The sequence below is a fragment of the Burkholderia sp. Bp8986 genome (assembly GCF_003854225.1).
GTDB lineage: Bacteria > Pseudomonadota > Gammaproteobacteria > Burkholderiales > Burkholderiaceae > Burkholderia.
On record NZ_QTQM01000040.1, the window covers coordinates 1 to 57,671 of the forward strand.

At 69.0% G+C, this 57,671-nt stretch carries 47 protein-coding genes and 2 pseudogenes (1 of these 49 running past the window's edge); 26 read left to right on the forward strand and 23 right to left on the reverse strand.

Going from position 1 to position 57,671, the window contains the following annotated elements; genetic code table 11:
- Positions 1-216 (forward strand): annotated as a pseudogene (locus tag DID99_RS27925) (porin); the annotation flags it as partial.
- Positions 217-309: 93 nt separating this feature from the next.
- On the opposite strand, the gene DID99_RS27930 reads toward DID99_RS27925, so the two are convergent.
- The 3 genes from DID99_RS27930 to DID99_RS27940 form a co-directional block, all read right to left on the reverse strand.
- Complete coding sequence (locus DID99_RS27930; protein ID WP_124667931.1) at positions 310-852, reverse strand: cysteine hydrolase family protein; 543 nt, start codon at positions 850-852, stop codon at positions 310-312.
- A 242-nt stretch (positions 853-1,094) separates the two neighbouring features.
- On the reverse strand, positions 1,095-2,414 hold the full coding sequence (locus DID99_RS27935) for an MFS transporter (RefSeq protein WP_044843292.1): 1,320 nt from the start codon (positions 2,412-2,414) through the stop codon (positions 1,095-1,097).
- Positions 2,415-2,457: 43 nt separating this feature from the next.
- Positions 2,458-3,642, reverse strand: coding sequence for a M20 aminoacylase family protein (locus DID99_RS27940; RefSeq protein WP_124484607.1), 1,185 nt, complete (start codon positions 3,640-3,642; stop codon positions 2,458-2,460).
- Between the two features lie 198 nt (positions 3,643-3,840).
- On the opposite strand from DID99_RS27940, the gene DID99_RS27945 reads away from it, so the two are divergent.
- A complete protein-coding gene (locus tag DID99_RS27945; RefSeq protein WP_044843294.1) occupies positions 3,841-4,743 on the forward strand; it encodes a LysR substrate-binding domain-containing protein in 903 nt (300 codons plus the stop codon).
- Between the two features lie 163 nt (positions 4,744-4,906).
- Positions 4,907-5,227 carry a pyrimidine/purine nucleoside phosphorylase gene (locus tag DID99_RS27950; RefSeq protein ID WP_006478890.1) on the forward strand — a complete coding sequence of 107 codons (321 nt, stop codon included), beginning with the start codon at positions 4,907-4,909 and terminating at the stop codon, positions 5,225-5,227.
- Positions 5,228-5,341: 114 nt separating this feature from the next.
- On the opposite strand, the gene DID99_RS27955 is transcribed toward DID99_RS27950, so the two are convergent.
- The 4 genes from DID99_RS27955 to DID99_RS27970 all read right to left on the reverse strand — a co-directional run bounded on the left by DID99_RS27955 (position 5,342) and on the right by DID99_RS27970 (position 9,689).
- On the reverse strand, positions 5,342-5,674 hold the full coding sequence (locus DID99_RS27955; protein WP_185733828.1) for a hypothetical protein: 333 nt from the start codon (positions 5,672-5,674) through the stop codon (positions 5,342-5,344).
- Positions 5,675-6,165: 491 nt separating this feature from the next.
- Complete coding sequence (locus DID99_RS27960; protein ID WP_124667933.1) at positions 6,166-7,953, reverse strand: chloride channel protein; 1,788 nt, start codon at positions 7,951-7,953, stop codon at positions 6,166-6,168.
- A 30-nt stretch (positions 7,954-7,983) separates the two neighbouring features.
- Positions 7,984-8,397 carry a MarR family winged helix-turn-helix transcriptional regulator gene (locus DID99_RS27965; RefSeq protein WP_124484609.1) on the reverse strand — a complete coding sequence of 138 codons (414 nt, stop codon included), beginning with the start codon at positions 8,395-8,397 and terminating at the stop codon, positions 7,984-7,986.
- Between the two features lie 116 nt (positions 8,398-8,513).
- A complete protein-coding gene (locus DID99_RS27970) occupies positions 8,514-9,689 on the reverse strand; it encodes an HPP family protein (RefSeq protein ID WP_124522093.1) in 1,176 nt (391 codons plus the stop codon).
- A gap of 366 nt (positions 9,690-10,055) precedes the next feature.
- On the opposite strand from DID99_RS27970, the gene DID99_RS27975 reads away from it, so the two are divergent.
- A complete protein-coding gene (locus tag DID99_RS27975; protein ID WP_124667934.1) occupies positions 10,056-11,024 on the forward strand; it encodes a LysR family transcriptional regulator in 969 nt (322 codons plus the stop codon).
- A gap of 33 nt (positions 11,025-11,057) precedes the next feature.
- On the opposite strand, the gene DID99_RS27980 is transcribed toward DID99_RS27975, so the two are convergent.
- Together DID99_RS27980 and DID99_RS27985 are read right to left on the reverse strand one after the other, a co-directional pair.
- Positions 11,058-12,443 carry an MFS transporter gene (locus DID99_RS27980; protein ID WP_124667935.1) on the reverse strand — a complete coding sequence of 462 codons (1,386 nt, stop codon included), beginning with the start codon at positions 12,441-12,443 and terminating at the stop codon, positions 11,058-11,060.
- A gap of 74 nt (positions 12,444-12,517) precedes the next feature.
- Positions 12,518-13,456: a 2-hydroxyacid dehydrogenase gene (locus tag DID99_RS27985; RefSeq protein ID WP_124667936.1), complete on the reverse strand. Its 939-nt coding sequence runs from the start codon at positions 13,454-13,456 to the stop codon at positions 12,518-12,520.
- Between the two features lie 113 nt (positions 13,457-13,569).
- On the opposite strand from DID99_RS27985, the gene DID99_RS27990 reads away from it, so the two are divergent.
- The 6 genes from DID99_RS27990 to DID99_RS28015 all read left to right on the forward strand — a co-directional run bounded on the left by DID99_RS27990 (position 13,570) and on the right by DID99_RS28015 (position 20,595).
- Positions 13,570-14,481, forward strand: coding sequence for a LysR substrate-binding domain-containing protein (locus DID99_RS27990; RefSeq protein WP_124484614.1), 912 nt, complete (start codon positions 13,570-13,572; stop codon positions 14,479-14,481).
- A gap of 240 nt (positions 14,482-14,721) precedes the next feature.
- A complete protein-coding gene (locus DID99_RS27995) occupies positions 14,722-15,750 on the forward strand; it encodes a TRAP transporter substrate-binding protein (protein ID WP_124667937.1) in 1,029 nt (342 codons plus the stop codon).
- Positions 15,751-15,753: 3 nt separating this feature from the next.
- Complete coding sequence (locus DID99_RS28000) at positions 15,754-17,640, forward strand: TRAP transporter large permease subunit (RefSeq protein WP_124667938.1); 1,887 nt, start codon at positions 15,754-15,756, stop codon at positions 17,638-17,640.
- A gap of 8 nt (positions 17,641-17,648) precedes the next feature.
- Complete coding sequence (locus DID99_RS28005) at positions 17,649-18,725, forward strand: LacI family DNA-binding transcriptional regulator (protein WP_124484617.1); 1,077 nt, start codon at positions 17,649-17,651, stop codon at positions 18,723-18,725.
- The gene (locus tag DID99_RS28010) at positions 18,722-19,744 is read left to right on the forward strand and encodes a D-isomer specific 2-hydroxyacid dehydrogenase family protein (protein WP_124667939.1); all 1,023 of its coding nucleotides are present in this window, start codon (positions 18,722-18,724) and stop codon (positions 19,742-19,744) included. Before DID99_RS28005 ends, DID99_RS28010 begins: the two co-directional genes overlap by 4 nt.
- The gene (locus tag DID99_RS28015; RefSeq protein ID WP_124667940.1) at positions 19,741-20,595 is read left to right on the forward strand and encodes an amidohydrolase; all 855 of its coding nucleotides are present in this window, start codon (positions 19,741-19,743) and stop codon (positions 20,593-20,595) included. Before DID99_RS28010 ends, DID99_RS28015 begins: the two co-directional genes overlap by 4 nt.
- A gap of 181 nt (positions 20,596-20,776) precedes the next feature.
- Here the strand turns inward: DID99_RS28015 and DID99_RS28020 are convergent, their stop codons facing one another.
- Positions 20,777-21,865: a calcium:proton antiporter gene (locus tag DID99_RS28020; protein ID WP_124484620.1), complete on the reverse strand. Its 1,089-nt coding sequence runs from the start codon at positions 21,863-21,865 to the stop codon at positions 20,777-20,779.
- Positions 21,866-22,407: 542 nt separating this feature from the next.
- Here DID99_RS28020 and DID99_RS28025 point away from each other — a divergent pair.
- The 5 genes from DID99_RS28025 (at position 22,408) to DID99_RS28045 (ending at position 28,282) form a co-directional block, all read left to right on the forward strand.
- The gene (locus tag DID99_RS28025) at positions 22,408-23,961 is read left to right on the forward strand and encodes a 3-hydroxyacyl-CoA dehydrogenase (protein WP_124667941.1); all 1,554 of its coding nucleotides are present in this window, start codon (positions 22,408-22,410) and stop codon (positions 23,959-23,961) included.
- Between the two features lie 58 nt (positions 23,962-24,019).
- A complete protein-coding gene (paaK, locus tag DID99_RS28030) occupies positions 24,020-25,342 on the forward strand; it encodes a phenylacetate--CoA ligase PaaK (protein ID WP_124667942.1) in 1,323 nt (440 codons plus the stop codon).
- A gap of 41 nt (positions 25,343-25,383) precedes the next feature.
- Positions 25,384-26,184: an enoyl-CoA hydratase-related protein gene (locus DID99_RS28035; protein WP_124522073.1), complete on the forward strand. Its 801-nt coding sequence runs from the start codon at positions 25,384-25,386 to the stop codon at positions 26,182-26,184.
- Between the two features lie 120 nt (positions 26,185-26,304).
- Entirely contained in the window at positions 26,305-26,979 is a 675-nt protein-coding gene (locus tag DID99_RS28040) for a MarC family protein (protein ID WP_044843309.1), read from the forward strand.
- A gap of 322 nt (positions 26,980-27,301) precedes the next feature.
- Positions 27,302-28,282: an aldo/keto reductase gene (locus tag DID99_RS28045; protein WP_124667943.1), complete on the forward strand. Its 981-nt coding sequence runs from the start codon at positions 27,302-27,304 to the stop codon at positions 28,280-28,282.
- Positions 28,283-28,328: 46 nt separating this feature from the next.
- Here DID99_RS28045 and DID99_RS28050 read toward each other — a convergent pair whose 3' ends face one another.
- From DID99_RS28050 to DID99_RS28060, 3 genes are all read right to left on the reverse strand, one after another.
- Positions 28,329-29,195, reverse strand: coding sequence for a CPBP family intramembrane glutamic endopeptidase (locus DID99_RS28050; RefSeq protein ID WP_124667944.1), 867 nt, complete (start codon positions 29,193-29,195; stop codon positions 28,329-28,331).
- Positions 29,196-29,285: 90 nt separating this feature from the next.
- The gene (locus DID99_RS28055) at positions 29,286-29,942 is read right to left on the reverse strand and encodes a VC0807 family protein (RefSeq protein ID WP_124667945.1); all 657 of its coding nucleotides are present in this window, start codon (positions 29,940-29,942) and stop codon (positions 29,286-29,288) included.
- Between the two features lie 213 nt (positions 29,943-30,155).
- Entirely contained in the window at positions 30,156-31,220 is a 1,065-nt protein-coding gene (locus DID99_RS28060) for a 2,3-butanediol dehydrogenase (RefSeq protein WP_124667946.1), read from the reverse strand.
- Positions 31,221-31,784: 564 nt separating this feature from the next.
- Here DID99_RS28060 and DID99_RS28065 point away from each other — a divergent pair.
- On the forward strand, positions 31,785-32,267 hold the full coding sequence (locus tag DID99_RS28065) for a DUF3331 domain-containing protein (RefSeq protein ID WP_124667947.1): 483 nt from the start codon (positions 31,785-31,787) through the stop codon (positions 32,265-32,267).
- Positions 32,268-32,288: 21 nt separating this feature from the next.
- Here the strand turns inward: DID99_RS28065 and DID99_RS28070 are convergent, their stop codons facing one another.
- The gene (locus DID99_RS28070) at positions 32,289-33,488 is read right to left on the reverse strand and encodes a GNAT family N-acetyltransferase (RefSeq protein WP_124667948.1); all 1,200 of its coding nucleotides are present in this window, start codon (positions 33,486-33,488) and stop codon (positions 32,289-32,291) included.
- Between the two features lie 208 nt (positions 33,489-33,696).
- On the opposite strand from DID99_RS28070, the gene DID99_RS28075 reads away from it, so the two are divergent.
- Positions 33,697-35,169 (forward strand): PLP-dependent aminotransferase family protein, encoded by a 1,473-nt coding sequence (locus DID99_RS28075; RefSeq protein WP_124667949.1) that lies wholly within the window; start codon positions 33,697-33,699, stop codon positions 35,167-35,169.
- Between the two features lie 75 nt (positions 35,170-35,244).
- On the opposite strand, the gene DID99_RS28080 is transcribed toward DID99_RS28075, so the two are convergent.
- Positions 35,245-36,498 (reverse strand): MFS transporter, encoded by a 1,254-nt coding sequence (locus DID99_RS28080; protein ID WP_124667950.1) that lies wholly within the window; start codon positions 36,496-36,498, stop codon positions 35,245-35,247.
- Between the two features lie 141 nt (positions 36,499-36,639).
- Here DID99_RS28080 and DID99_RS28085 point away from each other — a divergent pair, with 141 nt between their 5' ends.
- Together DID99_RS28085 and DID99_RS28090 are read left to right on the forward strand one after the other, a co-directional pair.
- On the forward strand, positions 36,640-37,515 hold the full coding sequence (locus DID99_RS28085; RefSeq protein ID WP_124667951.1) for a LysR family transcriptional regulator: 876 nt from the start codon (positions 36,640-36,642) through the stop codon (positions 37,513-37,515).
- 244 nt (positions 37,516-37,759) lie between these two features.
- Entirely contained in the window at positions 37,760-39,367 is a 1,608-nt protein-coding gene (locus tag DID99_RS28090) for a trypsin-like peptidase domain-containing protein (RefSeq protein ID WP_185733829.1), read from the forward strand.
- A gap of 189 nt (positions 39,368-39,556) precedes the next feature.
- Here the strand turns inward: DID99_RS28090 and DID99_RS28095 are convergent, their stop codons facing one another.
- Positions 39,557-40,525: a GlxA family transcriptional regulator gene (locus DID99_RS28095; protein WP_124667953.1), complete on the reverse strand. Its 969-nt coding sequence runs from the start codon at positions 40,523-40,525 to the stop codon at positions 39,557-39,559.
- 484 nt (positions 40,526-41,009) lie between these two features.
- On the opposite strand from DID99_RS28095, the gene DID99_RS28100 reads away from it, so the two are divergent.
- On the forward strand, positions 41,010-42,095 hold the full coding sequence (locus DID99_RS28100) for a helix-turn-helix domain-containing protein (RefSeq protein ID WP_260439242.1): 1,086 nt from the start codon (positions 41,010-41,012) through the stop codon (positions 42,093-42,095).
- Between the two features lie 302 nt (positions 42,096-42,397).
- Entirely contained in the window at positions 42,398-43,000 is a 603-nt protein-coding gene (locus DID99_RS28105) for a J domain-containing protein (protein ID WP_124667955.1), read from the forward strand.
- A 183-nt stretch (positions 43,001-43,183) separates the two neighbouring features.
- On the opposite strand, the gene DID99_RS28110 is transcribed toward DID99_RS28105, so the two are convergent.
- A complete protein-coding gene (locus DID99_RS28110; RefSeq protein WP_011549124.1) occupies positions 43,184-43,417 on the reverse strand; it encodes a hypothetical protein in 234 nt (77 codons plus the stop codon).
- Between the two features lie 324 nt (positions 43,418-43,741).
- Here DID99_RS28110 and DID99_RS28115 point away from each other — a divergent pair.
- A pseudogene (locus DID99_RS28115) lies at positions 43,742-44,050 on the forward strand (MFS transporter); the annotation flags it as partial.
- A 183-nt stretch (positions 44,051-44,233) separates the two neighbouring features.
- Here DID99_RS28115 and DID99_RS28120 read toward each other — a convergent pair.
- The 6 genes from DID99_RS28120 to cobA form a co-directional block, all read right to left on the reverse strand.
- Positions 44,234-44,932: a fumarylacetoacetate hydrolase family protein gene (locus tag DID99_RS28120; RefSeq protein WP_124667956.1), complete on the reverse strand. Its 699-nt coding sequence runs from the start codon at positions 44,930-44,932 to the stop codon at positions 44,234-44,236.
- A 129-nt stretch (positions 44,933-45,061) separates the two neighbouring features.
- Complete coding sequence (locus DID99_RS28125; RefSeq protein WP_044843331.1) at positions 45,062-46,003, reverse strand: helix-turn-helix transcriptional regulator; 942 nt, start codon at positions 46,001-46,003, stop codon at positions 45,062-45,064.
- Between the two features lie 203 nt (positions 46,004-46,206).
- Positions 46,207-46,806 carry a uracil-DNA glycosylase family protein gene (locus tag DID99_RS28130; RefSeq protein WP_124484636.1) on the reverse strand — a complete coding sequence of 200 codons (600 nt, stop codon included), beginning with the start codon at positions 46,804-46,806 and terminating at the stop codon, positions 46,207-46,209.
- A 144-nt stretch (positions 46,807-46,950) separates the two neighbouring features.
- Positions 46,951-47,994: a CmpA/NrtA family ABC transporter substrate-binding protein gene (locus DID99_RS28135; protein WP_124522048.1), complete on the reverse strand. Its 1,044-nt coding sequence runs from the start codon at positions 47,992-47,994 to the stop codon at positions 46,951-46,953.
- A 5-nt stretch (positions 47,995-47,999) separates the two neighbouring features.
- Positions 48,000-48,596 (reverse strand): ANTAR domain-containing response regulator, encoded by a 597-nt coding sequence (locus DID99_RS28140; protein ID WP_124667957.1) that lies wholly within the window; start codon positions 48,594-48,596, stop codon positions 48,000-48,002.
- 171 nt (positions 48,597-48,767) lie between these two features.
- Positions 48,768-49,529: a uroporphyrinogen-III C-methyltransferase gene (gene cobA, locus DID99_RS28145; RefSeq protein ID WP_124667958.1), complete on the reverse strand. Its 762-nt coding sequence runs from the start codon at positions 49,527-49,529 to the stop codon at positions 48,768-48,770.
- 703 nt (positions 49,530-50,232) lie between these two features.
- Between cobA and DID99_RS28155 the strand changes: the two genes are divergently transcribed.
- The 4 genes in view from DID99_RS28155 to DID99_RS28170 are tightly spaced (at most 38 nt apart) and all read left to right on the forward strand, a layout consistent with a single transcriptional unit that may run on beyond the window.
- On the forward strand, positions 50,233-51,558 hold the full coding sequence (locus DID99_RS28155) for an MFS transporter (protein WP_124522042.1): 1,326 nt from the start codon (positions 50,233-50,235) through the stop codon (positions 51,556-51,558).
- 21 nt (positions 51,559-51,579) lie between these two features.
- Positions 51,580-54,153 (forward strand): nitrite reductase large subunit NirB, encoded by a 2,574-nt coding sequence (gene nirB, locus DID99_RS28160; RefSeq protein WP_124667959.1) that lies wholly within the window; start codon positions 51,580-51,582, stop codon positions 54,151-54,153.
- A 38-nt stretch (positions 54,154-54,191) separates the two neighbouring features.
- A complete protein-coding gene (nirD, locus tag DID99_RS28165) occupies positions 54,192-54,539 on the forward strand; it encodes a nitrite reductase small subunit NirD (RefSeq protein WP_124484642.1) in 348 nt (115 codons plus the stop codon).
- Positions 54,540-54,555: 16 nt separating this feature from the next.
- A protein-coding gene (locus tag DID99_RS28170; RefSeq protein ID WP_124667960.1) for a bifunctional nitrate reductase/sulfite reductase flavoprotein subunit alpha crosses the window boundary here: on the forward strand, positions 54,556-57,671 show its 5' portion. It continues 1,072 nt past the right edge of the window; 3,116 of the gene's 4,188 nt are visible here — the first part of the coding sequence; the start codon lies at positions 54,556-54,558; its stop codon lies beyond the right edge, outside the window.

Below are 57,671 nucleotides of genomic sequence, written 5' to 3' on the forward strand. Positions count from 1 at the left end.
CACGATCCGTCGGGCCACGCGATCATGTACGTGCTCGGCACGACGTACAACCTGTCGAAGCGCACGTTCCTGTACGGCACCGTCGCGTACGTGCGCAACGGCGGGAATTCGAACTTCTCGCTGCTCGCGTCGCCGCGCGACGCGACGTCGGGCACGAGTCCGATGACGGGTGAGTCGCAGACGGGCGCGTATGTGGGGATGATGCATACGTTCTGAGCGGGGCGTCGCGCACGCAAGGCACGGGTGAGGGTGGCCCGTGCCTTGTTGCGTTTACGGGGCCGGCGTGCGGCGTGCCGTACGCGTTGCCGGTCAGAACCCGCACGCCTCGGTCGTCGTCAACGTCGCGAACGGCCCGCCGAGCGTCGCATTGTGATGCGCGACGATCCGCTCGGCCGGCAACGCGGGCGTATCCATGCAGGTATGCGCATCGGCGACGAGCACGGCGCGAAAGCCGAGATCGGCGGCCGCGCGGCACGCCGTGTCGATGCAGTACTGCGTCTTCATCCCCGCAATCACGATCTCGCCGATCCCGGCCGCGTGCAGCCATTCGGCGAGCCGTGTGCCCGCGAAACAACTCGGCCGGGTCTTGTCGAACACGATGTCGCGTGCCGTATCGATCGCGAGCGCCGGCAGCAATGCGGCGAGCGGCGCATCGGGCGCGATCGGCGAACCCGCCGGGCCGGTGTGGCGTACGGCGAACACGGGCGTGCCGGCTTCATGTGCGCGGCGAATCAGCCGGTTGACGTTGGCCAGCACGCGTTCGCCGTCATGCGGACGATCGGGGCCATGGAACAACCCGACTTGCATGTCGACGACGAGCAGCGCACGTTTCGGGGATGGGGCTTCGGACATCGCGTTTCTCCTGAAAGGCCGGTGCGGACGGAGAAACGACGAGACCCCGTCCGGAACCGGCGGGGCCTGTGGGAATCGGTGAAGGGCGCTACGACCTTGCGCGCACTCGCCGCACGGGCCCGCCGAAGGCGGTCGTGCGCGTAGTCGTCGAAAGGGTGAGCGTGGCGTCGTGCATGGAGCGATCATGCACGATGCGCGTTCGCTGCGTCAATGACGTGTCGCACGCCCCGCGCCGCCACCGCTCAATCGAGCGCCTTCCCGGCCTTCTCGTCCATGCAGCGAATCGCGAGCAGCGTGAGCACGCCGCAGCCGATCGCATACCACGCGGGCGCATTCGGATTGCCGGTCGCCGCGATCAGCCACGTGACGAAGAACTGCGCGAAGCCGCCGAAGATCGCGACGCCCACGCTGTACACGAGCGCGCCGCCGGTCGCCCGCACCGCCCGCGGGAACAGCTCGCCGAGCATCGCACCCGTCGCGCCGATGTTGATCGCGTGCACGATCGACAGCGCGGCGATGATCGACAGCAGCGACGCGGCGCCCGGCCAGCGGTTCAGCGCGATGAACGCGGGATAGATCGCGGCCATCAGCACGATGCGCGTCCACCAGACGATCCGGTTGCGGCCGAACACGTCGGACAGGTGCCCGCCGATCGGCGTCACGAGCATCAGGATCGCGCCGGCGACGCAGCCGGCCGTCATCGACAGCCAGGTCGGCAGATGCAGCACCTGCACGCCGTAGATCGCCATGTAGAACACGATGATGTAGTGGATCGACGTGCCGCCGATCGTCACGCCGAGACCGGCGAACACGGCCTTGCCGTGATGGCGCAGCACGTCGGCGAGCGGCAGCGACGCGACCGGTTCGTCGTGCGCGGCGGCCGGCGTGGCGGCCGGCACTTCCTCGACGGTGCGGCGCAGCCAGTAGCCGAGCGGCACGAACAGCGTGCCGATGATGAACGGCACACGCCAGCCCCAGCTCTCGAGCTGCGCGGCGTTGAGCGTCGACGTCAGCGCGACGCCGGTGAGCGCCCCGGCGAGCGCCGCGAGCCCCTGGCTCGAGAACTGGAACGACGCGTAGAAGCCGCGGCGATGCTGCGGCGCCTGTTCGAGCAGCAGCGTCGTCGACGCGCCGACTTCGCCACCCGATGCAAACCCTTGCAACAGGCGCGCAAGCACGAGCAGCAGCGGCGCGGCGAGGCCGATCTGCGCGAAGGTCGGCGCGATCGCGATCGTCGCGGTGCCGAGCGCCATCAGCAACAGCGTCAGGATCATCGCCTTCTTGCGGCCGGCGCGGTCGGCATACATGCCGATCACGAGGCCGCCGAGCGGGCGTGTGACGAAGCCGACGCCGAAGCTCGCGACCGCGAGCATCAATTGCCCGAACGACGAGTGCACCGGGAAGAACAGCTTGCCGATCAGGATCGCGAAAAAGCTGTAGACCGTGAAGTCGTAGAACTCGAGCGCGTTGCCGACCGCGGCGGCCGCGATCAGGCGGCGTTTCTTCGCGGCGGCGCGGGCATCGGCCGGCGAGCCGGCGAACGGAAGGGCGGACGTTTCCATGAGGTTCCCCTGCTAAGGCGCGGAACTGCGTGATGAAGGGCCGTCAGGCCGCGAGCCAGGCTTCGGCGACGCGGACCCAGTAACTCGCGCCGATCGCGAGGATGTCGTCGTTGAAGTCGTAGCCGGGGTTGTGCACCATGCAGCCGCCCTTGCTGCCGATGCCGTTGCCGATGAACGCATAGCAGCCGGGGCGTGCTTCGAGCATGTAGGCGAAGTCCTCGCTGCCCATCAGCGGCGCGGCCTCGGTTTCGACGCGATCGGCGCCGAGCATCTGGCGGGCGATGTCGGCCGCGAATGCGGTCGGTTCGGGATGGTTCACGAGGACCGGATAGCCGTAGTCGTAGTCGACTTCCGCCGTGATGCCGAAGCTTTCCGCCTGGCCCTTCGCGAGCGCCTCGATCCGGCGTGCGAGCAGCGCGCGCACGTCGGCGTCCAGCGCGCGCACCGACAGCTTCATCACGACGGTTTCCGGAATGATGTTGAAAGTCTCGCCGGCCTGCACGCTGCCGACGGTGATCACGGCCGCATGCTGCGCATCGACCTCGCGTGCGACGATCGTCTGCAGCGCGACCATGATGCTGCCCGCGGCCGACATCGGGTCGCGCGCGAAGTGCGGCATCGCGCCGTGTCCGCCGACGCCGCGCAGCGTGATCGTCACGCGGTCGGCCGACGCCATCGCGGCACCGGCGCGGAACGCCATGTCGCCGGCGGCGCGGCCCGGCATGTTGTGGATCGCGAAGATCGCGTCGCACGGGAAGCGCTCGAAGAGGCCGTCGTCCATCATCGATTTCGCGCCGCCGAAGTTTTCCTCGGCCGGCTGGAAGATCAGGTTCAGCGTGCCGGAGAACTGGCGCGTGGCGGCGAGGTGGCGCGCCGCGCACAGCAGCATCGCGGTGTGGCCGTCGTGACCGCATGCATGCATCTTGTTTGCGTGGCGGCTCGCGTACGGCAGGCCGGTGGCTTCGGCGAGCGGCAGCGCGTCCATGTCGGCGCGCAGGCCGACGGTGCGCGTGCCTTGTCCTTCGCGCAGCACGCCGACGACGCCCGTCTTGCCGATGCCGCGATGCACTTCATAGCCCCACCCCGTGAGCAACTCGGCGACGAGATCGCTGGTCAGCGTTTCCTCGAACGCGAGCTCCGGATGCGCGTGGATGCGGCGGCGCACGTCGATCAGGTCGGGGGCGATCGCGGCGATGCCGGGGATGACGGGGTTCACGGCTTGCAGCATGGTGTCTCCTGTGGAGCAGGTGAGGCAGGTGGGGCCGGTGGGCGTTTGACGCACATATGACGGCCAAGCATATAAATTTCTGTCGGGTACCAGAAGCTGCTAAATTGCTTTGGTGCTCACCACCGGTTGCCGCTCGGGAATACCCTGATCCGCTGCGCGTGGCTGGGCGTCGGGTTTCCACGAATCACGCATGCCGCCATGAAATACCATCAGCTGAAAGCGTTCGTCACCGTCGCGGACGAAGGGAGCATCCGCGCGGCCGCGCGGCGCCTGAACGTGTCGCCGGCGGCGCTGACGAAGGCGGTCAAGGAGCTGGAGATCGCGCTCGGCGTGTCGCTCGTCGTGCGCACCGCGCGCGGCGTGCAACTCACCGCGTTCGGCCAGCAGCTGCAGGTGCGCGCGCGGCTGATCGTCGCCGAGATGCAGCGGGCGCGCGACGATATCGAGCAGGCGCAGGGCGCGATGACGGGCTCGGTCGCGGCGGCGATCACGCCGGCCGCGGCGGTGACGATCCTGCCCGACGCGTTTCGCGCGTTCCGGCGGCGCTTTCCGGTCGCGCGCGTCAATCTGATCGAAGGGTTTCCCGGCGTCGCGCTGCCGCGGCTGCACGACGGCTCGCTCGATTTCGCGGTCGCCGTCGTCGTGCCCGAACTGCTGGCGGCCGAGTTCGACCACGCGGAACTCTATGCGAGCCGATCGCTGATCGTCGCGCGCAAAGGGCATCCGCTCGCATCGGCCACGTCGCTGGCCGATCTCGTCGAGGCCGACTGGCTGATGAATCCGTCGCCGGAAAGCTCGACCCAGGTGCTGTTCAACTCGTTCGTCGCGTACGGGCTGCCGGTGCCGCAGCGGGTCGTCGAATGCCCGAGCTTCGGGCTCGCGCACAGCCTGATGACGGGCTGCGACCTGATCGCGTCGATGCCCGAACAACTGCTGCAGGGCGAGTGGGCGCGCGACCAGCTCGCGGTGCTGCCGATCCGCGAGCGGCTGCCCGGCGTGTCCGTGCAGGTCGTCACGCGTCGCGACAGCCCGCTCACGCCGGCCGCGTCGATGCTGCTCGACTGCCTGCGCGATTCCGCGCGGCGCAAGGGGCTCCGATGAGTCGGGCAATGCATCGCGTAGTGATCCTGAACGTCTGCCGCGCACCGCGGACCATTCCCGCTCGCGGCGCGCTCGCCGCGAGCCGGTATCATAGCGGCCGGCCCGCCGTTCCGGCCGGCTTCCGACAACACGCCATCCGGCATCCAGCAATCAGAGGCATCACATGACCAGTGCAACCCAATTCGACAACGTATCGGTCGTCAAGCGCGCGAACGTCTATTTCGACGGCAAGTGCGTGTCGCATACCGTGCTCTTCCCGGACGGCACGCGCAAGACGCTCGGCGTGATCCTGCCGTGCGCGCTCAACTTCGGCACGGACGCGCCCGAATTGATGGAAGTGCAGGCCGGCAAGTGCCGCGTGAAGCTCGACGGCAGCAGCGAATGGCAAACCTACGGCGCCGGCGAGTCGTTCTCGGTGCCGGGCAAGAGCCGCTTCGACATCGAAGTGCTCGAGACGCTCGACTACGTCTGCAGCTACCTGTAAGCGCATGAGCACCGGCCGCAACCCATGCGCGCGGCCGGCGCGCTGAAAGCAGAAAGCCCCGCCGAAGCGGGGCTTTCTCGTATTCGGACGGCGCGCTGCCGTCCGGCGCGGAGCTTACAGGCAGGCGTTGATGTCGCCTGCGGCAGCGGCGTCGCCACGCATGCCGACCCACGTCTTCGCGCCCGGCTTCGACGCCGGACGAACCATCGCGGCCGCGCCGTTCGGCGGTTGCTGGCCCGGTACGTAGACATCGGTCGCGAGGCCGTTGGCGAGCACGTTCTGCGTGACCACCTGTTGCTGCGACTTGTCGGCCCAGGTCTTTGCGATGCACGCCGACACGTCCTCCGAGGACTTCTGGCTTTGCCCCACGTTCTGCATGGCAGGATCGGCTGCGTGTGCGGAAATTGCCACGGTCAATGCGATGAGCGGTAAGTATTTCACGTTCACGTTTTATCTCCCTCGAGTCGTGATTGATTGAGCGGGATGCGCAGCAGAACTTGAACTGCGTTCTTGTGAGATTGCATCGGACAAATGCGGTTCCGGCGATTCCGAAACAAGTTGTTAACACGCTTGCCAAACGACAATCCGGATGCTGTCCGTTCTGTTGCGATGCGGCATGGGTCGCGCACGGCCCGCGTGGAGGCGGGGACGCGGCGACGACGTCATGCGTCGTGAGGTCGGCTCGCTGCCCTGTGGTGTGGCGGATTGACGGCCGCGGCGTGCTGCATGTATCTGCATGTCGCGCCGCGACGCTTCTTTATTGGATGACGAAGTGGAATGGCTGAAACGGTGGCCCCGTCGCATGAGTACCATGATGACAAACTTTCGTCCGATGAATTGTCAACCAAGTTTAAACGCCGGACGCGGCGGAATGCGAACCGGCGCGCAGGGTGCGCGCCGATCCGGAACGGCGGGGACGGTGAAGCGCGCGGTAGGTATCAGCTGCCCTTGCGTGCACCGGCGTCGCGCAGGTTGACAGGCACGACCGGGCGGAAGCGTTCGCGCTTGTGTTCGTCGTCGAAGTGCTGGAGCGCGGGCTTGATGAGGTCGCTGCGCGACACGATGCCGATGATGCGCAGCGATTGCGGATCGTCGACGACCGGCAGGCGTTCGAGGCCGAGCATCGCGAGCCGCGACGCGACCACGCGGCACGTTTCGTGCGCGTGCGCGACGGCCGGCGCACGATCGATGAATGCGTTCGCGAGCGCCGCGCCGGGACCGGCTTGCGCACGCTGCGCGTCGAGCGTCGCGCGATCGACCAGACCGAGCAGGCGGCCGTTCTGCACGACGGGGTACGCACGGTGCGTCTGCTTCGCGCCGAAGTACTGCGACTCGACGGCGTCGAGCGTCGTGCCGCCGTCGATCGAGACGAGATCGTCGGCCGGCGTCATCACCTCGGCCACGTCATGGCGTTCGAGCGGATCGACGCCGTATTCCCGGTAGATGTGGTAACCGCGGCGCGCGATCTTTTCCGTCATGATCGAACGCTTCATCACGACGGTCGCGAAGCCGTGCGCGACGAGCGTCGCCGCGAGCAGCGGCAGCAGCGCGTTCGCGTCGTGCGTGAGGCCGAACGCGAACACGATCGCGGTCAGCGGCGCACCGAGCGTGGCGCCGAGCGTCGCGGCCATGCAGACGAGCGGCCACAGCGCCGGATCGCCGCCGGGCAGTACCGGCGACAGCACGGTGCCGAGGCCCGCGCCGAGCATCAGCAGCGGGGCGAGTACACCGCCGGACGTGCCGGAGCCGAGCGCGATCACCCACATCACGGCCTTCACGGTCAACAGTGCGAGTGCGATCTTCAGCGCGATGTGCTGGTGCAGCAGGTCGTCGATCACGTCGTAGCCGACGCCGAGCGCGCGCGGCTCGAGCCAGCCGCCGATGCCGATCACGATCGCGCCGAGCGCCGGCCACCACATCCAGTGCACCGGCAGCTTCGCGAAGGTGTCCTCGACGCGGTACAGCGCGGCCGACAGGCCGCACGCGAGCGCGCCCGACAGCAGGCCCGCGACGATGCACGACAGCAGCGCGACGGGCGTCGGCGGTGCCGTGGTCAGCGCAAACAGCGGGTCGACTCCGAAGAACACGGCGCGGGCGAAACCGGCGACCGCGCAGGCGAGCGCGACCGGCAGGAAACTGCGCGGACGCCATTCGAACAGCAGCAGTTCGACCGCGAGCAGCACGGCGGCGACCGGCGTGCCGAACACGGCGGTCATGCCGGCGGCCGCGCCCGCGACGAGCAGCGTCTTGCGCTCGGCGGCGGTCACGTGCACGCATTGCGCGATCAGCGAGCCGAGCGCGCCGCCCGTCATGATGATCGGGCCTTCGGCGCCGAACGGGCCGCCGCTGCCGATCACGACACCCGACGACAGCGGCTTGAGGATCGCGACCTTCGGCGACATGCGGCTCTTGCCGAACAGGATCGCCTCGATCGCTTCGGGAATGCCGTGGCCGCGGATCTTCTCCGAACCGAAGCGCGCCATCAGCCCGACGATCAGCCCGCCGATCACCGGCACGACGATCACCCATGCGCCGAGCGTGTGGTGCGCGGGCGAACGGTCGGCGAACGAAAACTGCTGGAAGAAGGACAGGTTCGTGAACAGGTGGATCAGGCTCGACAGCACGAACGCCGCCAGCGTGCCGAGCAAGCCGATCCCGGCAGCGAGCAACGCGATCCTGGGCAGGCGTTCGTTGGTCGAGAAGTCGCGCTTGTGCGGTGCGTTCATCGGCGTGAGGATAGGTCGGTAAAGCCTGGGTCAGTTATTGATCTGCGGAACCTGGAACGTGCCCTTGAGCGATTTCAGTTCCGCGCGATGCATGGCCGCGAGGTGGGCGAGCAGCGTCTCGCCGGCTTCCTCGAGGTGGACCTCGACCTGCCGGCGGTCCGCTTCGCTCGTCTTGCGCTTCACGAGCCCGAGTGCCTCGCAGCGCGTCACCAGCGCAACGACGCCGTGATGCTGCGCCTGCAGGCGTTCCGCGAGTTCGCCGATGGTGGCCCATTCGCGGTGCGGATAGCCCTTGATGTGCAGCAGCAGCAGGTACTGCAGCGGCGTCACGCCTTCGCTTTGCGCGGCGCGTTCGGAGAAGCGCTCGAATCGGCGCATCTGGTAGCGGAACTCGGACAGTTGCTGGAAATCGCTTTTGGTCAGCGCGCGTCGGGTATCGGTCATTGCGGTCGGTCGGGCAGCAGTTTCGGTAACGTGAAATATATCACAATATGATATAAATAGCTGAATTTCAGCGAAATAGATACATTACGCTGTCGTCGGCCCGTTGAGCGTCCGCGTTACGCGGCTTCGAGCATCTGCGTCTGGCGGTACAGGCCGGTGACGAGATCCGTCTGCGTGATGATGCCGACGAGCCGGCGCGATGCGTCGACGACCGGGATGTGGTGATGGCCCGAATGCGTAAACAGCGGCACCAGCGCGGTGATCGGCATGGTCTGCGGCACGGATGCGACGTCGCGGGTCATCACGGTCGCGACGCTGGGCGGCCGGCCGCCGAACGATTGCGGCAGCTGCGCGGCCAGCCGCCGCCACAGCGGGACCGGGCGGCGCAACGGGCGCGTGAGGTCGGCGCGCGTGACGATGCCGACCAGGCGATCGCTGCCGTCCACGACGGGCAGCGCCTTCACGCGATGGCGGTCGAGCAGCGTCAGCGCGGCCGTGACCGACGTCGACGGCGCGACTTCGATCGCGTTCTTCGTCATCAGGTCGGCGCACGTGAGCTGGCCGAACGTGCGCGCATAGGCCTGCATCTCGGTTTCGCGCAGCAGCATTTCGAGGTCGTCCGGGTCGACGTCGAGCCATTCGCCGCGGCGCTTCAGCACGGCGTCGAGATCGGCGCGCGTGAAGCCGCCGCGTGCCGGCGCGGCGCTGCCGCCTTGCGGTTTCGCGTCGTGGCGCACGCCGCCGTGCGGATAGCGGTGGCCCGTCAGCGCGTGGTACACGAGCGCGGCCGACAGCAGGATCGCCGATTGCAGTGCGATCGGCTCGACCACGAAGCGCAAGCCGAGCGCGTGGATCGCCGGGCCGCCGAGCACGGCCGTCAGCGCGACCGCGCCCGACGGCGGGTGCACGCAGCGCAGCGCGAACATGCCGCCGATCGCGAGTGCGACCGCGACCGCGGCGGCCGTGATCGGATCGGCGATCCACTGCGCGCAGGCGACGCCGACGGTCGCCGCCACCAGATTGCCCCCGATGATCGACCAGGGCTGCGCGAGCGGACTCGCAGGCACCGCGAACAGCAGCACGGCCGACGCGCCCATCGGCGCGACGAGCAGCGGCACGAGGCCCGGCACGCCGGGCAGCAGCCGCATCGTGACGCCGACCGTCGCGATCCCGACGAGCGCGCCCGCGCACGAGCGCATGCGCTCGCGCCAGCCGAGCGTCATCGGATGGGGAATGAAGCTGTGCAGCCATTGGCGGAAGGTGCGGCGCGACGGGGAGGGGCCTGACGACATGGACGATTGAGCGGTAAACATGACGATGCGCATGACGCAGCGCGAGGACGTCGAGAATTGTATCGCGTCGTGATATAAATTGTCGCGCTGCATCAACGCGTTGCCTGCGCGCGCCGCATCCGTCTTGCAGGAACCTTTCATCGGATGAAAGCCTGACTGCCCTGCGACCGCGCAAATTTGTCTGCAGCGGCGTACAATTCGGGCCACCGAATTCCCCGATACGCCACAACCACGCACGCGATGCCCGCTCTCCCGCCCGTTCCCCGGCATGGTGATCGCTTGCGCGTGGTTCGCGCGCACGCCCCGATTCCCGTCTGACGCGAGCGCCGCCGACGTTTCCCCACCGACACTCCCCAAGCCAATTCAATGGACATGCTCGAAAACATGCGCCTGTTCGTGCGCGTTGTCGAAGCCGGCAGTTTCACCGCGGTCGCCAAAGAAATCGATGCGACCACCGCGCAGGTGTCGCGCGCGGTGTCGAACCTCGAAGCCCACGTACAGACGCGCCTGCTGCATCGCACGACGCGCCATCTCGGCCTCACCGAAAGCGGCGAGCGCTACTTCGAGCGTGCGAAATCGATCCTCGCCGAATTCGATTACGCGAATGCCGAGGCGCGCAACGCGCTGCTGCGGCCGAGCGGCAAGATGCGGATCCATGCGATGACGGGGCTCGGGCAGAGTCATGTCGTGTCGTCGATCGTGCGCTACCAGGAAGACAACCCGGACGTGTCGGTCGAGCTGACGCTCGCGCAACGGATGCCGAATCTCGTCGAGGAGGGCTACGACGTGTCGATCGTGACCGCGTCGCAGCTGCCGGATTCCGGCTACGTCGCGCAGACCTGCGGCACCAGTTGCAGCGTGCTGGTCGCATCGCGCGAATATCTCGCGCGGCACGGCACGCCGAAGACGCCCGACGACCTGCCGAACCACGTATGCCTGCGCCTCGATACGCCGGCATCGCCGGCCAGCGAGTGGCGGCTCGAGCGCGACGACGGCGAGGAGACCGTCTACGAACTGCAGCCGGCACCGTTCCAGGTCAACGTGCCGGACGCGCTGTGCGTCGCGGTGCGGGCGGGGCGCGGCATCGCGTGCGTCGCGCTGTATACGGTGCTCGACGACCTGCGCGCGGGGCGCCTGACCCGCGTGCTGCCCGAGTATCGGTTGCAGACCGTCAGCGTGTACGCGGTCTATGCGACGCGCCGCTATCTCGATGCGAAGATCCGCACCTTCCTCGACCATCTGCGCACGACGCTCACGCCCGCGCTGGAGAACGACCTGCGCGAACTCGACCGGCTTGCGGTCGAGCCGATGCCGGGCAGCCGCCAGCGCGCCTGATGCCGCCGGTCGCACGCCCGGCGGCGCCCGGTATCACGCGTCCGGCGTGACGCGAATCCGTTCGAAGCGGCCGGCGAGCCACGCGTAGGCGGCGATGCCGAGCAGCCCGTGCGCGGCGACGAACCACAGTGCGCCCGCGAACGAGCCCGTGTGCGCGACAAAGTAGCCGATCACGAGCGGCGTGACGATCCCCGCGAGGTTGCCGAGACCGTTGAACACGCCGCCGCTCAGGCCGACCATCCCTTCGGGCGCGGTGTCGGCGAGCACGGCCCAGCCGACCGCCGCGAGCCCCTTGCCGAAGAACGCGATCGTCATCAGCGCGATCACGACGGCATTCGACGACGCGCCGTTCGCGAGCACGAGCAGCGTCGCCAGCGCCATCCCGACGACGAACGGCGTCTTGCGGGCGCGCGACGGATGCACGCCGCGCCGGATCAGCCAGTCCGACAGCACGCCGCCGAGCACGCCGCCCGTGAAGCCGCAGAGCGCCGGCAGCGCGGCCACCCAGCCGGCTTCCATGATCGTCATCCCGCGCCCCTTGATCAGGTAGATCGGGAACCACGTGATGAAGAAGTAGGTGAGCGCGGTGATGCAGTACTGGCCGATGTAGATCGCCCACAGGTTGCGGTGGCGGAACAGCTGCGACGCGTCGCGCCACGATAGGCGCGAGCACTCGCGGACGCGGTTCGCTTCGAGATCGACGAGCGCACCGTGCGCGCGCAGGTAGTCGCGCTCGGCGTTGCTCACGCGCGGATGGCCGTGCGGCTCGCGATACCACGCGAACCAGAGCGCCGACAGCGCGACACCGAGCATCCCCATCCACAGGAACACGTGTTCCCAACCGAGCGCGTGCGTGAGCCACGCCATCGCGGGCGTGAACAGCACGACGGCCATGTACTGCGCGGAGTTGAACAGTGCGGATGCGGTGCCGCGCTCCGCGGTCGGAAACCAGCACGCGACGATCCGCGAATTGGCCGGGAACGCCGGCGATTCGACCAGGCCGAGCATGAAGCGCATCGCGAACAGCGCGAGCGTCGCGGCCGCCCCCTGCACGGCGAACCAGCCGACCGTGCCCTGCAGCATCGTGAAGATCGACCACAGCAGCAGGCTCAGGCCATACACGCGGCGCGCGCCGAAACGGTCGAGCAGCCAGCCGCCCGGGATCTGGCCGAGTGCATAGGCCCACGCGAACGCGGAAAACACGATGCCGAGCTGCACGGGCGTGAGCCCGAGGGCGTGCGCGACGCCGGTACCGGCGATCGACATCGTCGCGCGGTCCGCATAGTTGACGACGGTGACGGCGAAGATCAGCGCGAGGACCGTGTAACGGACGCGGCCGATCGTGCGCGACGCCGTGGATGAGGCGGGAGAGGTGGAAGAGGCGGCGACGGCTGCGCCGCCGCTGGATCGATTGGGCATGCGAGTCTCCTGGCCTCCGGCGTACGGAGGCGTTTCATTGGATGTTGTCTTGGTCGGGGAGGGGCGTGCGGCGGTCAGCCTGTAACGCTCGTCGGCGGCCGCTGGCCCGCGAAGCACGCGGCGAGGTTGGCGAGCACGATCCGGCCCATTTGTTCGCGTGTCTCGTGCGTGGCGCTCGCGCGGTGCGGCTGCACGACGACGCGCTCGAGTTCGAGCAGCGCGGCCGGCACGCGCGGTTCGTCGGCGAACACGTCGAGCCCCGCGCCGGCGATCGTGCCGTCTGCGAGCGCGCGCACAAGCGCGGCTTCGTCGACGAGCTTGCCGCGCGCAACGTTGATCAGGAATCCTTTGCTGCCGAGCGCCGCGAGCACGTCGGCGGTCACGAGCACGTTGCCGTGATCGGCTGACGCCGCGAGCACGAGCACGTCGCTGTCGCGCGCGAGCGCGGCGAGGTCGGGCACGTAGCGATAGCCGCTGTCGCGGTGTTCGCGCGGGCCGAAATAGCTGACCGGCATCCGGAACGCCTGCGCGCGCTGCGCGATCGCACGTCCCACGCGGCCGAGGCCGACGATGCCGAGCCGCTTGCCCGTCACCTGCGTCGCGAGCGGCTGCGCCACCTTGCCCCAGCGGCCGGCGCGCACGATGCGCTCGCCGGCGCCGAGGTCGCGCAGCGTCATCAGGATCAGCCCCAGCGCCATGTCGGCGACGTCGTCGGTCAGCACGTCGGGCGTCGTCGTCACGTGAATGCCGCGTGCGCGGGCGAGCTCGAGATCGACGGCGTCGGTGCCGATGCCGTTGATCGCGATGATCTCGAGCGCGCTCAGCCGCGCCATCAACGCGGCCGGCAATCCGTTCGCGCCGCCCGTGACGACGCCGCGGATGCGCGATGCGACGCGATCGAGCAGCGCGTCGGGCTGGTCGGCCGCATACAGCCGATGCACCGCGTAGCGGGCGGACAGTTCGGCGTCGATGGTGTCGGGAAGCGGCTGGGTGAGCAGAAGGTCGATGGTCATGAGGGTCTCGGTCGGCGTGCGCGGCGCGGGCCGCGCATCAGGTGCAACCGAGTATAGGAATCGAATCGATATCGGTCTAACATCAAGACGCTATCGATTGATTCAAGATTTGAATGATTGAACTGAACCAGCTTCGCTGCTTCGTCGCCGTGGCCGAGGAACTGCATTTCGGGCGCGCGGCCAGGCGGCTCTTCATGACGCAGCCGCCGCTCAGCCGGCAGATCCAGTTGCTCGAGCACGCGCTCGGCATCGCGCTGCTCGAACGCAGCAGCCGGCAGGTCAGGCTGACCGCGGCAGGCGAGCGCTTCTTGCGCGACGCACGGCACATCCTCGAGTTTTCCGCGCGGGCCGAACAGGCCGCGCAGCGCGTCGCGCATGGCGGGGCCGGCCGCATCACGCTCGGCTTCACGGCCGTCAGCGCGTACCGGATGATTCCGGCGCTGCTCGCGCACGCGGCGCACGCGCTGCCCGACGTCGACGTCGAACTGCGTGAAATGGTGTCGACCGTGCAGATCGACGCGCTGGCGTCGCGCATGCTCGATGCGGGCTTCGTGCGCCAGCGCGCGGCGCGCCATCCGCTCGAATACCGGCTCGTGCAACGCGAGCCGATGCTCGTCGCGGTCGCGCAGGGCGCGCCGCTGGCCGCGTACGAGCGGATCGGCCCGGACCAGCTCGACCGGCAGCCGTTCATCGCGTATTCGCCGAACGAGGGCAAGTACTTCCACGACATGATCTCGGGGATGTTCGCCGGCGCCGGGCGCTTGCCGAACTACCTGCATTACGTCGGGCAGACGCATACGATCCTCGGCCTGGTGCGTGCCGGGTTGGGTGCGGCGCTGGTGCCGGCGTCGGCGCGCGAGCTGCATGTGGACGGCGTGGTGTTCCGGCCGCTCGCGGACGTCGACGTGGCGGCGGAGCTGTATCTCGCGTGGCGCGCGGACAACGACAATCCGGCGCTGCCGGTGTTCAACGCGATGGTCGAGCAGTTTCTGACGCAGGAGGCGGACGGCGGGGGCGTTGTGTAGATAAAGTCTGTTGTCTGATGATATCAGGCGCCGCGCCCGACGCGCGCCGACATCGGCCCGCAAGACCGGCACAGACCCGCGCCGTCTGCGAGTCCGGCCCAATCCCACCACGCGGAAGGCCCGTTTTTCATCCTCGCCACGGGAAAACCCTCATTTTTCTCTCATCGGTCGTCGTATTACTGTATCGATACACTAAATCGATACAGTTGCGCCTGGAGGCGCACTGCAAAGGAGACGGCCATGACTACCTTCACCCGGCGGCGCTTTCTGCAAACGGCGCCCGCCGCCACGCTCGCGGTCGCGGGCGGCCTGCCGGCGATCGGCCGCGCGGCGCAAACCGTGACGCTGCGCTGCTCGTCGTCGATGCCGGCCGACCAGAACGCAGCGCACTACGTGTGGTACGAGCGGCTTGTCGCGAACCTGAAGGCGAGCGTCGGCGATGCGATCCGGGTCGACTACTTTCCGAACAGCCAGCTCGGCAAGGAGAGCGACGTCGCGCAGCAGGTGAAGATCGGCGCGATCGACATGATGATCGCGGGGTCGTCGATCTGGGCCACGGTCGCGCCCGAGCTCGGCATGCTCGATCTCGGCTACCTGTTCGACAGCTATGCGCACGTCGCGAAGGTGCTCGACGGCCAGGTCGGCACCAGCCTGAACGCGCTGCTGCAAAAGCGCGCGGGCTGCTCGGTGCTGACGTGGGGCTCGCACTTCGGTGGGCGCTGCGTGTTCACGAAGCAGCCGGTGACGGCGCTGCCGGGCGTGAAGGGCACGAAGCTGCGCGTGCTGCCGACGCCGGCGTTCATGGACACCTTCAAGGTGATGGGCGCGGTGCCGACGCCGATTCCATTCGGCGAGCTGTACATGGCCGTGCAGACGGGCGTCGTCGACGGGCTCGAGCACGATCCGGCCACCGTGCTCGCGAGCCGCTTCGACGAGATCGTCAAGTCGTGCTGGCAATCGCACCACGTGTTCGCGGCGATGACCGTCGTGATGGGGCGGCGCGCGCTCGAGCGGATTCCGGCGAACCTGCGCCCGGCGTTCGACCGCGCGGTGGCCGATGCGACCGCGCAGCAGCGCGCGATCGCGACGCAGAAGGCCGCGCAGGCGGAGGCGGCGCTGAAGCAGCACGGGATGACGTTCCATCCGATGGCGGAGGCCGAGCGCGCCGCGCTGCGGCAGGCGATGCACGACCGCCTCTACGTCGCGTTCGCCAAGCAATATCCGGCCACCGCGCCGCTGTTTCCGGCGATCGCCGCGGCGCGGGGTTGAGCAATGGATACCGGTTCCGTTTCGAGCGTCGTGCCGGGCGCCGGCCCAGCCCGCCCCGCGCGCGCCGCCGTCCGCGCGCTAGCGGCGGCGATGCGCTGGATCGAATACGTGTCGGCCGCGGTGCTGGCCGTCGACGTGCTCGTCGTGTTCGTGTCGGTCGTGTTCCGCTATTTCCTGCACGACCCGGTCGACTGGGCCGAGGAGGTCGCGAGCGCGCTGATGATCGTGCTGGTGTTCTTCGGCGCGGCGACGGTGCTCGGCCGCAGCCAGCACGTCGGCATCGACCTGTTCCGCGGCTGGCTGCCGGCGCGCTGGCAGGGTGCGCTCGTGCAGATCGGACACTGGATCGTCGCGGCGGTGTCGCTGAACCTGCTGGCGTCGTCGTGGCAGCTGCTCGGCGATTCGTACGACCAGTTGACGACCGGCGGCCTGCCGGGCTGGATCAACGTGTATCCGATGATGTTTGGCGCGCTGTTCATGAGCGTGTTCGCGCTCGCGAACGCGCTGAACGCGCCGCGCCGCCGCGTACTTGGCACGCTTGCGTGCTGCGCGGTGCTCGCGGGCGCCGTGTACGGCTGGAACGCGCTGCGGCCCGAGCATGCGATCGCGCCGGGGGCGCTGCTGATCGCCGGCTTCGTCGGCGGGCTCGTGCTGGGCGTGCCGATCGGCTTCGTGCTCGCGTTCTCGGCGCTGCTGTATTTCCTCGCCGACCCGACGCTGCCGTTGCAGGTCTACTCGCAGCAGGTGATGGCCGGCGCCGATCACTTCGTGCTGCTGGCGGTGCCGTTCTTCGTGCTGGCCGGCTTGCTGATGGAGTCGAACGGGATGTCCACGCGGCTCGTCGAATTGCTGCTGCGGATCTTCGGGCGGGTGCGCGGCGGGCTCGGGTTGATCGTGATCCTTGCGACGGCGTGCTTTTCCGGCGTGTCGGGTTCGAAGCTGGCCGACATCGCGGCGGTGGGCGGCGTCGTGATGCCGGCCGTGCACCGTGCGCGCCAGGACCCCGACGAAACCGCGGCGCTGCTCGCGTGCAGCGCGGTGATGGCCGAGACGATCCCGCCGTGCGTGAACATGATCATCATGGGCTTTGTCGCGAACATCTCGATCGCGGGGCTGTTCGTCGCGGGAATCGTGCCGGCGGCCGTGCTCGCCGCGTCGCTGGCGGTCGTGACCGTGATCTGCGGACGCCGGATCGACATCGACGCGGTGTTCGTCGAGCGCCGCGCGTGGCTGCCGCTCGCGGGCGGCGCGCTGGTCGCGCTGATCATGGTCGTGATGATCGGCAAGGGCGTGACGTCGGGCATCGCGACCTCGACGGAAGTGTCGGCCTTCGCGGTGGTCTATGCGCTGGTGATCGGCTGGACGGCGTTCCGCGAACTGACCTGGCGCTCGGTCGGCCGCGTGTTCGTGCGTGCGGCATCGATGGCGAGCGGCATCCTGTTCATCGTCGCGGCGGCGTCGAGCGTGTCGTTCGCGCTGTCGATCGAGCAGATTCCGGCGCTCGTCTCGGGCACAATGACCGCGTTTGCCCATCAGTACGGCTCGACGGCGTTCCTGTTGCTGGCGGCGCTCCTGATGATCGTGTTCGGCGCCGTGCTCGAAGGCGCGCCCGCGCTGATCATCTTCGGGCCGCTGCTCGCGCCGATCGCGCTGCAGCTCGGCATCAACCCGCTGCATTTCGGCACGGTCGTGGTGGTGGCGATGGGGCTCGGGTTGTTCGCGCCGCCCGTCGGCCTCGGGCTGTTCACGACCTGCGCGATCACGGGGACCGAGGTCGCGCGCGTCGCCCGGCCGATGGTGAAATACCTGCTGGTGCTGTTCGTTGCCCTCGTGGCGCTGATCTTCGCACCGGCGTTTTCGTTGTGGCTGCCGGCCCGTTTCGGCCTGTAGCCCGTTCAATGCAAGACGACATGAGTACGATTCAGGACGTGGCCCGTCATGCGGCCGTTTCGGTCAGCACGGTTTCGAACGTGCTCAACGGCCGCACCGACCAGATGAAGCCGGAGACGCTCGAGCGCGTGAAGGCGTCGATGGATGCGCTGCAGTACCGGCCGAGCACGCTCGCGCGCCAGCTCAAGACGGGGCAGACGCCGCTCGTCGGGTTGCTGGTGCCGTCGATGGCGAATCCGATGTACGGCTACATCGCGCGCGAGATCGAGGCTTGCGCGCAGGAGCAGTACGGTCATCGCGTGCTGATCGGCAACACGTACCGCGACGCGGGCAAGGAGGCGGCGTTCTTCGACGACCTGTTCGCGCACGGCGTGCGGCGCGTGATCGTGATCTCGTCGCTCGCCGACGAAAGCCACCTCGAACGCGCGGCCGAACGCGGGATGACGGTCGTCAGCTACGACCGCCGCGCGACGCCCGGCGAGCAATCGAAGGTCGATCACGTGACGGCCGACAACGAGGCGGCCGCGCGGCTCGCGACCGGCTGCCTCGTCGCCGCGGGCCATACGCGGCTCGCGTTCGCGACCGTGGCCGGCATCACCGTGAGCCGCAGCGACAAGATTCGCGGCTTTCTCGAAGTGGCGCGCGACGCAGGCGCCGATGCGCAAGTGCTCGAAGGCGGCCCGGCGAACGAATACGGCGACGCGGTGATCGTCGAGGTCGGGCGCGCGCTCGGCGCCGCGCTCGCGGCCGATCCGGCGCGGCCGACCGGCGTCGTCGCGGTCAACGACCTGTTCGCGCTCGGCCTGATGGCGGGGCTGCGCGACGGCGGATTGCGCGTGCCGGACGATGTGTCGGTCGTCGGGATGGACGGCCATTTCCTGTCGGCGATCTCGTGGCCGGCGCTGACCACGGTGCAGCTGCCCGTCACCGAGATGGCCGCGGAGATGGTGCGGCGCGTGATGCGGCACGACGGCGACCCGTCATCGGCGCCCGGGCAGTGCGTGTTCCCGGGCGTCACGCTGGTCGAGCGCGCGTCGGTTGGGCCGCGGCCGCGCGCGGTCGAATCGAACGGAGACAACGCATGACGCGCGTCTACGTGACCCATCCGTCGGGGATGTTCGATTACTACTTCGGCGCGAAGGCGCTGCGCGCGCTGCAGGCGCTCGCGGACGTCACGTGCAATCCGCTCGACCGGGAGCTCGGCACGGACGAGCTGATCGCCGCCGCGCAGGGGTGCGATGCGATCATCGCGTATCGGCAGACGCCGGCGCCACGCGCGCTGTTCGCGGGTCTGCCCGCGCTCGCCGCGTTCCTGCGCTGCGCGGTCGACATCCGTACCGTCGACGTCGACGCGGCGAGCGAGTTCGGCGTGCTGGTCACGCAGGCGAGCCCCGGGTTCGGGCCGGCCGTCGCGGAGTGGGTGATCGGCGCGATGATCGGCCTCGCGCGCGGGATCGGCGGCTACGCGGATGCGTACCACCGCGGCACGCCGCCGCTGCCGCGGATGGGCCGCGAATTGCGCGGCAGCACGCTGGGCGTGGTCGGTTATGGACAGATCGCGCGCCAGCTCGTGCCGATCGCGACGGCGTTCGGGATGCGCGTGCTCGTGTGCGACCCGTACGTGCGGGTCGACGCGCCGTCGATCGATCAGGTCGACCGCGCGACCTTGCTGCGCGACGCGGATTACGTCGTGTGCCTCGCGCCCGCGACGCCGGCCACCGCGAACCTGTTCGATGCGCGCGCGTTCGCCGCGATGAAGCCGGGCGCGTGCTTCGTCAATGCGTCGCGCGGCGAGCTGGTCGACGAGCAGGCGCTGGCCGACGCGCTCGACGGCGGCCGGCTGGCGGGTTGCGCGCTCGACGTCGGCCGCGCGGCGGACCAGATGCCGACGCCCGGACTCGCCGCGCATCCGCGCGTGATCGCCACGCCGCACATCGGCGGACTGACGCGACCGGCGGTCGAGCACCAGGCGCTGGAGACGGTCGACCAACTCGCCGCGCTGCTCGACGCACGCGTGCCGAACGGCGCGGTCAACGTCGCGCATGCGACGCGGCTCGAACGCTGGCGGTCGGCCGACGCGTCCGCCGCGCCGGGTGTGCGATGACGCGCGACGAAGGCGGCATGCGGCTGGCGCCGGTGTGCGATTGCCATATCCACATCTACGACGATGCATATCCGCTCGCGCCGACGGCGACGTTCCGCCCGCCGCATGCGCCGGTGGATGCGTATCGCCGCGTGCAACAGACGCTCGGCCTCGCGCGCGTGGTCGTCGTGCAACCGACCGGTTATGGCTTCGACAACCGCTGCACGCTCGATGCGCTGGCCGCGCTCGGCCCGCAGGCGCGCGGCGTCGCGACGGTGCCGGTCGACGTGCCGGATGCCGAACTCGAGCGGCTGCACGCGGCAGGCATCCGCGGCGTGCGGTTCATGACGCTGTCGGGCGGCGTCGCGCGATGGGACGAGCTCGAGCGGATGGCCGCGCGGATCGCGCCGCTCGGCTGGCACATCGATTTGCAGCTCGACGGCCGGACGCTGCCCGACGTCGAGCCGATGCTGGCGTCGTCGGCGGCGCGCGTCGTCATCGATCACACGGGCAAGTTCCTGACGCCGGTTGCACCGGATGCGCCGGCCTTCGTTGCGTTGCGGCGCCTGCTGGATCGCGGCCACGTATGGGTGAAGCTGTCCGCGCCTTACGAGACCTCGCGATCCGGTGCGCCCGGTTACGACGATGTCGCACGCCTTGCCACCGTGCTCGCACGCGCGCATGCGGCGCGCTGCGTGTGGGGCAGCAACTGGCCGCACCCGAACGCGTCGCCGCTGCCCGACGATGCGCAGCTCCTCGGCTGGTTGCACGCGTGCGCGGCGGACGCGGCGGTCGGCCGCGCGATACTCGTCGACAACCCGGCCGTGCTGTATGGGTTCGATGCGGACACCTCGATCGGCGCCGCGACGTAACTTGGTCGGCCGCGGGCCGAGCCTCGACGGCCATGCGGTCGACGCGTTCGTCCACGACTTTCCGGAGCGATAGGCGCTGCGTGAAGCGAATAGGGTGAAGCGGGGAAGGTGTAGCAGCGGGAGTTGAAGCGCGGCGCGCGGCACGGCGGATCATTTTCGCCGTGCCGCGCGCCGCTTTACATCAGTGCGTGACCGACAGGAACAGGTACGCCGCGAACAGCGACAGATGCACGACGCCGTGCAGCACCGTCGTGCGTCCCTGGCTGAGCGTCAGCGTGCTGACGAGCAGCGTCAGCGACAGCAGCACGGTTTCCATCGCGCCGATGCCGAGCGTGAGCGGCTGGCCGACCCAGATGAACACGGCCGCGACGGTCGGGATCGTGAGCCCGATGCTCGCGAGCGCCGAACCGAGCGCGAGGTTCATGCTGGTCTGCAGGCGATTCGCCCGCGCGGCGGTGACGGCCGCGAGCCCTTCGGGCAGCAGCACCAGCGCGGCGATCACGATACCGACCGCCGCTTCCGGCGCGCCGAGCTTCATCACCGCATGCTCGACGGCGGGCGACAGCAGCTTCGCGAGCAGCACGACCGCGACGAGGCTCGCGAACAGCAGCACGAGGCTGATCAGCGCGGTGCGGCCGCTCGGCGGTGCCGCATGCACTGATTCGTTCGCGCTGTCGTGCTCGGTGAGGAAGTAGTCGCGGTGGCGCACGGTCTGCACGAATACGAATGCGCCGTACAGCACGAGCGACGACACGCCGGCGAACGCAAGCTGCGATTTCGAAAAGAACGGGCCCGGCGCGGCGTTCAGGTAGTTCGGCATCACGAGCGACAGCACCGACAGCGACGCGAGCACCGCGAGCGCCTTGCTCGCGCCGCGCCCCTGAAAATCCTGCTCGCCATGCTTCCACGCACCGACCAGCAGGCAGAGGCCGACGATGCCGTTGCAGATGATCATCACCGCGGCGAACACGGTATCGCGCGCGAGGCCCGATTTCTCGGGGCCGGCGCCGAGCATCACCGACACGATCAGCGCGACCTCGATGACGGTCACGGCGACCGCCAGCACGAGCGTGCCGAACGGCTCGCCGACGCGGTGCGCGACGACTTCGGCATGGTGGACGGCGGCGAACACGGCGCCGGCGAGGGCGGCGGCGAACACGGCGATGACGAGGCCTTCGGCCGGCACGACGCGCGACAGCGCGAGTACCAGCCAGGCGGCAAGCGGGGCCACGAGGGTCCAGCGCGGGAGCTGGTTGGACGAGAGCGGCATGGACGGTTTCCTATGCGAGTGGCGGCGCGCGACGCGCCGTCACGGGTTGACGAAGCCCGGCCGGATGATCCGCCGAACGTGGACGATGATGCTGATGGGCGGCAGCGCGGAGCCGTGCTGCCCTGGATTCGCCGCCGTGAAGCGGCGAGGGGCGCGGGCGGGCCGAAGCCCGTCGCTGGATGAAACGGTTCGATGCGACCGGGTGCCGAGGGCGGGGCGCGGGTACGTCACGACAGGCGGATGGCGCGATTCCGACCCCGAAAGGACGGCACGCGGTGGACGGCAGCGGCGTGACACGCGGTTTCCCCCTGAAATTCGGCGATTTGTCGAATTTTATCAGGCGTTCGGGGGACACTATCTCATAATCGGACGCTTTCATTGACCTTTCGGTTTCAAAAAAGTGCCCCGATCGGTCGAATTTTTGTTCTTGCGCTTTTCGTAACGGTCTCTTGCACGACAAATTCGGGCTCGCCCTGACATAAATCTACCGACCGGTCGGTTTATAATCGCTCGCACTTCCACTTCATGACGGATCGCAAGCGATGGCTGTTTCTTCTGCACATTCGGTGAATTCGGGCGCGCTGGCGCAGTCGGCGGTCGTCGGCGTGATCGGCGCGGGCGCGATGGGCGCGGGCATCGCGCAGGTGGCCGCGGCGGCCGGTCATGCGGTGCTGCTGTACGACCTGAACGAAGCCGCATGCGACAAGGCGCTGGCCGGCATCCGCGCGCAGTTCGCACGGCTCGCGGAAAAGGGCCGGATGGAACCGGCGCAGGCCGACGCGGCCGGCAGCCGGATTCGCGCGGTGCGCGCGCTGGCCGACTTCACGGGCGCCGCGCTGATCGTCGAGGCGGCGGCCGAGCGGCTCGACGTGAAGCGCGAGATCTTCGCGACGCTCGAACGCCATGTCGACGACAGCTGCGTGCTGGCGACCAACACGTCGTCGATCTCGATCACGTCGATCGCGGCCGGGCTGCGCGCGCCGCAGCGCGTGGCCGGCCTGCATTTCTTCAATCCGGCGCCGCTGATGGCGCTCGTCGAGGTGGTCAGCGGGCTCGCGACCGCGCCGGACGTCGCACAGGCGCTCTACGACACGGCCGCCGCGTGGGGCAAGCGGCCGGTGCTGGCGAAGTCGACGCCCGGCTTCATCGTGAACCGCGTCGCGCGGCCGTATTACGCTGAGGCGCTGCGCGTGCTGAACGAGCAGGGCGGCACGCCGGCCTCGATCGATGCGGTGATGCGCGACGCCGGCGGCTTCCGGATGGGGCCGTTCGAGCTGATGGACCTGATCGGCCACGACGTGAACTTCGCGGTGACCGAGTCGGTGTTCCGCGCGTACTTCAACGATCCGCGCTATACGCCGTCGCTGATCCAGCAGGAACTCGTGAACGCGGGCTTCCTCGGGCGCAAGTCGGGGCGCGGCTTCTATTCGTATGCGGACGGCGCGACGCCGCCCGCGCCCGCGTTCGAACCGCCGTGCGATGCGCCGGCCGACGTCGTGCTGTTCGCGCAGGACGGCCCGGCCGCCGCGCTGCATGCCCGCGTTGTCGAACGTATCGCGCTCGCGCGGCAGAACGGCGCGCATGCCGACGAACTGCTCGCCGTGGCCGGCCGCGCGTCGATCGCGCTGACCGACGGCCGCACCGCGACCGTGCGGGCCGCGCAAACCGGCGTGGCCGACCTCGTGCTCGTCGATCTCGCGCGCGATTACGCGCAGGCCGGGCTCGTCGCGCTGACGCGCGCGCTGCAGTGCAGCGACGCGGCCTATGCGGATGCGGTCGGGCTGTTCCAGCAAGCGGGTTTTCGCGTCGTCGGCATCGCCGACGTGCCGGGCATGGTCGCGATGCGCACCGTCGCGATGCTCGCGAACGAGGCGGCCGACACGGTGAACCAGGGCGTGTGCTCGCCCGCCGATCTCGATCTCGCGATGGAGAAGGGCGTGAACTACCCGTGCGGCCCGCTCGCGTGGGCCGATGCGATCGGCATCGGCCGCGTGTTTCGCGTGCTGTCGAACCTGGCGGCGAGCTACGGCGAGGACCGCTATCGCGTGTCGCCGCGCATCGCCGCGCTGCACGCGGCCGGCCGCACGTTCCGCTAGCCGCCGGCCCGTCACCCCGATCACGATAACGACATCACTCCACTGGAGGAGCACCCCGATGACTCACCCGACGCACCCCGCCGCCGCCCTCGAGCCGATCGAGACCGCCAGCCGCGACGAACTGCAGGCGCTGCAGCTCGAGCGCCTCAAGTGGTCGCTGCGCCACGCGTACGACAACGTCCCGCACTATCGCCGCACGTTCGACGCGGCGGGCGTGCATCCGGACGACCTGAAGACGCTCGCCGATCTCGCGAAATTCCCGTTCTCGACCAAGCACGACCTGCGCGACAACTACCCGTTCGGCCTCTTCGCGGTGCCGCGCGAGCAGGTCGTGCGCGTGCATGCGTCGAGCGGCACGACCGGCAAGCCGACCGTGGTCGGCTACACCGCGCGCGACATCGACACGTGGGCGAACGTGACCGCGCGTTCGATCCGCGCGGCCGGCGGCCGCCCGGGCGACACGCTGCACAACGCATTCGGCTACGGGCTCTTCACGGGCGGCCTCGGGATTCACTACGGCGCGGAGCGGCTCGGCTGCATGGTCGTGCCGATGTCGGGCGGGCAGACTGAAAAGCAGGTGCAGCTGATCCGCGATTTCGAGCCGAAGATCATTCTCGTCACGCCGTCGTACATGCTGAACCTGATCGACGAGATGGTGCGGCAGGGCATGGACCCGGCCGAGTCGTCGCTGAAGATCGGCATCTTCGGCGCGGAGCCGTGGACGCAGGCGCTGCGCGAGGAAGTGGAGACGCGCGTGGGCATCGACGCGCTCGACATCTACGGGCTGTCGGAAGTGATGGGCCCGGGCGTCGCGTGCGAATGCGTCGAGACGAAGGACGGCCCGGTGATCTGGGAAGACCATTTCTATCCGGAGATCATCGACCCCGTGACCGGCGAGGTGCTGCCGGACGGCAGCGAGGGCGAGCTCGTGTTCACGTCGCTGACGAAGGAGGCGATGCCGGTGATCCGCTACCGCACGCGCGACCTCACCGCGCTGCTGCCGCCGACCGCGCGCGCGATGCGCCGGCTCGCGAAGATCACGGGCCGCTCCGACGACATGCTGATCGTGCGCGGCGTGAACGTGTTCCCGAGCCAGATCGAGGAAATCGTCGTCGCGCAGACGAAGCTGTCGGGGCAGTTCCAGATCACGCTTTCGCGCGACGGCCACATGGACCGGCTCGATCTCGCGGTCGAGCTGCGCTCCGAGGCCGTCGCGTGCGTGACCGATGCCGAGCGCGCGGCGATCGCGCGCGAGCTGCAGCACCGGATCAAGACGATGATCGGCGTGTCGGCCGGCGTGACGGTGCTCGCCGCGGGCGGCATTCCCGCGAGCGCGACCGGCAAGGCCCGGCGGGTGATCGACCGCCGGCAGGCCGCCTGAGTTTCGCCGTTCCCTGTTTCTACCCCGAGGAAACCTGTTCGATGGATGGATTGAAAACCCTGGCCGTGGCCGTCGATGCGCGCGGCATCGCGACTGTCGCGCTGCAGCGCGGCGACGTGCTCAACGCGTTCGACGAGACGATGATCGCCGAGCTGACCGACGCGTTTACCACGCTCGGCCGGCGCGACGACGTGCGCGCGATCGTGCTGCGCTCGGACGGTCGCGCGTTCTGCGCGGGCGCCGACCTGCAGTGGATGCAGCGCGCGAGCGCGAACGACGCGGCCGCGAACCTGCGCGACGCCGAGCGGTTCGCCGCGATGATGCGCGCGATCCGGCAGTGCCCGAAGCCCACGGTCGCGCGCGTGCAGGGCCACGCGTTCGGCGGCGGCGTCGGCCTGTGCGCGGCCTGCGACATCGTGATCGCGAGCGATCACGCGCGCTTTTCGGTCAGCGAGGCCCGTTTCGGGATCCTGCCGTCGGTGATAGGCCCGTACCTGGTCGAGGCGGTCGGCCAGCGCCAGGCGCGCCGGCTCGCGCTGACCGCGACGCAACTCGCGGCCGCCGAAGCCGTCGCGATCGGGCTGATCCACCAGGCCGTGCCGCTCGACGCGCTCGACGCCGCACTCGACAAGACGCTCGCCGAGCTGAGCCGCAACGGCCCGAACGCGCTGATGGAGATCAAGCGCTTTTTCGACGCGATCGGCGAGTACCCGCCGTCGGACGAACGCGCGGCGTTCACCGCGCAGACGATCTCCCGCGTGCGGGCGACGCCGGAAGCGAAGGAGGGCTTCGCCGCGTTCTTCGCGAAGCGGCCGCCGGCCTGGGAGCCGGGCGCCGAATAAGGCGGCGGCGCGGCCCGCCGGGCCCGGGGCGCGATTTGCGTCTCGCGCGCGGGCGCTTGCTCTACAATGCGTGACCCCCGGCGCGCCGCCGGCCCAGCCCCGACCGCTTCTTCGCACCCGATGATCGTCAATCGCCTTATCTCCGAGATCCTGTTCGGCTTTACCGGCCTGATCGGCATCATCAATCCGATCGGCATCGCGTTCCTGTTTCTCGAACGCACCGAGGCGCTGACCGAGCACGAGCGCAACCTGCTCGCGAAGAAGGTGGCGTTCAACGCGTTCATCGTGTTGCTGGTCGCGTTCTTCGCCGGCACGCCGGTGCTGCATTTCTTCGGGATCTCGATGGAAGCGCTGCGGATCGGCGGCGGCTTCGCGGTCGCCGTCGCGGGCTGGCAGATGCTGAACGAGCCGGACGGGCCGGCGGGCGGCGGCGATACGCCGATCAAGCCGATCGATGCGAACGCGATCATGACCCGCGCGTTCTTCCCGCTGACCGTGCCGCTGACCGTCGGCCCCGGCTCGATCGCCACCGCGATCGCGCTGAACGCGAACCGCACGCACAAGCTGTCGGAATTCATGCTGTCGAGCATCGTGTCGATCTCGGTGTCGGCGCTCGTCGCGGTCGTGATCTGGCTGACCTACAGCCGTGCCGCGCTGCTCTCCCGCTATCTCGGCACCGAAGGCACCAAGGTCGCGAAGCGCGTGTCGGCATTCCTGCTGCTGTGCATCGGCGTGCAGATCATGCTGACCGGCTTCTCCGAATTCCTGCAGCCGCTCGCCGACCAGATCAAGTAAGCCGTTCGTCGTTCGCGAGTAATCCGTTCGTTCGTCGACGCGGCAACCGGCGCGGCGCCACGCCGCGCATTCTGATCATGGATGCTGCGTGGCGCGTTGGTGTGCGCCGTCGAAGCCTTGCTCGAGTGGGATCGGGCTGCGGTTCCGGCGCGTCGGCGTTCCTGGGCGACCCGGCCGCAGCAGGCCGTCGCGTCGACTACGCGTTCGCGCGCTGCGCGATACCATGCGACGTCTGGCCGATGCAGCGCACGGCGTTCGTACCCGGTGCACCGAACCGGGCCGCGCATCCGGCCGCAACCCCACTTCAATGACGAGGCGAGCGATGGAATACGTGAAATTCGGGTCGACCGGGATGGACGTGTCGAAGCTGGTGCTGGGCTGCATGACGTTCGGCGAGCCGTCGCGCGGCACGCACCCGTGGACGCTGCCGGAAGCGGAAAGCCGCCCGATCATCCAGCGCGCGATCGAGGCCGGCATCAACTTCTTCGATACCGCGAACATGTATTCGGACGGCACGTCCGAGGAGATCGTCGGCCGTGCGTTGCGCGACTTCGCGAAGCGCGACGACGTCGTGATCGCGACCAAGGTGTTCTACCGGATGCGCCCGGGGCCGAACGGCGCGGGCTTGTCGCGCAAGGCGATCATGACGGACATCGACCAGAGCCTGAAGCGGCTCGGCACCGACTACGTCGACCTGTACCAGATCCACCGCTGGGACCACGGCACGCCGATCGAGGAGACGCTCGAGGCGCTGCACGACGTCGTGAAAGCCGGCAAGGCGCGCTACATCGGCGCATCGTCGATGTTCGCGTGGCAGTTCGCGAAGGCGCTGTATACGTCGAAGCAGAACGGCTGGACCCGCTTCGTCAGCATGCAGAACCACCTGAACCTGCTGTATCGCGAGGAAGAACGGGAAATGCTGCCGCTGTGCGAGGCCGAAGGCATCGCGGTGATTCCGTGGAGCCCGCTCGCGCGCGGCCGGCTGACGCGCAACTGGGACGAGTCGTCCGGCCGGCAGCAGAGCGACGAGGTCGGTCAGCGGATGTACGACGCGACGGCCGGTGCCGATCGCGCGGTCGTCGAGGCCGTCGCGGCGATCGCTGCCGCGCGCAACGTGCCGCGTGCGCAGGTCGCGCTCGCGTGGGTCGCACATAAGCGCGGCGTCACCGCGCCGATCGTCGGCATCTCGAAGCCGCATCATCTGGACGATGCGCTCGGCGCGCTGCAGCTGAAGCTGACGGACGATGAAATCGCGACGCTCGAAGGCCCTTACGTGCCGCACGCGGTAGCCGGCTTCAACTGAGTTCGACCGCGCGAAACCGGCGGGATGCCGCCGCCGCGCACGGCGTTCAGCGTGCGGCGGCGAGCATCGGATAGGTGAACAGCGCGAAGTGGATCACGTTCAGCCCCGCATGCGCGAGCGCGGATGCGAGCAGTCCGCCGCGCCGCCATGCGAGGCCGTAGCCGATGCCGGCCACCGTGCCGAGCACGATCCAGGGCCAGCCGCCGGCCGCGTGCGCGGCGCCGAACAGCCCCGCGCCGATCGCGAGCGCGGCCCACGGCCCCCAGCCGAACCGGCCGAGCACGCGCGTGAGCCCGCCTTGCACGTAGCCGCGGAACAGCGCTTCCTCGGCGAGCGTGACGAGCAGCACATTGTTGACGAGCCACATCCAGCCCGACGCCGGCCATTTCGGCGCCCAGCCGACCATGCCGAACGCGAGCGCGCCGGCCAGGCAGGCCGCCGCCGTCGCGACGGCCGCCACGGCGCCGGTGCGCAGCGCGCGTGCCGGGGCGACGTCCGGCGCCACCCACGGCAGCACCCACAGCAGCCACAGGCCGACGAGCGGCTTGTCGAAATTCAGGTACATCGTGAACGGCACGGCATCCGGCGTGAAACGCGTCGGCTCAATCACGCGCGGATTGTGGAAGCCGGGAAGCAGGTGCAGGCTCAGCGCGATCGCGAGCGCGGCAAATACGACGTGCGCGACGATCCGCAGCACGAGCGGGCGGCCCGGCGCGACGCCCCAGGCGGCGGCCGCGAGCAGCGCGAGCGGCGCGAGCACGATCGGTTCGAGCTTGCCGAACGCCAGCGCGCCGGCATAGCCGAGCGCGGCAACGGCGATGCTCAGGCCGTGCAGCGGGCGCTGCCACGCGAACGCGGCGGCAGTGAACAGCGCGAGCCAGATCGTGGCACACGGGAGAAGCGAGAGAGACATGGGGCGATGCAGGGTCGGACGAAACGCCGCGCATCATACCCCAGCGTGACGGCCGCCGGGCCGGCCGCGCGGGGCGGACGGGGCGGGCGCTCAGCGGCCGGCGATCTCGGTGACGCCGTCGCGGGTCGGGATGTCGACGCTGTTGCGCTCGCGCATCCGCCGCCGGTACCAGAAGGTCCACAGCAGCAGCGTGCCGAACACCGTGTAGCCCATGATCGGCGACACGACGAGCACGCGCTCGACGGGCCAGGTGACGACCATCCACAGGCGCAGCAGCATCTCCAGCGTCATGCAGGCGCCCCACACGAAGGTCATCAGGCGCAGCATCTGGCGCAGCCCCGGCTGCTCGGCCCAGACCGTCTCGAAACGCGCGGCGCCGCCGGCCATCTCGCGGGCCACCGTCGCGCGCGCGAGATAGAAGATCAGCGGACGATCGCGGAACAACGACAGCAGGAACACGACGCCGATCGTGCCGGACGCGAGCGATTCGCGCATCAGCAGCGTGCGCGCGCTGCCGCCGAGCGCCATGCCGGCGATCGACAGCGCGATGCCGAGCAGCACGACGACGGCCACCGCATCGATGCGGCGCGAGCGGATGAATTCGACGACGGACCAGACGATGGGCGGAATCGCCGACGCGTACAGCGCGCCGGTTTCGCCGAAATACGGATGCGCGACCCGGTACGCGACCCAAGGCAGCATCAGGTTGACGAAGAGTTCGAGGATCAGACCGGCTCGTGGTTTCACGGAAGCGGGCGCGCGGGTGGCGCGCGGGGCGGTGATGTCGCTTCGAGTATATCGAAGTCCGACCCCGCGCGCCGCACCGGCGCGGTTGTGCACGCACCGAAAACGGGCGGAAACATGCGGCGGCCCGGGGCGGGGCCGCGCCCGGGATGCCCCGGGACCGTTCGGCGCCGCGTCCGGCCGCCGCGCGGCCGTCATCGTCCTGTCAACGGTTCGTCAGGCGGCCGCGGGCTGGACGATGATCTTCACGTTCCGGTCCTTGTGGTTGACCAACTCCTCGAAGCCGTGCGTGACGATGTCGCCGAGCGTGATCCGGCCGGTGATCAGCGGCTGCACGTCGATGCGGCCGTCCGCGATGAAGCGGATCACGTCCGCGAATTCGCCGTTGTACGCGAGCGAGCCGATCACTTCCTTCTCGGTCGACACGATGTCGAAGAAGTTGAACGACGTCGGCTCCTCGAAGATGCCGACCATCACCGACTTGCCGGCCTTGCGGATCACGTCGATCGCGAGCTGCGCGGTGGCCGTGTGCCCGATGCACTCGAACGACACGTCGGCGCCGTAGCCGCCCGTCAGCGCCTTGACTTCCGCGACAGCGTCGGACGCCTTCGGATCGATCACGAACGTCGCGCCGACCTCCAGCGCCTTCTGCTTGCGCGCGGCCGACATTTCCAGCGCGATCACGCGTCCGGCGCCCGCGGCCTTCGCGCACATGATCGTGCACAGGCCGATCGTGCCGGCACCGACCACGACGACGGTCTGGCCGACGATGTTGCCGGCCTTCTTCACCGCATGCAGCCCGACCGCGAGCGGCTCGATCAGCGCGCCGGCCTCCGTCGGGAAGTTGTCGGGCAGCTTGTACAGCAGCTCGGCCGGCACGTTCACGAATTCGGCGAACGCGCCGTTGTTCATCAGCCCGGTGAACGCGAGGTTCTCGCAGATGTTGTACAGCCCGTGCCGGCAATACCAGCAGGTGCCGCAATGCTGGCAGGCGTCGGCCGTCACGCGCTCGCCGACCGCGAAGCCCGTCACGCCGGCGCCGAGCGCCGCGATCTCGCCGCTGAACTCGTGGCCGAGGATGCACTGGCCCTTCAGGCCCGTCAGCGGATGCGGTGCGTCGACGGGAATGAACACGGGCCCGGCGACGTACTCGTGCAGGTCGGAGCCGCAGATCCCGCACCAGTGCACGCGGATCTGGACCCAGCCGGCCGGCGGATGCGCCGGAACGGGAACCTCTTCGACGCGGATGTCGTGGCGGCCATGCCAGACGGCGGCCTTCATGCTGGGAGCGGTGTTCGATGCCGGTGTACTCACGTTGCTGTCTCCGTCAGGTTGTCGTCGGACGCGCGACCCAGGGGGCCGGTTCGTCCGTCGCGCGATTGCGCGAGCGACCGACATGCAGGAACGGGGCCAGCTCGAATCGGCGCTCGGGTGGCGCAGGCGCCGGGCGGGCCGTGTGCGATGCAGCAGGCCGCGCTGCATCGACGTCAGCCGGGGCCGGGCGAGTCAAACGCGAAATTTGCTGCGATTGCGACGGGACGCGGCGGGTGAGACGCCGGGACATTCGTCTCAGCCGTTTGAGACGAAACGCGAGACGCGCGGTTCGGTCGTGGGCGTCGTAGCCGCGGTCGTTGCGGTCCATTGTGGCGATCAGCGAAACGCATCGTTGCGCATGTTTCCCCTTTACTTGAAGTTAACTTCAATTTGTATCATCTGCGGCAATGTCCGATCGCCATGCGTGCATGGCGGTTGCACCGGAGGCGGGGTGCATGACCGAATCGGTCGTTGCTGCCCTGCGAAGGGCCGAGCGCGGCTCGTCTCAATCTTCACGGAATGTCGTCAAGCATGCCAAACGTTATCGAATGCCTGATCTGCGAGTACGTGTCGTACCACATGCTGGTAGCCGAAGAGCGGGACGCGATGCCGTTACCGGCAGACGTCGGGATGGCGCGGCCACAGGAGCGTGCCGATCGCGCGCCGACTCCGGAGCCTGTCGCACCGGGCGTTTCACCGTTGCGGCCGCAACTGTTCGTGTCGGTTCTGGAAGCGGGCGACGACGGCTTGCTGGTGCGCTGGAGCGAAAGCGGGCGCTGCCATTACGGCGAGCAACGCTGGCGCTTGCGCGTCGCGTTGCAGGCGGGCCGCTGCGCGATCTCCGGGCAGGCGATCGAGCCGGGCGAACCGGTGTACCGGCCGGTGCGGCGGCCGGTGCCGGTCAACGGCGACGAGATGATCCACCCCGCGTCGGTGCCGCCTGCGGCTGGCGCCGCGTGTCGCGCGGCACCGGCCCGCGGCGAGGTGACGGATCCGGTCGATGCCCCGGGCTGAGCGACCGGTTGCACTCTCGCGTTACTTGAGATCCTTCCGGTACTGAATGAACCCCGCGTTGTTCGCGAGCTTGTCGTACAGCGCGCGGGCGGTCGTGTTGGTTTCGTGCGTGAGCCAGTACACGCGGCTTGCGCCGGCTTCGCGGGCCCGCTCGTACACGGCTTCGATCAGTGCGCCGCCCGCGCCTTGCCCGCGGGCGTCCGCCGCCGTGAACAGGTCCTGCAGATAGCAGTACGGCCCTTCGGTCCAGCACGAGCGGTGATAGATCGCGTGCACGATGCCGACCAGCGTACCCGACGCGTCGAAGGCGCCGAGCGCGAACATCGGTTCGGCGGGATCCATCAGGCGCGCCCATGTCGTCGCGAACACGGCGTCGCTCAGCGCGGTCTCGTAGAAAGTCTGGTAGCCCTGCCACAGCGGGCGCCACGCGGCTTCGTCGGCGGCCACGAGCGGCCGGACCGTGACGCGCGTCGCGTCGTTCGCGCGGCCGGCCGCGTCGCGCGCACGCGCCCGCGCGTGGCGGATCGCGACGAGCGTCTCGCGCTGCGTACCGCTGGCGTCGAAGTTCTCCGGCGCGAGCCAGGCTTCGAACGCGGCGCGCACGTCCGGCCATTCGCCGTCGACGATCGAGAACCATGCCGTGTCGCGATTGCGGCCCTTGTAGATGATCGCCTGCCGGAACGTGCCTTCGTAACGGAAGCCGAGCCGCGCGGCCGCCTTGCGCGACGGTTCGTTGAGGTCGTCGCACTTCCATTCGTAGCGCCGGTAGCCGAGCGTGTCGAACGCGTACTTCATCAGCAGGTACTGCGCTTCGGTCGAAATCGGCGTGCGCTTGAGTAGCGGCGAGAAGGTGACGGAACCGACCTCGATCACGCCGTTGGCCGGGTCGATGCGCATCAGCGCGAGCGTGCCGACGGCGCGGTTCGTCGCGCGGTCGATCACCGTGTAGTGCAGCGGATCGGCGCTGGCCGCCGCGCCGCGCGCGTAGTCGCGGTAGCTCGACTCGTCGGCGTACGGCCCGTGCGCGAGATAGGTCCAGTCGCTGCCGTCCGGCGCCTGCGCGTACGCGGCGTACAGGTCGGCGGCATGGCGGTCGACGTCGAGCGGTTCGAGGCGGCAGTAGCGGCCCTCGAGCACGATGCGCTCCGGGCGAGGGCGCGCGGACCAGTCGGGAACGGGGTGGCCGATGGGCTGCTGGAAGTCGTTGGTGAGCGTGGGCAAGGTCGATCTCGCTTCGGTTGGCGGCCGGCGACATGCCGGCATGCAGACGATCGTAGTCCCGGCGAGGTACCATGAGAAGCGCCAGCCGACAGCAAATTTATGGTGCCACGAAGGTGCTGCCGAGGTGCCACGAACGCGCCGCGCCGGTGCCACGCCGGCGCCGCGATCGGCGCGCCATGCACCGAGACTTCCACGCCGCGATATCCCGATGACGACTACCTTACCTTCCGGCGACGCACCGCTGTTGCCGCTCGACGCGCCGCTCGCGCGCACGGCCGGCGCGCCTTCGTTGCAGCGGCAACTGCTGCGCCGCGTGCGCGACGCGATTCTCGGCGGCGCGATGCCGGCCGGCACGCGGCTGCCCGGCACGCGCGCGCTGGCCGAGACGCTCGGCGTGTCGCGCAACACGACGGCGGCCGTCTACGAGCAGCTCGTCGCCGAAGGCTTCCTGCAATCCGATCGCCGCGGCACGCGCGTGGTCGGCCTGTCGCGGCCGGCCACGCCGCGCCGGCGGGTCGCACCGCCGGCCGTCGCGCAGCGGCTCGGCCGGATTCGCCCGAGCCTGATCGGCGCCGGCGAGTCGGAAGGCTTCCGGCCGGGCGTGCCCGCGCTGTCGCATTTCCCGGTGGATGCATGGCGGCATGCGATCGACCGCGCGCTGCGCCGCGCCGGCCGCGACCTGCTCGCGTATGGCGACCCGCTCGGCGAACGCGCGCTGCGCGAGTCGATCGCGCGCCACCTGGCCGTGACGCGCGGCGTGCGCTGCGATCCGGAGCAGATCGTGATCACCGAAGGCGCGCAGGGCGCGATCGCGCTGTGCGCGCAGTTGCTGACGAACCCCGGCGACACGGTCTGGGTCGAGGAGCCCGGCTATCGCGGTGCGCGCACCGCGATGCAGGCGGCCGATCTCGACGTCGTGCCGATGCCGGTCGACGCGGAGGGGCTGCGCGCGGCCGACACGGACTGGCGCGAACGGACGCCCCGGCTCGTCTACACCACGCCGTCGAACCAGTTCCCGACCGGCGCGGTGCTGTCGATCTCGCGCCGGCTCGCGCTCATCGACGCCGCACGCCGGCATCGCGCGTGGATCATCGAGGACGATTACGACAGCGAGTTTCGGCATACCGGCGAGCCGATCGGCGCGTTGCACGGGCTCGCGGCCGATTCGCCGGTCGTCTATCTCGGCTCGTTCAGCAAGACGATGTTTCCGGCCTTGCGGATCGGCTTTCTCGTGTTGCCCGACGCGCTGCTCGCCGCAGTGCGGCCAGCGTTGCCGGAGATGCTGCGCGGCGGCACGCGCCACGTGCAGCTCGCGCTCGCCGATTTCATCGAGACGGGGGAGTACGGGCGCCATCTCGGGCGGATGCGACGGCTGTATCGCGACCGGCGGCGCTCGCTGCTCGCCGCGCTGGACGACGCGTTCACCGTGCCGCATCAGGTCGAGGGCGGGCCGTGCGGGCTGCATCTGGCGTTGCGGCTGCCGGCCCGTTATCGCGACCGCGCGATCGTCGAAGCGGCGCGCGCGCACGGGATCGGGCCGTTCCCGCTGTCGGGGTTCTCGATCCACGCGACGTCGCCGGCCAACGGGCTCGTGCTCGGGTTCGGCAATACGTCGGCCGATGCGTTCGCGCCGATGCTGCGGACGCTGTCGACGATCGCGCATCGGGTCGCGGGCGAGTGAGGCGCAGTCGCATCGCCGCGAATTCACCGCAAATCCGCCGCAAATCGCCGGAAGGCGCAGCGGGCGAGCCGGTGCTTACCGCACGCGTTCCGCGCGCATGATCCGGTGCGCCGCCGCCAGGCCGAGCACGAGCAGCACCGCGACATACGCGACGACCGCGCTCCACGCACCGTGTTGCCAGAACGAGCCGCCGATCGAGCCCAGCACGCTCGACCCGAGGTAATAGGCCAGCAGGTAGAGCGACGCGGCGTGCCCCTTCGCGGAACCGGCGAGATGCCCGACCCAGCCGCTCGCGACCGCATGCGCGACGAAGAAGCCGATCGTGATCAGCACGATCCCGACGATGATCGCGACGAGCGAATGCGACAGTGTCAGCGCGAGGCCGGCCGCGAACACGAGCATGCCGCTGACGAGGACGGGCGCGCGCCCGAGACGATCGGCGAGCGCACCGGCGCTCGACGAAGACACCATCCCGAACAGGTAGGCGCCGAAGATCAGCCCGCAGGCGGTCGCGCTCAGGTTGAACGGCGCGGCCGTCAGCCGGAACCCGGCGTAGTTGTAGACGGTCACGAACGCGCCCATCACGAGGAAGCCGATCGCGAACACGAACGGCAGCCGCGCGTGATGCAGCTGCGCGTTCCACAGCCGCAGATGGTGGCGCAGCGTCAGGTCGGTGCGCTTCACGAAGCGTCGCGACTGCGGCAGCAGCATCACGAACGCGACCGCCGCGACGAGGTCGACCACGCCGATCGTCAGCATCGCGGTGCGCCACGAGAAATACTCTTCGAGCGCGCTCATCCCGATCCGCCCGATCATGCCGCCGAACGCGGTGCCGCCGACGTAGAGTCCCATCGCCAGGCCCAGCCCGTCGGCGGCGATTTCCTCGGCGAGATAGGCCATCGCCACCGCCGGAACGCCGCCGAGCGCGAACCCTTCGAGCGCGCGCCAGAGCAGCAGCAGGTTCCAGTTCGGCGAAATCGCGGCGAGCAGGTTGAACAGCGCGGCCAGCGTCATCGACGCGAACATCAGCCCGCGTCGTCCGACGCGTTCGGACAGCGCGCCGGCGCACAGGATGGAGACCGCCAGCAGCCCGGTCGACAGCGACAGGGACAGCGAGCTCGACGCCGCGCCGATGTTGAACTCGCGTGCGAACGCGGGCAGCAGCGGCTGCACGCAGTACAGCAGCGAGAAGGTGGAAAAGCCGGCGAGGAACAGCGCCAGCGCGATGCGCTTGTAGGCTGCCGAGCGCGGCGACACGCCGGCAGGCAGCGCATCCGGCGCGGCGTTCGCGGCGCGATTCGTGGCGGGTGACATTGCGGGAGTGGACATGACAGGTGCCCGATGGGTCAGGGAATGCCCGAATTCTTGCGCACGCTCATGTATATGTCCAATATATGAAACGAACCGTAGCGATATGTTTTTCGACTGGCTCGAACGCCGCCTCCATCTACCCCGGGATCACGTCAACGCATGGAACTTCGGCATCTCCGATACTTTCTGGCCGTGGCGGCCACATCCAACTTCACGAAGGCCGCGGAAACGCTCGGCATGGGTCAGCCGCCGCTGAGCCAGCAGATCAAGGCGCTCGAGAACGAACTCGGCGTGGCGTTGTTCAAGCGGACCGCGCGCGGCGCCGAATTGACCGTGGCGGGAGAGGTGTTCGCGGAAGAGGCCCGGCGCGTGCTCGACGACGCGGAGCGCGCGGCGCGGGCGGCAAGACGGGCGGCGCGCGGGGAGATCGGGCAATTGCGGGTCGGGTTCACCGGGACGGCGGCCTTCAATTCGAAAGTAGCGGACCTGATTCGCCGCTTTCGCGAAGCGTTTCCCGATACGGATCTGACGTTGCAGGAGGCGACCTCCGGCGTGCTGCTCGACGCGCTGGCGGCCGGGCGGCTCGACGTCGCGATCGTGCGTCCGGAGCGCCGCATCGCGGACACGTTGCTGGCAGCGGACTGGGACGAGGAGCCGATGTTCATCGCGCTGCCGGTCGCGCATCGGCTCGCGCAGCGGCGTCGGATCGATCTGGCGGAGCTGGCCGACGAGGCGTTCGTGCAGGTGCCGCGCGAAGCGGGCAGCGCGCTGTTCGACGACATCGTCGCCGCGTGCAATGCCGCCGGCTTCCAGCCGCGCATGGCGCAGCCCGCGCCGCAAATCGCTTCGGCGGTGACGCTCGTCGCGGCCGGGCTCGGCGTGTCGATCGTGCCGAAGGCGATCACGCAGGTGCGGGTCGCAGGCGTCGTGTATCGGCAGGTCGCGGGCAACGGGCTGCGCGCGAGGCTCGCGATTGCGTCGCGGCGCGACGATCCGTCGGCGGTGGTGCGCAATTTTCTGGCGCTGGCCTGGTAGCGTGGGACGCATTGCGTCGCGCCTCGCCGCCGCGTCGGGGGAATATTCGGATTGACGAACCGCGAACTTTGTCCGGAACGAACGCTGTCGCGGTTCCGCCGCTGCCCGATCACCCGGCATGCGGGTTTCGATTCGTATGTTCCGGAGGTGGCGTGGACTATAAATGGAGGGGTGTACCGGTGCTTGTCGGGCGTCCGCGCGTCTCGCGCGGGTCGGCGCTGCGACTGCCCGGGGGAGGTGCACCGTGGTTCGCCAGACGCTTGCTCGCGCCGTGCTTCGCACCGCGTTGATCGGGGGCGTATTCGCCCTGGTTTTGGCGTCGCCGCCGGCCGCTGCCGGGACCGTCGCGCCGCCCGCCATGCCACCGGTGATGAAGAACAGGCCCGCCGCACGGTCTTACTCGATGCCGGTCGACTTCTCGGCGATCGTCGACCGCTACGGTCCGGCGATCGTGACCATCATGACCGCGGCGACCGACCAGCAGGCCGGCGGACCGTCCTTCGTGTACCTCGATCCCGACGATCCGCTTGCCGCGTTCTTCCGCCGCGGCGCGCCGCTGCCGCCCGCGCAAGGCGCGCAGGCGCCTGCGCCTGACACGTCGCCGCGCGCGATCGCGGGCATCGGTTCGGGCTTCATCGTCGGCGCCGACGGGGTGATCCTGACTTCCGCGCATGTCGTCGCCGACGCGACCGATGTGACGGTGCGACTGGCCGATCGTCGAGAGTTGAAGGCGACGGTGGTGACCGTCGATCCGCAGAGCGACGTCGCCGTGCTGCACATCGACGCGACAAAGCTGCCGGTCGTGCATATCGGCGATTCGTCGCGGGTGCGTGCCGGCGAACCGGTGATGACGATCGGCGCGCCGGACGGCTCGGGCAACACGGTCACGGCCGGCATCGTCAGCGCGACGTCGCATGCGCTGCCGGACGGCAGCGCGTTTCCGTTCTTCCAGACCGATATCGCGGTGAACCCCGACAACTCGGGCGGCCCCGTGTTCAATCGCGCGGGCGACGTGATCGGCATCGCGGTGCAGGTCTATACGGACGCCGACCGTTATGCGAGCACGACGTTCGCGATTCCGATCGCGCTCGCCATCAAGGTGCGTGCGCAGGTGCAGGCGCAGATGCGGGCCAATGCGCAGGCGGCGCAGCGCACGTCGTCCGGCAATGCGCTGGGCGTCGACGTGCAGGATGTCGGCGTCGGGCTGGCCGCGGCGTTCGGCCTGCCGCGTCCGGCGGGCGCGCTCGTCAACGGCGTCGATGCCGGCTCGCCCGCCGCCGCGGCCGGCGTGAAGCCCGGCGACGTGATCGTGAAGTTCGGCGGCAAGCCGATCGGACGGTCGGCCGAGCTGAACGACCTGGCCGCCGCGTTGCCGCCCGGCGGAAAGGCGCCGCTGCGGCTGATCCGCAACCGCACGCCGATGATGCTGACGGTCACGGGAGCGGGAGCGGGAGCGGGAGCGGGAGCGGGGGCCGGCGACGCGATCGACAACGCGGCCGCGACGGGCAGCAGTGCGGGCAGCGCGGGCACGGTCGGCGCGGCCGGTGCCGCCGGCGTGGCGATGGCCGCCGCGCGGCCGGCAGACTCCGGCGATCGGCTCGGGCTGACGATGCATCCGCTGAGCGACGCCGAACGGCGTTCGACCGGGCTCGCGGTCGGGATGATGGTGGATGCGGTGCACGGGCCGGCCGCGAATGCGGGCATCCGGCCCGGCGACGTCGTGCTCGAACTCAACGACACGCTGCTCGAAACGCCGGACGACGTGCAGGCGCTCGAAGCGAAAGGCGGCGTGATCGCCGTGCTGATTCAGCGCGAGAACGCACGCAAGTTCGTGTCGGTGCGGGCGCGGTAGGGTGTTGACGGGGGCGCGGGGAAGAGCGGCGGCGCTCCGTCGATTCGTCATGTGGACGATACAGCGCATCCGACGGCTTGACCGGAAACGGCGAACAGGTTGCGACGCGCTTCATGGGCGCCCCTGATCGCGACGACGCGCAACGCGTGGCACCGGAATCGAGCGCACGTCGGCCGATGTACGTTGCACTCACGCCATGCCAGCGGTCGCATCGTTACGCATGCGATATTCAGTCGGCGTTGTCGACAGGTATTTCCGGAACAGCCTCGCCAGTTGGGCGCCACTGTTGATGCCGCAGCGACGCGCGACCTTGTCGACCGGCAAGCTCGATTCCACCAGCATCCTGCAGCTCATGTTCAAGCGCGCGCGTTGCAGGTAGTCGGATGGCGTCATGCCGATCTCGCTCTTGAACCTTCTCAGGAAGTTGCGCTCGCTCATGGCCGCGACTTGCGCCGCAGCATCGATCGAGACGGGCCGGTCGACGTTCGCCTCCAGCCAGCGCGCGGATGCCGTGATCTGCTCGCTCACACGTGGCGCGTTGCTCGCCGCAACGAACGCATCCGACGGTGCAGGCGCCGGCATCGCCAGAGACCCGGACACTTGCCGCGCGAGCTCGCCGCCCAAATCGTCTTCGACCACGCGCAACGCAATGCGAATGGCATCAGGCTCGCCGCCCGGCGGTCTGGCGGCATGCATGTCGGGCGTGTCGTTGGCGGCACGAAATCCGCTCGGAAGACCGGCCGCATCCAGAAGAAGTTTTCCGTTTGCGATCGGATGAACGGTTTCGCATAGCGGATGCTGGCGGCGCAGCCAATCGATCAGCCGCTTGTCGCGACAGGCCGGATCAGCAGCCGCTCCGCCTGCGACGAACATGATCTGCTTGCCTTCCACGCGCCGCCGCGAATCGATGCTTTCCGTCCAGACGAAGACCGATGAAGAGGCGGCAATTCTGCCGCCAGCAGCGGACACCAGCGATACGTCATAGCGCGCCTCGCCGGACGGACGAGCTGTGGTCAGCGCACTTGCTTTATGAAAAATCTCGATGATCGCCGCGACGTCGTGCAGTGCAAATCCGTTGGACAGCACAATGTCGACTCGCGTCGGCGTCCCTGCGGTGGGAATCCGCGAGCGAGATAGGGTGGAGTGCTCCGATTCCATCGGTGATTCCCCAAGGATGTTGTTGACCGGCAGCGGCCCGCTTCGGGCTCTGCAACTCGAAGCCGTTGACGCATGCCGTCCAGGCGGCCCTCGGCAACCATCGCGCGGCCGGATTCGACAGCCTGTGGCCGCCTGAAACAGGCAAGCACCCATGGACGCGCGGACCCGGGAATTCTAGGAAGGGCGGTCGGGCCGGCTTGACACTCCGTCTCAAAAAAACGGAACTTCTGTCGGATGCGCAGGGCCCGGTCGAATTGCCGGAAGCACGAGCGATCGGGCCCGCCTTCGCGCAGGTGGTGAAATCGCAATTCGCAAACGATTGCGTGATCCTGAAGAAGCGGGAGGGGACGCGCCGTGTGCTACGGCAAAGCACGTACTGGTATGCTTCCCATGCTGCGCGTTCCGGGCGAGCGATTGGATCGATATGGCGTTCAGGAGTGCTGGGCAGATCAAAGCCGGACGAAAATCAGCGAAGAGCGCCGCATTGAACGACGACCCACTACACACAGCGATACCGCCAGGCCGCCTGTTGTTGCCGCCGGAGCGGCCGGTGCTCGCGCCCGGCATCGTGCACAGCAGTTTCAGCGTTCAAGGCGACGCCCGTCGAAGCTTGCTGGCCTGGCAAGAGCGCATGAGTCCTGTCTACGACATATTGCCTTCGTCGAAACAAGCCGAGGATACGTTCGATGCATCGATGTCCCGTTACACGATCGAGAATCTGAGCATCTTCGACTTTCGCACGGGGCCGAACCTGGCCGTGCGATCGTTGGGTCGGGTTTCGACCGAGAGCGTGCGGGACGTCTCGTTCAGCATATACCTTGAAGGGTCGCCGGGGCAGTTCCTGGGCGGCAAACCACGGTCCGACGCGCCGCACGTGCCGCACGTGCCAAGTATCCTCGCCCTGGACATGGATCAGCCGTGCACGGTCCGGAGTTTTCATAGCCGGATACTTCTCCTGTTTGTGCCACGCGCACTGGTGGAAAAGTCATTCCCTGATGCGGCGTCGCTGCATGGCCGCTGGATTCACGCTACCGATCCTCTGACGCGCATGCTGATCGAGCATCTGGTGGCGCTCAATAAAACCATCGTCGGACTGAGCAAGGACGAAGCGCATCGGTCCTTGCTCGCGGCGGTAGAGTTGATCGTTGCGGCCTTCTGCCGCCAGGCGGGTCTTGCCGGCAATGCCCGCGCGGCGGTCCGCGCTGCTGTATACGGGCAAGTACGGCGGCACGTCGAGGCAAATCTGCATGATCCGAATCTGTCGCCCGACAGCGTGTTGGCGTCGCTTAATCTGTCACGCGCCAGCGTGTACCGAATATTCGAGCATGAAGGGGGCTTGGCCGCTTATATCCGCAACCGCAGGCTGCGAATGGCGGCCGATGAACTGGTGCGCTTTCCCCATGTGGAGGTACAGGACGTTGCCTCGGGGTTGGGCTTCAATGATGCATCAAGCTTTACTCGTGCATTCCGTCGAGCCTTCGACATCTCGCCGCGAGATTTGCACGAGTACGCACCGTTGTTCCAGCATGGAGATACAAAACGGGAGCGCTTCACGAAGAGGCAGGGTTGAACGGATTGGCTCGTCGGCTACGACGAACCTGGGTGGCAGCCGTGTTTCGATAGCCGCTCGAAAGCGGCCACTGACCTTGGTCATCGGGGCGAACGATTGCTGCATGCTCATTCGGACACTCGCGCGACCGCTCCAGTCGGCAAACGGCCGTTCCGACGAGAATGATTCGGATCTCGTCATTTGCCAAAGCGCCCCTGACCTGCAGTCAGGATGTTCAGTACCTGGTGAATTCTCAACCCGGCGGATTGGCGCCGCGGCGACATGCTACGATCAATGCGATCCGACTTTCATCCCGACGCACCATGACGACAATGTATGAATTGCTCGGTGTGCGCGAGAACGCCACCGACGAGGAAATCAAGCGCGGCTACCGGAAAGCAGCGATGAAAGCACATCCCGACCGCAACGTCGGGTGCGAAGCGGACGCGCATGCGCGATTTCAGGAGATCAAGGAGGCATACGCGATTCTCTCGGACCCGAAGCTGCGCCGCGTCTATGACACCGTTTACGCAGAGGAAATGCGCCGTCACGCACGGCTTCGCGAAGAAGAGGAACGCCTGAAGGCAGAGCGCGAAGCGGAATATGCGCGGTTCGTGGCATTGGCGATGCGCTTCGCCGAGCAAGGGCACAACCGCGACGTCGTGTTCGGTGTTCTGCTCGGCCGTGATTGCGATGTTCAACTCGCCGAGCGCATTGCCGGCAGTGTGGTCGAGCTGCATGCGTCGCGCCAGCCGGGCGCATCGCGGGACGGGCAGCGTGATGAGCAGATGCCGCAAGGCGACGAGAGGGCGACACAGGAGGCATCGGAGCAGGCGCCAAAGAGCGACGCACGAAGGAGTGACGAACACGCGCATACGGATTTTTTCAGCGCTCTGTGGCACGGCGTGTTCGGGCTGCGCCAGTGAGTCTTGGTGGGGGACTGGTTTTGCGAACGCGGAACTTGGCCGCGGTCGGTGGCATCTTCGGGGGAGGTTCTTCGATCGACTGCTTTATGAATTGACGGCTAGTTGGGCAGTATTCGGCCACAAACGGCCGTTCGACACAGCCTTTTAGATCGTCGACAATCGGTGCAGATAAGGGCGTGGTCTTTAGCGGTTACCGTCGATCAGATCGTTCAGCAGCGCATCGAACGCGGCCTGTGCGTCTTCAAGTTCCTGCAGGGCGGCATCAAAGGTTTGCAGCGCGAACGGCGAAGGCTCGCCGCTGCCTTGCGGCGGAAATTGCTTCTGCATCGAGGCGAACGTACTCTGCACGCGCAGCGTGGCGGCCACCATGCGCTCCATCGCCTGGGTTTCTTCGGCTCGGGCCTGTTCCGGATTCATTCCTCTCTCCTTGGATGGTTTTCTTGAAGACCAGATCGTACACGCTGTGTCCGTTCTTGCCGCCCTTGGCAGAACGATTCCGTTGAAGGTTCCAACGGCACGCTGCGGGAGAAGCAATTTAATCGGGCATGATTCCGCAGTCGCGCCGAGGCCAAGATACTCATCGAGCGTGGCTACAAAATCCCGCTGCAGGTCACAACGATTGGCCGCTTTGGATGAATCTGAAGGGCCGTTCAGGATCGACAACCGACCTCCCCGGAAATCCACGAAGAACGTCTTTTGCATTGCGCACGTCCACGCGACGCGTGCGGGGTGGGCACCCGCTTGCATCCAAACCTGCCGATCGCTTCCGAGCCGGCTGCACCGCGACACGCAACGCTGATCCTGCTGTGCGCGTTCTCGGTGCTGCCGTTGAGCCTGTTCCTGCCGTCGCTGCCTGCGATCGCGCGCGACCTGCGCGCCGACTATGCGCTCGTCGCGCTGTCGCTAGGCGGCTACGCGGCGGTCGCCGTGTCGCTCGAGTTCGTGATGGGGCCGCTCTCGGACCGGTCCGGGCGGCGACCGATCATGCTGACGCGCCTCGGCATCTTCACGCTCGGGTCGCTGGGCTGCGCGATGGCGACCAGTCCACGGCGATCGCGCTGGCTACCGCGGTGTGTGTACGAATCTTCGACGCCCGCGAACGGCGCGCGTGATCGACGCGACAGGACCGGCACGCCGATCCGGCGCGATGCGATCGCTGCCCGGATCGACAAGGAGCGACCCGACCCGACAGCCGTCGGACCGACTGCGCGTCGCATGCGCCCGCACGATGCCTTACGGCTTCGCCCCCATCGTGAACTCGAACGTCGCGACGCCGTCGACGCCACCCGTCACGCGGTCGCCCGGCTGCAGCGCGCCGACGCCGGCCGGCGTGCCGGTGAAGATCAGGTCGCCGGCCTTCAGCTCGACCGAGCGCGACACGTACGCGATCACGTCCGGCACGGCCCAGATCATGTCGGCGAGATCGCCTTGCTGGCGCGTTTCGCCATTGACCGCGAGCCAGATCCGGCCGCTTGCCGGATGGCCGGTCGCGGTCGCCGCGCGCAGCGCGGTCACGGGGCCTGACGCGTCGAAGCCCTTCGCCCAGTCCCACGGCCGGCTCAGCTTCTTCGCTTCGGCCTGCAGGTCGCGGCGCGTGAGGTCGACGCCGACGCCGTAGCCCCACGCGTGCGACAGCGCATCGGCCGGGTCGATCGACCGGCCGTCCTTGCCGATCGCGACGACCAGTTCGATTTCATGATGGAGGTCGCCGGTCAGCGGCGGATACGGGACGGTGCCGGCGGCCGGGACGATCGCGTCGGCCGGCTTCGTGAAGAAGAACGGCGGTTCACGGTCGGGATCGGCGCCCATTTCGCGCGCGTGGTCGGCGTAGTTGCGGCCGACGCAGAACACGCGGCGCACCGGAAAGCGCGCGGACGACTGTTCGACTTCGACGGAAGGACGCTCGGAAGCGTCGATGACGTATGCGGACATCGGATGACCTCGTTCGATGAATAGACGGATGCCGTTGCCCGCGCAATGCGCCGCGGGCCGGCATGCATGGAACGATACCCGACGCATGCGCGCCGGGATGCGACGCAACTGCGCTTTAACCGGACAAATCTACGCGTCGCCGGCCGTCGGCGCTGCGTCGGCGTCCGGCAGCGCGGCGTTGGCATCCCGGTACGCCTTCGGCGACACGCCGACCCGCGCCCGGAAGCGCCGCGCGAAATACCCTTCGTCGCGGAAGCCGACCGAGCGCGCGATGTCGGCGATGCGCCGGCTCGTATGCGCGAGCAGCGACTGCGCGAGCGCGATCCGGCGCTCGGTCACGAGATCGGTGAAGGTGCTGCCGGTTTCCTTGCGCACCAGGTGCGCGAGGTAGTTCGGCGACAGGAACGCGGCCTCGGCGGTGGCCGCGAGCGTCAGGTCCTCGCGGGTCAGGTTCGCGCGCACGTGGCGCAGCACGCGAGCGAGGGCGTCGCGCCGGCCCGCGCGCTGGGCGCCACGCTGCGCGAGCTTGTCGAGCGCGCCCGCGTACTGCGTGCAGACGAGGCCGATCAGCTGCAGCAGGTAGCCGCGCAGCAACGTGGTCGAGCCGAAGGTGCGCACGCGGTCGGCATCGAGCATGCACAGCGCGAGGCGCCGCGCCTCGTCGAACGCGTCGCCGGTCAGGATGAAGTCGAGATGTTCCTGGAAGCGGAACGGCGTCAGCTCCGGAAAGCGCTGCGCGGGGACATCCTCGAGATCGAGCGGATCGACGTCGAGATCGGCGCGCAGGAACGCCTGGCTGAAGTTGATGACGATGAAGTGCGCGCCTTCCGGATGCGGAATCAGGTGTTCTCGGTGCGGCAGCACGAACGCGAGGGCGCCGCGCGGAAACGGCCGCGTGACGCCGCCGATCCGCTGCTCGGTGTCGCCGCCGAGGTTGAACTGGATCTGGAAATACGCGTGCCGGTGCGGCTCGGTGATCGCCTGGCGCGACGCCTGGTCGCGGATGTAGAAATCGAGCCGGTCGCTGCGTTCGGGCATCCCGTACAGGCGCGGCGGGGCGGTGGAGGGCATGAAGGATTCTGCTGTTGGTGACGCGGTTGAGCCGCGATGGTACAGCGAACCGGGCGCGGCCGGAATCCGCGGGCCGATCCGCGCAGGCCGGGCGGGCGGGGACACGCTCCATCCGGCCCGGCGACACCGCAATCAGGCGGCCGAACAAAGTCGATGTCGTTCCGGTTCGTCGCGACAGGGAGCAGGGGCGCGCCCGGTTTCGGTCAGCCGGCGATCAGCGGTGCGACGCGCCGCCGCAGTTCCGGCACGACCTCGGCATCGAACCACGGATGGTGCTTGAACCACGCCTGGTTGCGCGGCGACGGATGCGGCAGCGGCAGCACGTCGGGGCCGTAGTCGCGCCACGCGTGAACGGTGTCGGTCAGCGTCGCCTGGCGCGTGTCGCGCAGGAAATGCCGCTGCGCGTACTGGCCGATCAGCAGCGTCAGCCGGATCGACGGCAATTCGGCGAGCAGCCGGTCGATCCACAGTGGCGCACATTCAGGACGCGGCGGGTTGTCGCCGCTCGCGCCGCGGCCGGGGTAGCAGAATCCCATCGGCACGATCGCGAAGCGGGTCTCGTCGTAGAACGTGTCGGCGTCGACACCGAGCCAGTCGCGCAGCCGCTTGCCGCTGGCATCGTCCCACGGGATGCCGCTCGCATGGACGCGGGCGCCGGGCGCCTGCCCGACGATCAGGATGCGGGCGTCGCGATGGGCGCGCACGACGGGGCGCGGGCCGAGCGGCAGGTCGGCTTCGCAGGCGCGGCACGCGCGGATTTCGGTGAGCAGCACGTCGAGCGGCGTGCGCGTTCGTTTCGGCATCGATTCTGAACGGGGACGGACTGGCGGCGCGGATGCAAACGCGTCCATGCGGCGCGGCGAGCCGGAGCGGACCGGCGCATCGGGTCAGGCATTCCGCGGGGCGCGGCATGGTGCTGCGCGGTGGCCACGGCATCCGTGCCGGGATCACCTGTCCGCCGCACCGCCTTCGGCGACCGCAGCATCATACAACGCCGTCTGCGCGATCGCCGCGGCGATGGCCGCGTCGTCGTGCGTGCCGTCGAGCATGCCCCAGCGCCGGTATTGCAACAGGAACCACCGGCCTTCCTGCGGATCCGGCCGGTTCACGGCGCCGCCGTCGTGGAAGCGGATCGGCAGCGGCGGCTGCGCGAACGGCCCCGGGCCGTAGTCGCCGAGCAGGCGCGGCGCGATCAGCCGGGCCGGCACGCCGAGCGCATCGGGCGACGCGAGCCAGCCGGCCGCGTCGCGACGGTGCGCGGCGCTGTCGAGCCACGCGCACGCATCGACGAGCGTGCGGATCAGCGCGCGCGCGGTGGCCGGATACAGCGCGACGAAATCGCGCCGGGCCGCGAGCACCTTCTCCGGATGATCGGGCCAGATCTCGCTGGTGACGGCGACGGTCCGGCCCGCGCCGCACGCTTCGGCCACCGCGTGCCACGGCTCGCCCGCGCAGAAGCCGTCGAGTTCGCCGCTCGCGAGCGCCGCGACCATCTCGGGCGGCGGAATCACGACGCTGCGCACGTCGCGCAGCGGATCGATGCCGTGCGACGCGAGCCAGTGGTTCAGCCACATCGCATGCGTGCCGGTCGGGAAGGTCTGCGCGAGCAGCGGCTTGCGTCCGAGCGTCGCGAGCGCCGCGCGGACGTCGCCGCTTGCGCGGTAGGCGTCGGCGAGGCCGCGGGCGAACGTGATCGCCTGGCCGTTGCGGTTCAGCACCATCAGCGCGGCCATGTCGGCCTGCGGGCCGCCGATGCCGAGCTGCAGCCCGCACACGAGCCCGTACAGCGCGTGCGCGGCGTCGAGTTCGCCGCTCAGCAGCTTGTCGCGCACGGCGGCCCAGGACGGCTGGCGGCTCAGTTCCAGCGTCAGGCCGTGGCGCGCGCCGAGATTCAGCTGCTGCGCGACGATCAGCGGGGCCGCGTCGCTCAGCGCGACGAACCCGAGACGAAGATGCGCGCGTTCCGGCGCGGCGGGAGGCGAAGGGTTCATGGCATTCATGACGGTTGGGTCGCATCGAGCAGTTGCCGCGCGACGTCGACGATGCGCAGGCCCTGGTCCATCGCGCGCCTGCGCAGCAACGCATACGCATCGTGCTCGGACAGCCTGCGCTGATCCATCAGCAGGCGCTTCGCGCGATCGATCAGCTTGCGTTCGGCGAGCTCGCGCTCGACGTCGGCGAGCCGGCGGCGCAGCGCATCGTCGTGCGAGAAGCGCGCAAGCGCGACTTCGAGGATCGGCGCGAGGCGCTCGGCCGACAGCCCTTCGACGAGATACGCGCTGACGCCGGCGCCGACCGCCGCGTGAATCAGCGCCTGGTCGGCATCGTGACTGAACATCAGCACGGGGCGCGGCGCGGTCGCGTGCATCACGGCCAGTTGCTCGAGCGTGTCGCGCGACGGCGAATCGGTATCGATGATCACGACGTCGGGGCGCTGCTCCTCGACGGCCGCGGGCAGGCGCGCGGGCGTCGCGACGTCGTTGAGCATCTCGTAGCCGAGGCGCGCGAGCGCGTCGCCGAGTTCGCCGATCGGCTTGTCGGTGTCGGTGACGAGCAGCACGCGCAGGCGTGCGGGCGGGGCGGACGAACTCATGACGCGAACGGGGACGGACCGGCTTCGGTGCAAGGGTTGAACGGGGGTTGCGGGGTGCGGGCGGAAGTCGATGTGCCCGGAACCTCGCGCATGCATCCCCGGCAGCCGGCGCGAACGCGGCTGCGGTGAGCGGAACGGGCGTGCGGACGGTGCCGCGTGACGCGACCCATGCTACGCCGCCCGCGACAGGAGCGCCTCGCCGGCGGCGTCGGCGCACTGCACGGCGGTTTCGCCGATCGCCGCGCCGACCAGCATCACGGCCGGGCTGCCGAGCCCGGCCGCCGCGACGCCGCGCGCGAGGCCGCCGAGCGTGCCTGCCCAGCGGCGCTCGTGCGGCGTGCCGGCCCACTGCACGGCGGCGGCCGGCGTCGACGCGGGCAAGGCGGCGAGCAGGCCCGCCGCGATGCTGTCGACGCGGCTCATGCCCATGTAGATCGCGAGCGTGGTGCCGGTCGCCGCGAGCGCCGCCCAGTCGGGTTCGCCGTGGTCCTGGCGGTGTGCGGTGACGAACGTGACGCCCTGGCAGTGCTCACGGTGCGTGAGCGAGATGCCGAGGCTCGCGGCGGCCGCGAAGCCCGACGAGATGCCGTTGACGATGTCGACGGGAATCGCGGCGGCGCGCAGCGTCGCGAGTTCCTCGCCGGCGCGGCCGAACAGCAGCGCGTCGCCGCCCTTGACGCGCACGACGTGCGCGCCGCGCAGCGCGTAGCGGCGCATCAGTTTCTCGATGAACGCCTGCGGCGTGGAGCGGCAGCCGCCGCGCTTGCCGACGCGGATCACGCGCGCGTGCGGCGCGAGTTCGACGATGCCGGGCGCGACGAGATCGTCGAGCAGCAGCACGTCGGCGGCCGCCAGCGCCTTCACGGCCTTCAGTGTGAGGAGATCGGGATCGCCGGGCCCGGCGCCCAGCAGCGTGACTTTTCCAGTCGTCATGTCGTGTTCCAGTGCCGCGTGCGTGCGGCGGTCGATAGCGCATTGTTGCTTGCGGCGGCGGCGGGCGGTCGAAGCGATCGCGACATCCGGCCGTGCCGGGCACGGGGGGACGTCGTTGTCCTGATCTGTTGCGCCCGCCTGCGATGGCGGGCCCGACTTGCGGGGACTGCCCACCGGCGCCGTTGCCGGTGTGGTCCGGAATCAGCAATATCCGGGCCAACCTGCTCGAACCGGGCGGCGAGCGCGGCAACCGACGTGGTGACAAATGCGGCAATGACTGCCGCGATACACATGCTGCGACCGCCACGACGGACGCCGGCCCGCATGCGGCCGCGGGGCCGCGGCGCACGCGATGCCGCATCGGCGTGCATCGCGGCCCCGTCCACGCGCACCGCGATGTCGCACGGCGACAGTGCTGCAGCGCACCGTATCTGTGCCTCGCTGCATCCCGACGCATCATGCGCGGCGTCGTGCAGCGACGCGTGCAACGGCCGGCGAGCCTTGTGCGGCGGGGCTGCAGATGCGATTCGGGCGGATATGGCACGGCGTTTGCGTAAGCTGGCTCGGGCGGGTCAATGGCGATTCGTCCGCAGTACCGATTACCGACGCGCCCGGCAACGGGCTTCATGGGCAACGGCGTCCTACACATCGGGTCTCGACGAGACCGGGTGTGCAGGACGCCGTTTTTCGTTTGGCGGATGACATGACCGACAAAGCTACCCGTATCGATCTCTTCAGCTTCCGCACCGCGCCGATGCGCGCGTTCCACATGACGTGGATGGCGTTCTTCGTATGCTTCTTCGCGTGGTTCGCATGCGCGCCGCTGATGCCGCTGATTGCGCGCGAGTTCCACCTCACCGCGGCACAGGTCGCGAACATCAACATCGCCGCAGTGGCCGCGACGATCGCCGTGCGGCTGCTGGTCGGCCCGATGTGCGACCGCTTCGGCCCGCGCCGCGTGTATGTCGGGCTGCTCGCGCTCGGCGCGATTCCGGTGTTCGCGGTGTCGTTCTCGCACGACTATGTGACGTTCCTGATCTGCCGGCTCGGCATCGGCGCGATCGGCGCGGGCTTCGTGATCACGCAGTACCACACGTCGGTGATGTTCGCGCCGAACGTGGTCGGCACCGCGAACGCGACCACCGCCGGATGGGGCAACGCGGGCGCGGGCGCGACGCAGGCGATGATGCCGCTGCTCGTCGCGGCCGGCCTGATGCTCGGCTTCGGCGATGACGCGTCGTGGCGCATCGCGCTCGTCGTGCCGGGCGTCGCGATGCTCGCGATGGCCTGGGCGTACTGGCGCTTCACGCAGGACTGCCCGCAAGGCGACTTCGTCGCGCTGCGCAAGCAGGGCGTGACGGTCGACAGCGGCAAGAAGGGCGGCTGGGCGAGCTTCTTCGCCGCGTGCGGCAACTATCGCGTGTGGATGCTGTTCGTCACGTACGGCGCGTGCTTCGGCGTCGAGGTGTTCATCCACAACATCGCCGCGCTGTACTACGTCGATCACTTCAAGCTGTCGCTGAAGGACGCCGGCTTCGCGGTCGGGATGTTCGGGCTGCTCGCGCTGTTCGCCCGCGCGCTCGGCGGCTGGCTGTCGGACAAGATCGCCGCGCGCCGCAGCCTCGACGTGCGCGCGACGCTGCTATGCGCGCTGATCGTCGGCGAAGGGCTCGGGCTGGTCTGGTTCTCGCATGCGCAGGGCATCGGCATGGCGCTCGTCGCGATGCTGACCTTCGGCCTCTTCACGCACATGGCCTGCGGCGCGACCTATGCGCTGGTGCCGTTCATCGACCGCAAGGCGCTCGGCGGCGTCGCGGGGATCGTCGGCGCGGGCGGCAACGTCGGCGCGGTGGCCGCGGCGTTCCTGCTGAAGGGCGTCGGCGACGTGCAGCACACGCTGAGCCTGCTCGGGCTCGCCGTCACCGCGACCGCGCTGTGCGCGATGGCCGTGCGCTTCAGCGAGGAACACAAGGCACGCGAGGCCGAGCTGCGCGACCGCGCGCTCGCCGCCGCCGGCGCCGCGAACTGATCGACCGAAGGAAACGTCATCATGAAACTCATCGTCATCGGCCACGGGATGGTCGGCCACAAGCTCCTCGAATGCGTCGCCGCGCAAGCCGGCGCGGCGGGCGCGCTGCAGGTCACGGTGCTCGGCGAGGAACCGCGCCCGGCGTACGACCGCGTGCATCTGTCGGAATTCTTCGCGGGCAAGTCGGCCGACGACCTGTCGCTCGTCGAACCCGGTTTCTTCGAACGGCATCCGCAGTTCGACCTGCGCCTGAACGCGTGCGTCGCGTCGATCGATCGCGACGCGCACACGGTCACGCTCGCGTCCGGCGAAACGCTCGCGTACGACAAGCTGGTGCTCGCGACGGGCTCGCGTCCGTTCGTGCCGCCGGTGCCGGGGCGCGATCGCGCGGGCTGCTTCGTGTACCGGACGATCGAGGATCTCGAAGCGATGCAGGCGTGCGGCACGCACGCGAAGCGTGGCGTGGTGATCGGCGGCGGACTGCTCGGCCTCGAATGCGCGAAGGCGCTGCGCGACATGGGGCTCGACACGCACGTCGTCGAATTCGCGCCGCGGCTGATGGCGGTGCAGGTCGACGACGGCGGCGGCCGGATGCTGCGCGCGAAGATCGAGGCGCTCGGCGTGACCGTGCATACGGGCAAGAACACGCTCGAAATCGTCGACGGCGAAGAAGGCACGCACCGGATGGCGTTCGCCGACGGTTCGCATCTCGATGCCGACATGATCGTGTTCTCGGCCGGCATCCGCGCACGCGACGAACTGGCGCGTGCGTGCGGCCTCGAAATCGGCCCGCGCGGCGGCGTCGCGATCGACGACGCGTGCCGCACGAGCGACGCCGACATCTACGCGATCGGCGAATGCGCGGCCTGGAACGGGATGGTGTACGGGCTCGTCGCACCGGGCTACGACATGGCGCGCGTGGTCGCGAAGCAGTTCGGCGGTGCCCCGGAAGAAGCGGCCGACGCCGCATTCGCCGGCGCCGACATGAGCACCAAGCTGAAGCTGATGGGCGTCGACGTCGCGAGCATCGGCGACGCGCACGGCGCGACGGCCGGCAGCCGCACCTACCAGTACGCGGACGAGCGCCGCCAGGTCTACAAGAAGCTGGTGGTATCGGACTGCGGCAAATTCCTGCACGGCGCGGTGATGGTCGGCGACGCGACCGAATACGGCACGCTGCTGCAGATGATGCTGAACCGCATCGAGCTGCCCGAGTCGCCGGAATTCCTGATCCTGCCGTCGTCGGACGGCGCGGCGAAGCCCGCGATCGGCGTCGACGCATTGCCGGACGGCGCGCAGATCTGCTCGTGCAACAACGTGTCGAAGTCGCAGATCTGCGCGGCGGTGGCCGACGGCGCGACGAGCCTGGGCGCACTGAAGTCGTGCACGGGCGCGGGCACGTCGTGCGGCGGCTGCGTGCCGCTCGTCACGCAGATCATGAAGGCCGAGATGAAGAAGCAGGGCCTCGCGGTCAACAACCATCTGTGCGAGCACTTCCCGTATTCGCGCCAGGAGCTGTTCCACCTGATCCGCGTCGAGCGCATCACGACCTTCGACGCACTGCTCGCGAAGCACGGCCACGGGCTCGGCTGCGACGTGTGCAAGCCGGCGGTGGCGGGCATCCTCGCGTCGTGCTTCAACGAGTTCGTGCTGAAGAAGGAGCATGCGGGGCTGCAGGATTCGAACGACTACTACCTCGCGAACATCCAGCGCGACGGCACGTACTCGGTCGTGCCGCGCATGCCGGGCGGCGAGGTGACGCCGGAAGGGCTGATCGCGGTGGGCCAGGTCGCGAAGAAGTACGGGCTCTACACGAAGATCACCGGCGGCCAGCGCGTCGACCTGTTCGGCGCGCGCGTCGAGCAGCTGCCGTCGATCTGGGAAGAACTGATCGCGGCCGGCTTCGAATCGGGGCATGCGTACGGCAAGGCGCTTCGTACCGTGAAGTCGTGCGTCGGCTCGACGTGGTGCCGCTACGGCGTCGACGATTCGGTCGGCCTCGCGATCGATCTCGAGAACCGCTACAAGGGCCTGCGCGCGCCGCACAAGATCAAGTTCGGCGTGTCGGGCTGCACGCGCGAGTGCGCGGAAGCGCAAGGCAAGGACGTCGGGATCATCGCGACCGAGAAGGGCTGGAACCTGTACGTATGCGGCAACGGCGGGATGAAGCCGCGCCACGCGGAACTGCTCGCGTCCGACCTCGACCGCGCCACGCTGATCCGCTACATCGACCGCTTCCTGATGTTCTACGTGCGCACCGCCGACCGGCTGCAGCGCACCAGCGTGTGGCGCGACAACCTCGAAGGCGGGCTCGACTACCTGACCGACGTCGTCGTGCACGACAAGCTCGGGATCGCGGCCGAACTCGAAGCCGACATGCAGCACGTGGTCGACACCTACGAATGCGAATGGAAGAAGGCCGTCACCGATCCGGACACGCGCAAGCGCTTCCGCCACTTCGTGAACAGCGACGCGCTGGACACGACCATCGCATTCGTCGAGACGCGCGGCCAGATCCGGCCTGCCACGCCGGCCGAGCGCGCGGGCGGCAGGCCCGTTGCGATTCCCGTCGTCGCCGAACCCGCAACCGTGTGACTTCGACCGACACCAGCGTCTTTTCCAAGGAGCCCATCATGAACGATCGTCATCCCCTGTCCTGGACCCGCGTGTGCCCGCTCGACGACATCGTGCCGAACACCGGCGTGTGCGCGCTCGTCAACGGCGAGCAGGTCGCCGTGTTTCACGTCGCGCATGCCGAAGCAGGCGGCGTGTTCGCGATCGACAACGTCGACCCGGTGTCGCAGGCGGCGGTGATGTCGCGCGGGCTGATCGGCAGCCTCGGCGAGCGCGTGGTGGTCGCGTCGCCGCTGTACAAGCAGCATTTCGACCTGCGGACCGGCGAATGCCTCGAAGCGCCCGAGCAGTCGGTGAACGCGTATCCGTCGCGGGTCGAGGACGGCTTCGTATGGATCGCCGCCTGAACGCCCCGGAGCACGCATGAGCGCCACCCCCGTCAAGAGCGTGTGCCCGTACTGCGGCGTCGGCTGCGGGATGGTGCTGCACGTCGAGGATGACGAAGTCGTCAAGGTATCGGGCGACTCCGACCATCCGGCCAACTTCGGACGGCTGTGCACGAAGGGTTCGTCGGCGCATGTCGCGCTGCGCCGCTCGGGGCGGCTCGACCGCGCGTTCGTGCGGCGCGCGCGCGAGGACGACCTCGTGCCGCTGCCGGTCCGCGACGCGATCGCCGAGACCGCGCGGCGGCTGCGCGCGGTGCTCGACGCGCACGGGCCCGACGCACTGTCGTTCTACGTGTCGGGGCAGATGTCGATCGAGGCGCAATACCTCGTGAACAAGCTCGCGAAGGGCTTCGTCGGCACCAACAACATCGAGTCGAACTCGCGCCTGTGCATGGCGAGCGCGGGCACCGGCTACAAGCAGTCGCTCGGCGCGGACGGCCCGCCGGGGTCGTACCAGGACTTCGATCGAGCGAACCTGTTCTTCGTGATCGGCGCGAACATGGCCGACTGCCACCCGATCCTGTTCCTGCGGATGATGGATCGCGTGAAGGCCGGCGCGAAGCTGATCGTCGTCGATCCGCGCCGCACCGGCACCGCCGACAAGGCCGACCTGTTCCTGCAGATCCGGCCGGGCACCGATCTCGCGCTGACGAACGGATTGCTGCACCTGCTGCACGCGAACGGCCGCACCGATGCCGCGTTCATCGATGCGTACACCGAAGGCTGGGACGCGATGCCCGCGTTCCTCGCCGACTACACGCCCGAGCGCGTCGCCGAGATCACTGGCCTCGCCGAAGCCGACATCCGCACGGCCGCGCAATGGATCGGCGACGCGCAGGAATGGATGAGCTGCTGGACGATGGGGCTCAACCAGAGCACGCACGGCGTGTGGAACACCAACGCGATCTGCAACCTGCATCTCGCGACGGGCACGATCTGCCGGCCTGGCAGCGGGCCGTTCTCGCTGACCGGCCAGCCGAACGCGATGGGCGGGCGCGAGATGGGCTACATGGGGCCCGGGCTGCCGGGCCAGCGCTCGGTGCTGTCCGACGACGACCGGCGCTTCGTCGAGCACCTGTGGCGCGTGCCGGCCGGCACGCTGCGCAAGGACGCGGGCCGCGGCACCGTCGACCTGTTCGAACGGATGGCGGCCGGCGACATCAAGGCGTGCTGGATCGTCTGCACGAATCCGGTCGCGACTGTGCCGAACCGGCAGAACGTGATCGCCGGGCTGCAGGCCGCGGAGCTCGTGATCGCGCAGGACGCATTCCTCGACACCGAGACCAACCGCTACGCGGACATCCTGCTGCCCGGCGCGCTGTGGGCCGAGGGCGACGGCGTGATGATCAACTCCGAACGCAACATGACGCTGATGCGCGCCGCGGTTGCGCCGCCCGGCGACGCGCTGCCGGACTGGCGCATCGTCGCGGAAGTCGCGCGCGCGATGGGTTTCGGCGATGCGTTCGACTATGCGTCGGCGGCCGACGTGTTCGACGAGATCGTGCGCTTTTCGAATCCGGCGACCGGCTACGACCTGCGCGGCGCGAGCCATGCGGCGCTGCGCGAGGGCCCGGTGCAATGGCCGGTCGCGCCGGGCACCGCGCGCGAGCGGCACCCGATCCGCTACCTGAACGACGGCGTGAGCCAGACGCTGCGCGCGGCAGCCGACGGCGGCGATGCGCCGCGCCTCGCGTTCCCGACGCCGTCGGGCAAGGCGCGCTTTTTCGCGCGGCCGCACGTCGATCCGGCCGAGCTGCCGGACGATACGTTCCCGATCGTGCTGAACACCGGCCGGCTGCAGCATCAATGGCACACGATGACGAAGACGGGCAAGGTCGCGATGCTGAACAAGCTCAATCCGCGCCCGTTCGTCGAACTGCATCCGGACGACGCGAGCGCGCTCGGCATCGCCACGCAGGACAGCGTCGAGATTCGCTCGGCGCGCGGCCGCGCCGTGCTGCCGGCCGTCGTGACCGAGCGCGTGCAGCGCGGCAACTGCTTCGCGCCGATGCACTGGAACGACGTGTACGGCGACGACCTGTGCATCAACGCGGTGACGAACGACGCGATCGATCCGGAATCGCAGCAACCCGAACTGAAGTATTGCGCGGTCGCGCTCGCGCGCGTCGACACGGACGCGTTCGCGTCCGCCGCCGACGACACGGCGCGACCCGATGCCGCCGCCGGCGACGCGCGGCCCGTGCCGGCGGCGGTGCAGATCACGGCTTCACAGGAATCCGACATGGCAGACCTCGACACTTTCGCGGCCGCGCTCGGCGTGGCCGATCTCGCGCCGCCGCCGCTCACCGACGCGGAGCGCCTGTACGTGGCCGGCCTCGTCAGCGGGCTGAAGGCGAGCGCCGGCCGGCGCGACGGCGGCGTGCCGGTGCTGCCGGCCGGCGCGCCGCTCACGCCGCCGGTGCGGCTCTGGCTCGACGGGATGCTGGCGGGGCTGTTCAGCCGCGCGATGCCGGCCCACACCGCGCAAGGCGCTGTGCCCGCACTGCCGACCGAGGCCGCCGCGCCCGGCGGCGTGCGGATCGTGCGCACGCGCCCGAAGGTCGTGCTGCTGTGGGCGTCGCAGACCGGCAACATCGAATCGCTGACCGAGGACTACGCGACGCAGCTGATGAACGCCGGCTTCGAGATCCGCACCGCGTGCATGTCCGACTATCCGGTCGCGTCGCTGGCCGGCGCGCAATACGTGCTGCTGATGACGAGCACGTTCGGCGACGGCGACGCGCCCGACAACGGCAGCGAGTTCTGGGACGCGCTGCAGGCCGGCAGCGCCGCGCGCCTCGACGGCGTGCACTTCGCGGTGCTCGCGTTCGGCGATCGCAATTACGACCAGTTCTGCGGGCACGGCCGCCGGCTCGATGCAAGGCTCGCGGAACTCGGCGCGGCGCGCCTGTGCGCGCGCGTCGATTGCGACGTCGAGTTCCAGCGCGATGCCGACCAGTGGCTCGAGCGCGTGGTCGCCCGGATCAAGGAGGCGGATGCGGCGCTGCATGCGGTGCCGACCGCCGGGATGAGCGCGTCGGGGCTGCTGCCGACCAAGGCGCATCCGGCGCCGTCGAAGCTCGTCGCGAACCT

Coding starts and splice junctions, on each gene's coding strand:
- DID99_RS27930 (WP_124667931.1), bottom strand. CDS start 852: ATGTCCGAAGCCCCATCCCCGAAACGTGCGCTGCTCGTCGTCGACATG.
- DID99_RS27935 (WP_044843292.1), bottom strand. CDS start 2,414: ATGGAAACGTCCGCCCTTCCGTTCGCCGGCTCGCCGGCCGATGCCCGC.
- DID99_RS27940 (WP_124484607.1), bottom strand. CDS start 3,642: ATGCTGCAAGCCGTGAACCCCGTCATCCCCGGCATCGCCGCGATCGCC.
- DID99_RS27945 (WP_044843294.1), top strand. CDS start 3,841: ATGAAATACCATCAGCTGAAAGCGTTCGTCACCGTCGCGGACGAAGGG.
- DID99_RS27950 (WP_006478890.1), top strand. CDS start 4,907: ATGACCAGTGCAACCCAATTCGACAACGTATCGGTCGTCAAGCGCGCG.
- DID99_RS27960 (WP_124667933.1), bottom strand. CDS start 7,953: ATGAACGCACCGCACAAGCGCGACTTCTCGACCAACGAACGCCTGCCC.
- DID99_RS27965 (WP_124484609.1), bottom strand. CDS start 8,397: ATGACCGATACCCGACGCGCGCTGACCAAAAGCGATTTCCAGCAACTG.
- DID99_RS27970 (WP_124522093.1), bottom strand. CDS start 9,689: ATGTCGTCAGGCCCCTCCCCGTCGCGCCGCACCTTCCGCCAATGGCTG.
- DID99_RS27975 (WP_124667934.1), top strand. CDS start 10,056: ATGGACATGCTCGAAAACATGCGCCTGTTCGTGCGCGTTGTCGAAGCC.
- DID99_RS27980 (WP_124667935.1), bottom strand. CDS start 12,443: ATGCCCAATCGATCCAGCGGCGGCGCAGCCGTCGCCGCCTCTTCCACC.
- DID99_RS27985 (WP_124667936.1), bottom strand. CDS start 13,456: ATGACCATCGACCTTCTGCTCACCCAGCCGCTTCCCGACACCATCGAC.
- DID99_RS27990 (WP_124484614.1), top strand. CDS start 13,570: ATGATTGAACTGAACCAGCTTCGCTGCTTCGTCGCCGTGGCCGAGGAA.
- DID99_RS27995 (WP_124667937.1), top strand. CDS start 14,722: ATGACTACCTTCACCCGGCGGCGCTTTCTGCAAACGGCGCCCGCCGCC.
- DID99_RS28000 (WP_124667938.1), top strand. CDS start 15,754: ATGGATACCGGTTCCGTTTCGAGCGTCGTGCCGGGCGCCGGCCCAGCC.
- DID99_RS28005 (WP_124484617.1), top strand. CDS start 17,649: ATGCAAGACGACATGAGTACGATTCAGGACGTGGCCCGTCATGCGGCC.
- DID99_RS28010 (WP_124667939.1), top strand. CDS start 18,722: ATGACGCGCGTCTACGTGACCCATCCGTCGGGGATGTTCGATTACTAC.
- DID99_RS28015 (WP_124667940.1), top strand. CDS start 19,741: ATGACGCGCGACGAAGGCGGCATGCGGCTGGCGCCGGTGTGCGATTGC.
- DID99_RS28020 (WP_124484620.1), bottom strand. CDS start 21,865: ATGCCGCTCTCGTCCAACCAGCTCCCGCGCTGGACCCTCGTGGCCCCG.
- DID99_RS28025 (WP_124667941.1), top strand. CDS start 22,408: ATGGCTGTTTCTTCTGCACATTCGGTGAATTCGGGCGCGCTGGCGCAG.
- paaK (WP_124667942.1), top strand. CDS start 24,020: ATGACTCACCCGACGCACCCCGCCGCCGCCCTCGAGCCGATCGAGACC.
- DID99_RS28035 (WP_124522073.1), top strand. CDS start 25,384: ATGGATGGATTGAAAACCCTGGCCGTGGCCGTCGATGCGCGCGGCATC.
- DID99_RS28040 (WP_044843309.1), top strand. CDS start 26,305: ATGATCGTCAATCGCCTTATCTCCGAGATCCTGTTCGGCTTTACCGGC.
- DID99_RS28045 (WP_124667943.1), top strand. CDS start 27,302: ATGGAATACGTGAAATTCGGGTCGACCGGGATGGACGTGTCGAAGCTG.
- DID99_RS28050 (WP_124667944.1), bottom strand. CDS start 29,195: ATGTCTCTCTCGCTTCTCCCGTGTGCCACGATCTGGCTCGCGCTGTTC.
- DID99_RS28060 (WP_124667946.1), bottom strand. CDS start 31,220: ATGAAGGCCGCCGTCTGGCATGGCCGCCACGACATCCGCGTCGAAGAG.
- DID99_RS28065 (WP_124667947.1), top strand. CDS start 31,785: ATGCCAAACGTTATCGAATGCCTGATCTGCGAGTACGTGTCGTACCAC.
- DID99_RS28075 (WP_124667949.1), top strand. CDS start 33,697: ATGACGACTACCTTACCTTCCGGCGACGCACCGCTGTTGCCGCTCGAC.
- DID99_RS28080 (WP_124667950.1), bottom strand. CDS start 36,498: ATGTCCACTCCCGCAATGTCACCCGCCACGAATCGCGCCGCGAACGCC.
- DID99_RS28085 (WP_124667951.1), top strand. CDS start 36,640: ATGGAACTTCGGCATCTCCGATACTTTCTGGCCGTGGCGGCCACATCC.
- DID99_RS28095 (WP_124667953.1), bottom strand. CDS start 40,525: ATGGAATCGGAGCACTCCACCCTATCTCGCTCGCGGATTCCCACCGCA.
- DID99_RS28105 (WP_124667955.1), top strand. CDS start 42,398: ATGACGACAATGTATGAATTGCTCGGTGTGCGCGAGAACGCCACCGAC.
- DID99_RS28110 (WP_011549124.1), bottom strand. CDS start 43,417: ATGAATCCGGAACAGGCCCGAGCCGAAGAAACCCAGGCGATGGAGCGC.
- DID99_RS28120 (WP_124667956.1), bottom strand. CDS start 44,932: ATGTCCGCATACGTCATCGACGCTTCCGAGCGTCCTTCCGTCGAAGTC.
- DID99_RS28125 (WP_044843331.1), bottom strand. CDS start 46,003: ATGCCCTCCACCGCCCCGCCGCGCCTGTACGGGATGCCCGAACGCAGC.
- DID99_RS28130 (WP_124484636.1), bottom strand. CDS start 46,806: ATGCCGAAACGAACGCGCACGCCGCTCGACGTGCTGCTCACCGAAATC.
- DID99_RS28135 (WP_124522048.1), bottom strand. CDS start 47,994: ATGAACCCTTCGCCTCCCGCCGCGCCGGAACGCGCGCATCTTCGTCTC.
- DID99_RS28140 (WP_124667957.1), bottom strand. CDS start 48,596: ATGAGTTCGTCCGCCCCGCCCGCACGCCTGCGCGTGCTGCTCGTCACC.
- cobA (WP_124667958.1), bottom strand. CDS start 49,529: ATGACGACTGGAAAAGTCACGCTGCTGGGCGCCGGGCCCGGCGATCCC.
- DID99_RS28155 (WP_124522042.1), top strand. CDS start 50,233: ATGACCGACAAAGCTACCCGTATCGATCTCTTCAGCTTCCGCACCGCG.
- nirB (WP_124667959.1), top strand. CDS start 51,580: ATGAAACTCATCGTCATCGGCCACGGGATGGTCGGCCACAAGCTCCTC.
- nirD (WP_124484642.1), top strand. CDS start 54,192: ATGAACGATCGTCATCCCCTGTCCTGGACCCGCGTGTGCCCGCTCGAC.